Raw genomic sequence first — 57,671 nt, forward strand, 5'->3', positions numbered from 1 at the left:
AGCATATAAAACAACTACTGCACTGTTAGTAAGTTCAGAATACGTAGGCCACGACACTTTATGAACAAGTTCGTCGTAAGTTTCTTTAAAATAAGCTACTATCTTCTTCATTTTAAAAATATTAGCACGGGAGGAGAGGTTCGAACTCCCGACACCCGGTTTTGGAGACCGGTGCTCTACCAACTGAGCTACTCCCGTGTGAACATAATCAGTTCCCGACAGAATACCGGGAACTGATTAAGATATTTGGTTATTAGTCGAGAATTTCAGTAATCTGACCAGAACCTACTGTACGACCACCTTCACGGATAGCGAAACGCAAACCTACGTTCAATGCTACCGGGTAGATCAATTCTACAGTGATTTCTACGTTATCACCAGGCATTACCATTTCAGTTCCTTCCGGAAGAGTGATTTCACCTGTACAGTCCATAGTACGCAGATAGAACTGTACAAAGAACCATACCACGTTTGATTTCGTTCTTGTCGATACCACGGAGCAACAGACCTACGTTGTCACCAGCTTCACCTTGATCCAACAGTTTGCGGAACATTTCAACACCAGTTACAACTGATTTCTTATCTTCACCCAAACCAAGGATTTCTACTTCGTCACCTACGTGGATAACGCCGGCTTCGATACGACCAGTAGCTACAGTACCACGACCAGTAATTGAGAATACATCTTCAACTGGCATCAAGAACGGTTTATCAACATCACGCGGAGGCAATGGAATCCAATTATCGCAGGCATCCATCAATTCCATAACTTTTTCTTCCCACTTTTCAACACCGTTCAATGCACCAAGAGCAGAACCTTGAATGAAAGGAGTGTTGTCGCCATCGAATTCGTAAGCTGAAAGCAGTTCACGCATTTCCATTTCAACGAGCTCCAACATTTCAGCGTCATCTACCATGTCGCACTTGTTCATGAATACAACCAGTCTAGGAACGTTTACCTGACGAGCCAACAAGATGTGTTCGCGAGTCTGAGGCATCGGACCATCAGTTGCAGCAACTACGATGATAGCACCGTCCATCTGAGCAGCACCAGTTACCATGTTCTTAACGTAGTCAGCGTGACCCGGACAGTCTACGTGAGCGTAGTGACGGTTAGCGGTTTCATACTCAACGTGTGAAGTATTGATAGTAATACCTCTTTCCTTTTCTTCAGGAGCGTTGTCGATCTGATCAAATGATTTTACTTCAGAAAAACCTTTTTTGCCCAACACAGTAGTGATAGCAGCAGTCAACGTGGTTTTACCGTGGTCTACGTGACCAATTGTACCAATGTTTACGTGCGGTTTGGTACGTTCGAATTTCTCTTTAGCCATAGCTTTACTTGTTATTTATTTGATTAATAATCAGCTTTTAATAATCAGCTTTTACATCTTTATGAGCTGTTACCGGGACTTGAACCCGGGACCTCTTCCTTACCAAGGAAGTGCTCTACCGCTGAGCTATAACAGCAGGGAAACCGGAGTTGTGGGCAAAGATGGATTCGAACCACCGAAGGCGTAAGCCAGCAGATTTACAGTCTGCCCCATTTGGCCACTCTGGTATTTGCCCAATATATAGAACTCTTTTTTCCTCTACCGGAATCCTCGTATGATATATTTCAATTCTCCGACGACAATCCACTTTCTTTTGAGCCTCTTGTCGGATTCGAACCAACGACCCCGAGATTACAAATCACGTGCTCTGGCCAACTGAGCTAAAGAGGCAGGCTTAAAAAATGCAACCGCAACGTTCTAGTGTGAGCGAAACGGCTGCAAATTTAGACATTTATTTTTTACCCGCAAAATTTTAGCGGAATTTTATTTGCTCCGTTGTTTTTCCTTGTACTTAACCAGCTGTTTTTCCAAAGCCTCCAAACAAAGATCGACTGCTTCTTCAAACGTATCACAAACCTTATTTGCATAAAGTTCGCCATTTGGAACCAACACTTTCACTCCGGCTTCTTTATTTTCGGCCGTTTCCGGTTTAACTACCTTTAATGACACCTCTACTTTCTCTATATCATCGTAATATTTCTCCAATTTGGCAGCTTTCTTTTGAATAAAAGACTGCAACTGCTCTGACGCATCAAAGTGAATCGATTGAATTCTAACTATCATACTTACCTCCTTTTTCTTTAGGCCCGAGGATGAGCCTGATTATACACTTTTTTAAGTTCTTCAAAAGTAGCATGCGTATAAACTTCGGTAGTCGCCAAACTTTCGTGCCCAAGTAACTCTTTTATCGAGCCTAAATCAGCACCGTTATTGAGCATAGCCGTTGCAAAGGTATGCCTCAACACATGGGGACTTCTTTTTTTTACAGTTACTACCTTCGACAGGTTCCGTTTCACAATATATGCTACGATACTACGAGTAATCCGCCCTCCGTTCTTCCGAATAAAAAAAGCATCCGAACGAACCGGAAACGATTTATTTCGCTCATTGACATATTCCTGCATAGACCATCTTAACTCTTCATCAAAAGGTATCAGACGTTGTTTATTCCGTTTTCCCACCACTTTAATCAGGGAAGCCAAGAAATCAACATCTTTATCATCCAACCCTACCAATTCCGAAAGTCGCATGCCGGTCGCATAAAACATTTCGACAATCATACGGTCACGACACCCTTCAAATCCTTCTCCAAAGTCGATATCATCCAACAGCCTATTCACTTCGCTTTCTCTCAGAAAAACCGGAAGCGGCTTCTTTTTCCTCGGCCTCGTTATCTTCTGTAATGGATCCGACTCAACCACCCCTTTCCGCAAAAGGTATTTATAATAAGTACGGATAGAACTCAACTTTCGATTTATCGAATTAAAAGCATAACCTCTATCCATCAAGGAAGCAATCCATTCACGAACAAGTTCCGCATCTACATCCGACGGAGTTAAATCACCCAACAGTTCCTCGCCAAACTTCTGCAGTTCAAGAATATCCGTCCGGTAGAATTCCACGGTATATCTGGAATAATTCCGCTCATACAAAAGATAGTCAAGAAAAGAATCTGTCAACAACATATCGTTACATCTAAATCATGCAACGAATGTATGAAAAAGAATCCAATAATTCAAAGGAAATTACGAATTATTAATCTTCTACTTGTTGAAGTTGCTGAACGTAAACTGCACGTTCTTTCTTAAGTCTTTTAGTCACAGACGGTTTATCAAACTGCTGTCTGCTCCTCAACTCTTTAACGATACCAGTCTTTTCAAATTTTCTTTTAAATTTCTTCAGCGCTTTTTCAATGTTTTCGCCTTCTTTTACAGGTACTACAATCATTTTTTTGTTTTTAAAATTTAATGGTTTATAAAATCTCACGATCAAATTGAGCGGCAAAATTACACATACTTTCTTTATTCACAAAACTTTCGGCAAAAAAAAACGATAATCCCGATATAAAATACCTGCCTTTATTACTGGCAGCTATCAAAATCATCCGTACAAGAAGTTGCACTTGCGGCAGCGACCATAATAAAATAACCGGATCTCGTCCATAATTGAAGTAAAGTGAGTATCTTTGAAAGCACTTACCAATACCTTTATAGTATGAATTCAATAATAAACGAACGCATTACTGCCCTACGGGCACACATCGTCAAAGAAAACATACAAGCATTCATCATTCCAAGTACAGACCCTCACCTCAGTGAGTATGTAGCGCCGCACTGGCAGTCGAGAGAATGGATTTCAGGCTTTACCGGCTCTGCGGGTACGGTAGTTGTCACAGCAAAAGAGGCCGGGTTGTGGACAGACTCCCGCTATTTCCTGCAAGCCGACCGGCAAATAGAAGGAACCGGTATCGCATTATACAAAGAGATGTTACCCGAAACGCCAAGTATTCCCGCATTTTTGAGTTCGCTATTACAGAAGGGCGACACAGTGGGCATAGACGGAAAAATGTTTTCTGCCGACGAAGTGCAACATCTGCAACGGGAACTGAGGCAAAGCGGCATTCATGTAAAAAGCATCGCTGACCCCATGCAACTGTTATGGAGCGACCGACCGGCAATGCCGTTGGCTCCGGCATTTGTTTACGACACGAAGTATGCAGGTAAGAGTTTTACGGAAAAGCTGTCGGCCGTCCGAAAAAAAATGAAAGCGGCGGGTGCAGAGTCTTTATTGCTGTCGGCACTGGACGAGATAGCATGGCTGCTCAACATCCGGGGAAGTGACGTGCATTGTAATCCGGTTGTTGTAAGTTATCTGCTGATTGAGAGATACGAAATACACTATTTCATCCAGCCGCAAAAGGTCACAGCCGAATTGGCTTCATATTTCAAAGCAAACGGTATTTCCATACATGGATACAAAGAAATAGAAGATTACCTTAGCAATACTCATGCGGAAAGCATACTGGTAAATCCAGTAAAAACAAATTATGCCATCTATTCGGCGATTTGTCCCGCATGCCGGATAATCAACGGTACATCTCCCATTGCTTTACTGAAAGCGGTTCGCAATGAGCAAGAAATAATCGGAATCCACGCAGCGATGCAAAGAGACGGAATAGCATTAGTCAGGTTTTTGAAATGGCTGGAAGAGGCCGTTCCTGCAGGCAGAGAAACGGAAATCAGCGTAGACAGAAAGCTGCATGAATTCCGGGCAGCCCAGCCGCTCTACATGGGAGAAAGTTTTGACACGATTGCCGGCTACAAAGAACACGGAGCCATCGTTCATTATGAAGCCACTCCAGAAACGGACGTAGCGCTAAAACCGGAAGGTTTTCTACTGCTGGATTCCGGAGCACAATATCTGGACGGAACAACAGATATAACCCGCACTATCGCGCTCGGTAACCTGACGGAAGAAGAAAAGCTTGACTACACCTTAATATTAAAAGGGCATATCGCATTGGCAATGGCCGTATTTCCCGAAGGCACCCGCGGAGCGCAACTGGATGTGTTGGCACGCATGCCGATATGGCAGCAGCACATGAACTACCTGCATGGAACCGGACATGGAGTAGGACATTTCCTCAATGTACACGAAGGACCGCAAAGCATACGGATGAACGAGAATCCCATCCCTTTACAACCGGGTATGATTACTTCCAACGAACCGGGTGTGTACAAAGCCGGGAGTCATGGTATCCGTACCGAAAACCTTGTATTGACCGTTCCTGCGGGCAAAGGCATGTTCGACAATTACCTGAAATTTGAAACAATCACCCTATGTCCCATCTGCCGGAAAGGTATTATCAAAGAGCTGCTGACAGCAGAAGAAATCAAGTGGCTGAACAAGTACCACCAAACTGTATATGAAAAATTGGCGCCGGACTTGAACAATGATGAAAGGGAATGGTTGAAAGAAGCATGTAAAGCAATAATCACTAAATAAAATGGCACTAATAAAATCAGTAAGAGGCTTTACTCCGGAAATCGGAGAGAACTGTTTTTTAGCAGATAACACTGCTATCATCGGAAATGTAAAAATGGGACGTGATTGCAGTATCTGGTTCAGTACCGTACTGCGTGGCGACGTCAACTCCATTCGTATCGGCAACGGTGTAAACATCCAAGACGGAAGCGTACTGCACACCCTGTATGAGAAATCTACAATTGAGATAGGAGACCATGTTTCTGTGGGACACAATGTCACCATTCACGGAGCCACAATCAAGGATTACGCACTCGTAGGCATGGGTTCCACTATCTTAGACAATGCCGTAGTAGGCGAAGGTGCTATTGTAGCCGCCGGTTCGTTAGTACTTAGCAATACCGTAATAGAGCCGGGAAGCATCTGGGGAGGCGTACCTGCCAAATTCATCAAAAAGGTAGACCCTGAACAGGCTAAAGAATTAAATCAAAAGATTGCGCACAACTACCTGATGTATTCCGATTGGTATAAATAAGGCTACCTGTCATTCAGAGCGAAGCGAAAAAGCTGCTCCTTCTACATATAGAGGAGAGTAGCTTTTTCGCTTCGCTCTGAATGACAGGTAGTATAGGTTGTTCTATTGATAACAATCAATCTGCTAAAAGTTTATCATACCCAGAACCTTATCCGTAGTCCCGGCATTATCGGTTACGTAAGCTCCGGCATTTTTACCGGCTTCACGAAGGAAATCTTCATCTCCCAGCATACGGTCAAGCAATATTTTCAACTCCTCATAGCTCTTGATAGAGAACCCGCCCTTCGCTTCCAACAGATGGATGGCTTCTTGGAACTTCTGATACTTCGGGCCGAAGATTACCGGAATACCGTACACAGCAGCTTCCAGCGTATTATGAATGCCCACTCCGAAACCACCGCCGATATAGGCAATCTCCCCATAACGGTAGATGGAAGAGAGCAACCCGAAACAGTCTATTATCAGACAATCCGCCTTACGGACATTCTTCTCATCCGCACGGGTATAACGTACATACGGACGTTTCAGTTTGCGGATTATCTCCACCAAATGGTTTTCATCAATTACGTGCGGAGCAATAATCAGCTTCACTTCCGGATGCCGGTTAAAATATTCGATGAACAAATCCTCATCGGGTTGCCAGGAGCTTCCGGCAACAAAAGTCATTGTATTATTTTTAAACAGCTCAACCAGTGGCAAATCCTTGGCTTCATCCCGAATTTGAAGTACACGGTCGAAACGGGTATCACCCACTACAGTCACCTTATTGATGCCGATTTTCGACAGATAACGCTTGGAACGTTCATTCTGCACAAATATATGGTCGAAGTTACGCAGCACGTTTCTGTACGTTCCGCCGTACCATTTAAAGAAAATCTGCCCGCGACGGAAGATGGAAGACACGCTATAAACAGGTGTGCGACGCTTGTGCAACTCATCCAGATAGTTTTTCCAAAACTCATACTTGATGAAGAATGCCATGCAGGGATTCACCAAATCGAGGAACTTCTTCACATTGCGTGGCTTGTCGAAAGGCAGGTAACAAACAATATCCGCCCCCCGGTAATTCTTACGCACTTCGTAACCCGACGGCGAAAAGAATGTCAGCAAAATACGATAATCGGGATATTTGGCACGTATCTTCTCTATCAACGGACGCCCCTGCTCAAACTCGCCCAAAGAAGCCGCGTGGAACCAGATATAGCGCGCATCCTTCTCCAACTGTTGCCGAAGAAGCTCATACACCACCCAATGTCCCTTCATCATCTTCCGTGGTTTACGGCTGAAAGGAGCAGCCAGATGTACCACAATATCATAGATTATTATTGCCAAATTATAAAGCATACTATCTCAGTTAAGAATGAATAATGAAGAATGCAAACGGTATGACAAGAAATCCCTCATTCCTGATTATTTATTTCAATGTTTCGATAGCACGCTGAATACGGGAAAGCGTTTCTTCCTTGCCCAGCAACGCGGTAATATCAAACATATGCGGTCCCTTGCACTCGCCCACCACTGCCAGACGGAAAGCATTCATCACATTACCCATGTGATATTCCTTTTCCGTAATCCAACCGATTACAATATCTTCTGATGGTTTTGACGAGAAATCCGCAATGCCGCAAAGCACTTCCATAAGCTCCGTCATGATGCGCGGAGTATCTTCCGACCAGCGCTTCTTCACATCCTTCTCGGCGTATTGCCGGGGAGCGACAAAGAAGAAACGGGTTTGATCCCACAACTCTTTTACAAAATTGACGCGTCCCTTTACCAAAGAAACTACCGTAGTAAGGAATGCATCGCTATATGCATCGGGATTTACACCATTATCTTTCAGCACCGGTTTGAAAAGTTCCGCAAGTTCTTCATCCGATTTTTGAAGAATATATTCATGGTTGAACCAGATACCTTTCTTATAGTCGAACTTGGCACCCGATTTGCTGCAATGGCTCAGATTGAACAGTTTCACAAGTTCGTCCATCGACATCAGTTCCTGGTCATTGCCCGGATTCCAGCCCAATAAGGCAAGGAAGTTGATAACGGCCTCAGGCAGATAACCCGATTCGCGATAGCCCGAAGACACCTCACCCGACTTAGGATCGTGCCATTCCAACGGGAACACCGGGAAACCGAGGCGGTCACCGTCACGCTTGCTGAGCTTGCCGTTACCTTCGGGCTTCAGCAACAACGGCAAATGCGCGAAAGCCGGCATCGTATCTTCCCAGCCGAAAGCACGATACAACAGCACGTGTAACGGAGCGGAAGGCAACCATTCCTCACCGCGGATAACGTGAGAGACTTCCATCAAATGGTCGTCCACAATATTCGCCAAGTGGTAGGTAGGCAGTTCGTCTGCCGATTTATAAAGAACTTTATCGTCAAGGATAGACGAGTTTATCACTACTTCGCCACGAATCAAGTCGTTCACATGCACATCTTCATTCGGTTCTATCTTGAAACGTACTACATACTGCTTGCCCTCTGCAATCAGCGTATCCACTTCCTCTTTGGAGAGCGTCAACGAATTGCGCATCTGCATACGCGTAGAAGCATCATACTGGAAATTGGCTATTTCCGCACGCTTGGTATCCAATTCTTCCGGAGTATCAAAAGCGATGTAAGCCTTACCAGCATCCAACAGCACCTGCACGTACTTCTTGTATATTTCACGACGCTCGGACTGACGGTACGGACCATGTTCTCCGCCGAAGCTGACACCTTCATCAAAAGGAATACCCAGCCACTTGAAAGACTCCAATATATATTCTTCCGCTCCCGGTACAAACCGGTTAGAATCAGTATCTTCAATACGGAAAATTAAATCTCCTCCATGCTGACGCGCAAAGAGATAATTATATAACGCAGTACGCACACCGCCGATGTGCAACGCCCCCGTAGGACTTGGGGCAAAACGGACTCTGACCTTTCTTTCTGTCATAATCTATCTTACTTATAAATAAATTAGACGGCAAAATTAAACCTTTTTTTCCATACTATTGTTTTTTTTTTGTACTTTTCGCAAAAATTTCAACCGATATGAGTTATTTCAAAGGCAAAAACAAAGAGTTATCGTTCAGAGATTTGATATACAGGGCACTTATTTTTATAGGCACCGTCGGAATTATCGTGTACTTCCTGCCAAGGGACGGCAAGTTCAATTACCAGTTTGATATTGACAAACCCTGGAAGTACGGACAGCTGATGGCCACTTTCGATTTCCCTATCTACAAAGACGACCAAGTAGTAAAAAGAGAGCAAGACAGCATCCTGGCTTCTTTCCAACCCTATTTTCAGTTGAATAAAAGTACGGAGAAACAGGCGCTCAAAAAATTGAAAGACGATTATCAAATGCACCTGCGCGACGTCCTGCCTTCTGCCGATTACATCCGCCATATAGAAAGGATACTTTCCGAAGTATATCAGGCTGGAATACTTTCTACCGAAGAACTTGACCAATTGCACAAAGACAGTACATCCGCCATCATGGTGATAAACGACAAGCTTGCCAACCAACGGAATATCGATAAACTCTATTCCGTAAAACAGGCATACGCCTATCTCCTTACTGCCGATACCACTCACTATCATCCGAACATACTTCGGCAATGTTCTCTCAACGAGTACTTGTCGCCCAACCTCACTTACGATGCCCAGCGGACGGAAACCGCCAAGAAAGAAATCCTCGACAACTACTCATGGGCAAACGGTATCGTACTGAGCGGACAGAAAATCATCGACCGCGGCGAGATAGTGAACCAAGAAACCTACAACATCCTCGAAAGTCTGCGCAAAGAGTCCATCCAGCGTAGCGAATCCATCGGGCAGAAACGGTTGATGCTGGCAGGACAAGTATTATACGTCAGTATCTTCATGCTTTGTTTCATGCTCTATCTCGACCTTTTCCGTAAGGACTATTATAACCGCAAGGGCAGTCTCTCGCTGCTCTTCGCCCTTATCATGTTTTACTGTGTGATAACGGCCGTTATGGTGGCAAACAACATATTCAATGTATATGTCATTCCTTATGCCATGCTGCCTATCATTATCCGCGTGTTCCTCGACTCCCGGACGGCTTTCCTCACGCAGGTCGTCACGATACTGATATGTTCCATCTGCCTGCGCTATCCGCATGAGTTTATACTGTTGCAGCTTACGGCCGGACTGGTTGCCATTTTCAGTTTGAGAGAGTTATCACAACGCTCACAGCTATTCCGCACCGCCATTCTGGTAATTCTGACCTATGCAGCCGTTTACTTCGCTTTCGAACTGATAACGGAAAACGATTTATCGAAGCTGAACGGCAGCATGTACACTTATTTTGTCATAAACGGCGTGTTGCTGCTCTTTACTTACCCGCTGCTTTTCCTGGTAGAAAAAACTTTTGGCTTTACATCGAACGTTACTTTAGTGGAATTGTCCAATATCAATAACAGCTTACTGCGACGTATGTCGGAAACCGTACCGGGTACATTCCAACATTCCATGCAGGTAGCCAACCTCGCCGCCGAAGCCGCCAACCGTATCGGTGCAAAGAGCCAGCTGGTACGTACAGGCGCTCTATATCATGACATTGGCAAGATGGAGAATCCGGTATTCTTCACCGAGAACCAGTCGGGCGGTGTCAACCCACACAAGAACCTCAGCTACGAACAAAGTGCGCAAGTCGTTATCAGCCACGTAACGGACGGACTGAAACTGGCAGAGAAAAACAACCTGCCTAAAGTCATCAAAGACTTCATCACCACACATCACGGTCGTGGAAAAACAAAATATTTCTACATTTCTTGGAAAAACGAACATCCCGGTGAGGAACCTAACGACGAACTGTTCACTTATCCCGGTCCCAATCCGTTCACCAAGGAGCAGGCTATCCTGATGATGGCCGACTCCGTAGAAGCAGCATCACGCAGTCTGCCCGAATATACGGAAGAAAGCATCAGCAATCTGGTAGACAAAATCATCGATTCTCAGGTAGAGGAAGGTTATTTCAAAGAATGCCCTATCACCTTCAAGGATATAGCGACGGTGAAAGCCGTTTTCAAAGAGAAGTTGAAAACAATCTATCACACCCGTATCAGTTACCCGGAACTTAAAAAGTAAAATCTATGGAAGTAAGCGCCAAAGAACGACAAAGAGCGGAACATCTGTTGCAAAGCCAACGGATTCAGCTGCACCGGATTAAAAGTTTCAGTTTCATGAAACGGTATCATCAGGCATCGCACAAGGATGTCCCGACAGGAAAAGATAAATATGGTCCGGGAATATTCGTTTTTCATCTGAAAGACAAACAGGATAAAGTATTATATCTGCCGCCTTTCAAGCATCCTTCATCCCTCGTCCGTTTTTTGGTATCTCAAGGAATACCTTTTACCAACTACACCCCGCATGAACGAAGTACGGACTTTCTTCCCGCAACAACCTACCAGCGTCCCTCGCTGTATATGTTCTGGTTCTTTATATTATTCCTTATGTTTTTAATATTGGGGTACTACTCCATCAGCGGTGACGTATGGTGGGGATTCATTCCGGCCATACTGTCTTTCGGATTGAGCCTTTTCTTCATCTGTATGCTAATGACCCGTTTTTGCTATTTGTCATTGGACAATGAAGCCCTTACCGTACACAGCGTAGGAAGGACAATCCGCTACCCCTATGCGGAATTGCGGAAAGTAAACTTCGATTTTGCCCGAGAGCAGACATTTACCCATATCATGGAACTGCTTGATAAAGATTACCGTTACCGCCTTTTTTACATCGGCAGGGTTTCAAGAAAGAAACTGAATGAAATAGCCGAACGGTTACAACAAGTCGGAGTGGATGCAACGTGCAGCCTCAACGACAACAAACGCTTTTATCAGGATAGAGACATTGATTGGCTATCGGATGATTAGTGATTGACAACCGGCGATTATCCATTGCTCCCAACCATCTCGAGTAGTCCCGCACAAGCATCTTCCAATACATCGAGCACATATTCAAAACCCTCGGCCCCACCATAATAAGGGTCGGGAACGTGGTCAGCATGAGTAAACTTCGTGCAATATTCCGTCATGCGATGTATCTTTTTCCACGCTTCGACAGAAGGGGCACGGTCTTTCAAATCATCAATATTGCGGTCATCCATTCCGATGATTAAATCGAAATCATAGAAATCATCCGTACATACCGGACGGGAGCGATGCGTTAGGTCGTAACCACGGCGAGCGGCATGAGCACGCATCCTACTATCGGGCAGTTCTCCCTGATGATAGGAAAGAATACCCGCCGAATCGATAATAAACTCATCTTCACGCCCGGCCTGTTCAATCAGTTGTTTCATTACACCTTCCGCCGAAGAAGAACGGCAGATATTACCCAAACACACAAACAATATCTTAGTTTTTCCTTTGGTTTGCAACATATTACATATATCAATCATTACTCCCTACATCGGGTCTACGTCATAATACACTATCAGCGACTTGAAGCGGTCTTCCATAACCATCTCTTTCTGCACCTGTATCAGTAACTCCCGAACATGCGCCATAGGAGCTTTCGTTTCAATCTTCACAACGATTTTACGGATAAACAAGGTTTGCACACGTGCCACAGGCGGTTTGTCCGGTCCCAACACCCGATTGCCGAAAATGGCACGCAACTTACCCGCCATCGTCTGCGCCATTAAGTCAAGCAAAGTCTCATTACGATTCTTCAAATACACATACACAAGACGATAATAAGGGGGATAATGGAACATTTGTCGTTCGGCAAGCTGTCCGTCCACCATACCTTCGTAATCATTGGCTATTACTTGGGGAATGATAAGATGGTCGATGCTTTTGGTTTGCAGCACTACCCTACCCCGTTTGTTCTTCCGTCCTGCACGTCCCGCCACTTGAGCCATAAGCTGGAAAGCACGCTCATAGGCACGAAAATCCGGATAATTCAACATAGTATCGGCATTCAGAATGCCCACTACACTTACATGGTCGAAGTCCAATCCCTTGGAAACCATCTGCGTACCGATAAGAATATCTGTCTTTCCTTGTTCAAAGTCTGCAATAATACGCTCATAAGCAGCACGCGTGCGGGTTGTATCCAAATCCATACGGACAACGGTAGCTTCGGGAAACAGAAGTTTGATGTCACCCTCTATCTTTTCCGTACCAAAACCTCGGTTACGCAAATCCGCACCCTCACAGGCTGGGCAGATGCGAGGCAGTTGATAGGTATATCCACAATAATGACAGGTCAACTGGTTTAGTCCTTTATGATATGTCAGGCTGACATCGCAATTCTTACATTTGGGAACCCAGCCGCACGTATGACATTCTATCATCGGGGCAAACCCTCTGCGATTCTGAAACAGGATAATCTGTTCTTTCTGTTCCAACGCTTCACGGATATATTGCAACAACAAAGGAGAGAACGGGCCGTTCATCCGCTTCTTGCGTTGCAGTTCCTTTATATCCACCGAAATAATCTCCGGCAACTGTATTTCCTTATACCTTTCTTTCAGTTCCACCAATCCATACTTACCGGACATAGCGTTATACCAGGTTTCGATGGACGGGGTTGCCGTACCCAATAAAGTCTTGGCACCATACAGCGCAGCCAGCACAATAGCGGCATTACGCGCATGGTAGCGGGGTGCAGGGTCTTGCTGTTTATAAGTGTTTTCATGCTCCTCGTCCACAATAATCAGACCCAGATTGCGGAAAGGCAAAAATACGGAAGAGCGTACTCCCAGGATAATGTCATACCCGCCGTCCGAGAGTTGCTTCTGCCAAATCTCCACCCGCTCGGCATCAGGAAACTTAGAATGATAGATACCGAGACGGGCTCCGAATACCCGTTGCAGACGTTCGGTAATTTGTGTCGTCAGGGCTATCTCCGGCAACAGATACAACACTTGCTTTCCCTGACGGATAGTTTCTTCTATCAGATGAATATAAATTTCCGTTTTTCCGCTGGATGTAACCCCATGCAGCAGGCAGACATTCTTAGTCTGAAAACTCTCCGCAATATCATCGTGAGCCCGTTGCTGATGCTCGTTCAAAGGATTTAAAGGGAATGTCGCTTTGGTTAAAGTGGTATTCAGTCTGCCAACCTCCTGCTGATAAACCTCAAAAACTCCGCGCTCCACCAATCCGTTGAACACAGCGGGAGTAGCGGAAGCCCGCTGTAAAAGCTCTTTCTTGGTGACTTCTTTCGGTGTTTTGCCCAAACAACCGGAGAGCTCTATATATTTCATCAGCAAATCCAACTGTTTGGGAGCACGGCGCTGCAATTCATCAAAGAAAAAGTGCAGACGTCGTTCGTTGCTTGCCGCTTCAGTCAAGCGCACGCGAGTTTCTGTCTTGGGCTTATAGGTACGCTTCAACTCTTCCTTTACAAAAATAGCTTCCTTGTCCAGCAAGGCCTTTATCACAGACAGGATATTCTTGATACCGCTCTCTTTTTCCAATTTCGTAACGCACTGTTCGGGTTCTGCAGAAAGCAGGTCCAGTATCTTCCGTTCTCTTTCCGGCAACTGCACATCCGATTCAAAATCGGGATTGTACTCCACCATTGTCTCACTCTCTAATTTCAGACCGGATGGAAGAGCCGCTTTATAGACATCACCCTGAGTACAGAGATAATAATCCGACAGCCATTCCCAAAACCTGAATTGTTCGGACAACAGGATAGGATGTGCATCCAGCAGAGCACTCACTTCCTTTACCTCATATTCGGTCGGTGCGGAATAATGTATGTTCCGCACAATGGCCGTATAGTACTTCTTTCGTCCGAAAGGCACTACTACCCGACAGCCAATCTGTACTTCCCCTGCCATATCTTTCGGTAGTAAATACGTAAAACTGCTATGCAGAGGAAGGGGCAATATGACATCTACAAACTTTTCCATTGCAGCGACAAAGATAACGTAAAAAAATGGCGTTGCCAATCAAAATCGACAACGCCATCCAAAGATAGTCTCGTTATATCCTTAGAACAGGTAAGCTGCGGAAATCTGCCAAGTCTTATTCTTTGCACCAATAGCCTTACCTGCATTCTTCCAAGTGAATGAGTCTCCGCAAGGAATCGTATAGTTGAAACCAATCTGCAAATGCTGAATCAGCTTCACACCTGCACCTACATTGATGCCCACTTGGGCCTTTTTACTCTCTATCTTATTTCCCCCCTCAAAGTTCTTATCACCCTTAAAGTTGAAAAAGAAGTCCGGACCGGCAGCAACATAAATGCCCAGCATACTGCCCAAGCCGATAGAATATTTCAGATTGACAGGTATGTCCAAGCCAGCTTGCTTCATATCAATACCTTCCGTTTTATCACCTCTTTGAGAATACAGCAAAGCACCGTCCACACCTAAACCAACAATGGGAATCGTTACTTCCGCCATAGGGCCGAAAAAGAATCCGGTAGAATTATCTTTCATCCCTTCGAGTTTAAGTTTCGACAAGTTCACACCACCTTTGACACCAAACTTAAGCAATTGAGCCTGAGCCGGTATAGCCACTGCCAAACAGCATATAGCTATCATAAAAACACTAAAGATCTTTTTCATAATTCAATATGTTTAAATAATCGGGACAAATATATGTAAATTATCCCTAAAAAGAACAGTTAGCATTCCAAATTGTTCATGCAGAGATGACAATCACAGTATCGGCAAATTATTTAGCAGCACTCATACAAACACCTACCGGCAAAGGGAGAGAGCGGCATTAGTGCTGTGTACCCGCAAAAAATATAAAATTAATAATTATCTTTGCATTCGGAGAATATCTTCTTATTCGGATTCGGCTAACACATTATGATAAAGATTAGAAAAACAGACATCACAGAGCTCAATACCCTCATGGACATCTTCGAGCAGGGAAAACACATCATGCGCAAAGACGGGAACATGAAACAGTGGACCGGCGGCTACCCCACCGAAGAAATTATCAAGAAAGATATCGAAAACGGAAACAGCTATGTATGCCTCGATGAAGAACAGAATATCGTAGGAACTTTCGCCTTTATACAAGGAAACGACCCTACCTATGTGCAAATCTACAACGGTGAATGGATAGACGATATCCGCCCGTATGGCGTTATCCACCGTCTGGCAAGTACGGAAGACAGTAAAGGCATAGCATCCGCCTGCCTGCAATGGTGTTACCGCCAAATACCCAACTTGCGTGCCGATACCCATCGCGATAATCATATCCTGCAATATATCCTCAAGAAACACGGCTTCCAATATTGCGGCATCATCTACTTGCTGAACGGAGACGAACGGCTGGCTTTCCAGAAACTGTAAAGGCAGGATAAGTAAATTCAAATAATCATAATCTCTCAAACATTCCATACAGGACATTTGTAATAATGCCGAACAATTTCCGTCAAGGAAGATAAAACAAAATTCTGTATGAAGAAAGATTATGAAACAATGACAGTCGGCGAGATTGTTGCCGACAATTTCGGTAATGCCGAAGTATTCGATAAGTATGGCATCGACTTTTGCTGCCACGGTTCTATTCTTTTGCCCGAAGCCAGCCAAAAAGCGGGAGCGGATATGGATGAGATTATCAAAGACATTGAGAACCTTGCTCCGATAACTACCGAAAACATCGACTTCAAGAATTGGCCGCTGGACTTACTCGCAGATTACATTTTGAAGATACATCACCGCAACATCCGCAAGAACGGACCGAAGATACAGGAACTGCTCGACAAAGTATGTAAGGTACATGGCGAAAATCATCCTGCACTATACAATGTGCAAGTGTTGCTCCGGCAATCGCTTTCCGATCTCAACCAACACCTCGACAAGGAAGAGCTGGTATTGTTTCCATACATCTACGAAATGGTGAAAGCCAAACTTGACGGTGCCACAATCCCTGAATTTCACTGCGGCAGCATCCAGGATCCCATATCCGTAATGATGTCCGAGCATGATACCGAAGGTGAACGTTTCCGCCACATCGAGAAACTAACAAACGGATATTCTGCTCCGGAAGATGCCTGCAACAGCTACCAATTGGTATTACAACAACTCAAAGCGTTTGAAGCCGCCCTGCATCAGCACATCCATTTGGAAAACAACATCGTTTTCCCGCGTACCATACAACTGGAAACGGAATTACAAGAGCATCCATGACGCAAATCAGAATCAAACGAGTATATGAAGCCCCCGATGCGGCAGACGGTTATCGTGTATTGGTAGACCGCCTGTGGCCTCGCGGTATAAAAAAAGAACATCTGAAAAGTGATGTATGGGAAAAGGACATCACTCCTTCCGCCAAACTGCGTAAATGGTTTCACGAAAATACAACGGAACATTGGGAAGACTTTGCGAATATGTATCGAACGGAATTGGAAGGCTCGGATACCGTACGGCAATTTATGGAAAGAATAAAAACGTATGACACCGTAACCTTATTGTATGCATCAAAAGATCCCATACGCAATCACGCGCGCATCCTTCAGCAGTTTCTTTCGGCTCACATGGCCTAACGAACGATATACTTCTTTTTCAGTTCTTCCACACCGGTTCCGGTAAAATACTCTTCCACGAAGTCCCAACGCTGTTCGTCCGTCAGAGCATCGGTACCGAAGAAAGAGGAAAATAAATCTATCTGCTCCTCAAAAATACGCTCGTTGGCATCCAAAATGAGATTGTGATATTCATTGGAATCCGCCAATTGTTGCAGAAGCTCCGGATTGTCGAACCGGACGTGTACGCAGGGGGTACCACCACCCTCTACACTGAACGAAAGGCAGTCGAGCATGGAAAGGAGATTGAGCAGCATATTCAAATCGGAGAACGGAGTGCAGTAGAACTGTAAACGCGCGCCCTTATTGCCTGTGATACGTTGGGTAAACAGCTTTTGATAACGGGACAAAAGCAGGTCGAAGCCTTTGATTACAGTAAATGAAAGCTCATTCGAGTCTTTCTTCTTGATACTGCTGATATAGCTTACGCTACGTCCCTCTTCGGTGCGGCTTTCCAATAGCGAACCGATGAAACGCTTGGCAGACGGCACATCCATGCCGTGCTCGGCAAATACCGCACGCAGTTCTTCTTCATCGAAACGTCCTTTCGATTTCAGCAAAGCCGTCTTCAGCATCGTCACCAAATTCTTGAACAAAGCGTCCATACGCTGTCGGATAATCGTTGCATCTTCTTTCAGCAGAACTTCGTGCTTACCCACGGAGACGGCACGGGAACCTTCCCACAAGGTACCACTATTCAGTTTCTGTTTGAACTCTCTATATCCCAACTCGGGAAAACACTCTTCCCAAAGAGTATCCAGACGGGCTCGATAGACGTCTTCTTCACCTTCCACTCTTGTAAGATAGCTCTGAAACTCGCGTGCAAAGGTATCACCAGTCTTATCCTGAACGTAACCCTCTGCCAACAGATTTTGCGGACTGACTTCCAACAAATGCGTTCCGTACCGCTGCGACAAATCATCTTCCAACCACAGTAAAGCGGTCTTAATAAGTTGTCCCAGTTCGGCCTCATACTCCAGTTTGTTCTTGGTACGCGGCAACTTCACCACAAACTCAAAGTCGGACAGGGAAACAAGAATTTCCTTTTTCTCTCCTTTCATCCGATATACTTCCATGAGCTTTTTCAGAATCAGCTCCAACTGTTCCTGTGCAATATTACCGGTTTGATGCAGACGTTTCATATAATAAAAGTCACGCTCGTGATAGTCAGTGGCGGCAATGCCTTGAACATCCGCATCACGGGCTGCACGGCCTATTTCCTGAATGTAATCGACAAACGTACCCGAAGGCGCTACGTGGTAGACACGATCAATATCGCTGATGTCCACACCCATGCCGAAAGCTTTTGTGGCGACAATCATCCGCTTCATGCCCTCTTTAAAATCCTGCACAATGGCGGCTTTCTGCTCTTTTTCTTTCTTACCGTAATAGGAAGCTACCCAATGCCAGTCGGCAGAGCGTACCCAAGTCTTTATACGCATATCTATACTACCGGCAAAGGGATAGTAAAGCAGGGTTTTATGCCCGTTGAGGAAGTCTTCCACACGTCCGGATATGACGCGCTGCTTACCTTTATCGTAGGTTTCCCCCTCTTCCAATGTGAGCTGTCGGATATCGAAACCGATATTCTTACGCTTTACCGTACCGACATAAAGCACGCAAGGCTCCATCTGTAGGGAGCGGATCGTCTCGAATACCATATCATTGCCCCCTTTGGGATTCCACACGGCAGTGGCGGTCAAGGCAAACAACGGGAATGTATAACCTAGGTTCTGCTTCAAAGCACTTAAATAGCGCCCCAGAAACCAATAGTCCACACGGAACTCTTTACCCCAGGTGGTTACCGTATGCGCCTCATCGATAACTACCATGCCAATACGGCGATTGCCGACAAAATGTTTGATGTCGTAGGAGAGCAACAACTCTGGCGAAAGATAAAACAGGTCAATTTCTCCCTCACGCACCGCCCGATAAACCTCCATCTTCTGCTCCGGTGAAAGGTCAGAAGATGCATACGCCACACGTTCATAACCCAAGTCTTGCAAACCTTCTACCTGGTCTACTATCAGTGCCTTCAAAGGAGAAACAACAATGGTTAGCAGATTATATTCTTTTCCCAGATAGATAGCCGGGAGTTGGAACAACAGAGATTTACCCGAACCCGTTGGGGCGGTCAGCAGAATATTATCCGGTTGCACTTCTTTCCGCGCCTTTTCCGCCTCACGGATTACATTTTCAATCAGTTGCCCTTGAGAGATGCAGAGTGTTTCCCTGCTTTTAAACAAATCATCGTAAATTTCAAGATTACGAAAGCGGTCGTAACCATAGGTTTCTTTCAAAAGTTCCGTTATACTCTGCCGACAGTCTTCGGGCAAATGGCGTTCTTTTAATTCGGGCAAACGGCATGCCTCTCCTGTTTGTGTCATCATCAATACAATGGGGATTAAAAAGAAAAAAGATAGTATCCCAGCCATAGCAAAGGCCTTCGTACTACCTCTTTCTATAATTTGTCTTATCCGTAAACCGATGGATAAGATTCAATCAAAGCGTATTAATACTCCTCTTCGTTGAAGAAGAAATCTTCTTTGCTGGGATAATCAGGCCAAATATCTTCAATACTTTCATAAATCTCGCCTTCATCTTCCATTTCTTGCAGATTCTCAATAACCTCAAGCGGAGCGCCCGAACGCATGGCATAATCTATCAGTTCGTCCTTAGTTGCCGGCCAAGGGGCATCTTCCAATTTAGATGCTAATTCCAATGTCCAATACATAGTTTCTAAGTATTAAAATTGTGAATATTAATTCCTATCTTTATTTTTCGGCAAAAGTATAACAAAATATTTCACTTGCAACTATTATTCCAAAATATTTCTTCTTTTTCCGCGTCTTGATTCATTTTTCGTGAAAGAACAAACAAATAGTCAGACAAACGGTTGACATAGGCTAATAATTCTGAAGAAATGTCTACCTGCTCCGCCAAAGCAAGAATGCGGCGTTCAGCACGACGGCAAACGGTGCGACAGATATGACAAACGGCAGCCCCACGACAGCCGCCCGGAAGGATAAAAGAGGTCAGCGGAGGAAGCGTATCATCCAAACGGTCTATCTCATATTCCACCGCTTCCACTTGTTCCGGGGTGGTAATACTCACTTCATGGAGTTTGGTCTTTTCACGATCTGTCGCAAGGTAAGAACCTATTGCGAACAATTTATCCTGTACTTGTCGTAAGAACTGTTTGTCACGCTCATCGGAAAGATAGGTAATGAGAAAACCCAAGTTAGAGTTCAGTTCATCTACCGTGCCGTAGGTTTCAAGGCGGATATGAGTTTTGGAAACACGGGTACCACCCACAAGGGAGGTTGTTCCCTTATCTCCGGTTTTTGTATATACAAGGCTCTTTTTCATAATAGTCATTTTTCCTTTGAAACGCCTAAAGGTAATCAAAAGTTGACAATATAGTCCTGTTTTATCTTGGTTTTATCAAAGAATATAATGCCGAGGTCATAAAGGTCGAAAGTAATACCAACCTTTTCGTGTTGACTGATACATTTCCAAACAGCACGCATCCGAGATGTATAACGGATACCTTCGATTACAAAAACGGATGTTTTAGTAGTACGGGAAATACAGATACGGAATACTTCTTCTACAAATTCCGGGCGACGGTAATCGTGCAAGTATAGAAAATCGACAGGAGCGCCACTCTCCAGAAAAAGTTCGGACAACTCGGAAGCGGCTGTATAATCCGCCCCCTCCTTAGCGGCTTTCAGATAAAGAGAAGAGGCTGACTGTCTGCCGGCATCCACAACTGTAGTCGGTTGTGCGTAATTCACTAAACGGAATAGAAGCCGCTTTACTTTTAAGGATTCGTAACTCCACGTACGATCTTTCTGCGGCGCAAGCTTCTTTTGTGCGGTTACCAGCTCCTCATACTTATAATAAGGAGTGGATTCATAGATAACGTGTGTTATCAAATTAAAAGCGAAAGGTGAATGTACCCCGTAACCGCAACGGTGGCGGAAGCGATACAGCCAAATGAAAGGACGTTTCAGCGCAAGTAATATACGGTTCATCATAAATTGATTCTTTATTACGTTGCAAAAATACAGAAAAACCGGAAATGGAAGCTAATCACACACCTTTCCTTTAATAACCATACCCGTACCGGATGAATAATTTTCCTGAACCGTCAGAGCAACATTCTTTCCGTCAAAATGAAAGACGAGGTCAAGAGCTGATACCCAATTGACATAATGCACTTTCAGTTCAAGCGTTTTTGATGCCGGCCAAGCATAACTTCCTGCCACCCGAAAAGGGCCTTCGATACCGCAGAAACGTCCTTTTGGGATAATAGAATAAGGAGGATAAGCCTTTATTACTGCCATTTGCCATTGTTTATAACCGAACAGCAGGTCGTAAGTATTATCATTCATTTCCGTTACTGTCATTACAACTTCTCTTGGTTTGAAATTCAGAGTAAGGGATTGCCAACCGAATTTATTCTGTTCGAGAGTGATACGTTTGCCGTTATATATCTGTGCTTCGGGGGATATTGTCTTACCTTGCACAAAAGGGAGCCGGCAGGATTGTTGTTTCTTTTGCAGCTGTCCATAAGCCTTGCCGACTTTTAAGGGGGTGTCAGTCACTTCAGGCAGCAAACGGTTCCACACCAACCTACGTTGTGCACGACCGTTGGTCCGTGTACATTCCGTTATAACCACTACCATATCCTTATCCGGGATAATCAGGATATATTGCCCGAGTGCTCCATCGGCACGCACAGCTCCGGGATATTCGCAAAGCCACATCTGATAACCGTAATCATCTCCTAAAGTAGACATCTGCTTGGTCATCATCTGCTCTACCCATGATGCAGGGAGTAGCTGCCTGCCTTTCCACATTCCACGGTTTAACAAGAGTTGACCGAACTTGGCCAACGATTCACTTTGGATATAAAGTCCCCAACCACCTGTATTGTAACCTTCGGGACTGATTTCCCACGCCACTTCCATGATATTCATCGGATTGAAAAGTTTCAGTTTCAGATAATCCAGCAGGGTCATCCCCGTTACTTTTTGTACAATGACAGAAAGCAGGTAAGTGGCTATCGAGTCATACTCAAACTGTTTGCCGGGTTCTCTGACTGGTTTTGCAAGAAACGTACGTATCCAGTCCGTACAAATATTACGCATATTCCAGTCCGCAGCAATACCGGAAGTCATGGTCAGCAAGTCGCGCACGGTCATAGCTGCCAAATTGGTCGAAATTGTATCAGGCAATGATTCCGGGAAAAAGGTAGCAACACGGTCTGTCAAGCGCAGACGATTGTCCGCAACAGCCAGTCCTACCGCAGCGCTGACAAAAGTTTTGGAACAGGAATACATCGTATGGCTATACTCAGGCGCAAAGGGAGCCGGATAAATCTCCGCAACCACCTTGCCATAACGCAGTACCATGACACTATGAATTTCGGTTTTTGGAAGTAACATCAAAGAGTCAAATAAGGCAGTAACGGCTTGTGAAGGAATACCCTCCGCCTCAGGCGTGGAGCGTGGCAGTTCATTAACTTGTGCAGAAAGCGTAAAAGAATACAGTAAGCAGAAAAGCGACAAAAAAGAGACGATTTTATTCCTCATGACAATAATCGGTAATTCGTTGAACAAATAATGCAAATGTACAGTATCTACATACGAAAGACAAGTTATCTATGGGATTTAACTTCAATACCACAACGTCCGCATATTTTTCTTTTTAAGACAGAGAACCATTCTAACTGCAAAATGTTCTCTATGGGAATAACCTAAAACTCAACAGATAATGAAAAAATTAATAATGTTTATAGGTATTGCCGTTCTCATAGCAGGCTGTTCGGATGATGACAAGGATAACACTACGGACAATTCGCACCTCATCAGTCCGCGCATGGCAATGAGTATCGACAATATCAACGGACAACAAAGTTCATTTACCGGTATTCTGACAGTTATACCATGTGATGCAAACAGTTCCATCTACTATGGAAACTATGTAAGAGGAAAGCTGTCTCCTTTCTACGGTTACTACCAAGTAAAGGACGGTACTTTCTATGACGGATCCATTAATCGGGAAATCTCATTACCGATAGGTACTTACAACATGATTTATTGGGGAACGCCCAAATATCAGGATCCTGTTTACGCCCATCCCGCCATAAAAGAAGCGGCTCACAGTATAGGACTGGATATGTCAAAACAATCTCTTGGCTTATTTAAAATATCGGCCGACACCATTTACTATCCTGTATTCGACCTGGTATATGCAGCACAAACGATAAAGATTGGAAGTGAAAGCCTCAAAGCCTCTTTAAAGCGAGTGGTAGCCGGACTGAAAGTTGTTTTGAAAGATAAAGACGATACAGTACTGAGTTCCAGTATAGATAGTGTAGCCGTGCGAATTACCAATATTTATAGCGAGCTCAATTATTATACTGGAGAGCCACAAGGGATACCACGTACAATCGCTTTCCCATTGGCTCGCTCAATAGACGGTACTCAAATGAGCAATAGTACGGTTATGTTATTCCCGTCCGCCGGCAAATCTGAATTCCAGTTAACAATCACACTCAAAAACGGTAATGTAAAAAGCTTTAAGCAAACGTTGAGTTCTCCACTCAACGCCAATACCAAGCTGACTCTGACTTTAAGTTTGGGCAATATCTTTTCTGAAGAATCTTCCGGTGACTTTACTGTCGATAACTGGAATGAAAAAAACGAAAATATTGATGTACCGATAATTGAGTGAGAGAGTTTCAGTTATGTTTCAGTAGAAAAACGATAAAGCCTTGTAAACGTCCAATTTACAAGGCTTTCCTTTCTTTCTTTGTACCCAGACCCGGGGTCGAACCGGGATGGAAGTGAATCCACTGGTGTTTGAGACCAGCGCGTCTACCGATTCCGCCATCTGGGCATGCTTGATTTCTCAGATACGGCTTTTTTTGAAACCTGCAATACTTTCTGCAAAAAAAGGCGAAAAAAGTAAGAAAATATCCTGCAAACATTCCTTGTTTATAAAATATGCAGTACTTTAGCAGAAACTTTTAAAACATTTCATATGATAACCAATAAGGATAATTTCTGTGTAATCATGGGTGGTGGAATCGGTAGCCGTTTCTGGCCTTTCAGCCGTAAAACTCTTCCGAAACAATTTCTAGACTTTTTTGGCACAGGGCGTTCATTATTGCAACAGACATTTGATCGATTCAGCAAAGTAATTCCTACAGAGAACATACTGGTTGTAACCAATGACTTATATGCAGACTTAGTAAAAGAACAGCTTCCCGAGTTAAAACCTGAACAGATTTTATTAGAGCCTACTCGTAGAAACACAGCTCCATGCATTGCATGGGCCGCCTATCATATCCGCGCATTGAATCCGAATGCCAATATAGTAGTCGCTCCTTCAGACCATCTCATCCTAAAAGAAAGCGAATTCCTTTCAGCCATAGAAAAAGGTTTGGCATTTGTTGCAAAATCGGACAAACTTCTAACTCTTGGTATCAAGCCCAATCGTCCGGAAACAGGATATGGCTATATACAGATAGCCGAACACATAGACAGCAACTTCTATAAAGTGAAAACCTTTACAGAAAAGCCCGAACTGGAATTAGCCAAGGTTTTCGTAGAAAGCGGAGAGTTTTATTGGAATGCCGGTCTCTTTATGTGGAATGTCAATAGTATCATCAAAGCCGGTGAATCACTTCTGCCTGAATTGGCGACCAAACTGGCAGCCGGAAAGGATGTATACGGAACACCGGAAGAAAAGAAATTCATAGACGAGAACTTCCCTGCATGTCCTAATGTATCCATCGACTTCGGCATTATGGAGAAAGCAGATAATGTATATGTATCATTGGGCGATTTCGGCTGGTCTGATTTAGGAACATGGGGCTCCTTATACGACCTTTCTCAAAAAGATGAATCGGAGAATGTTACTCTGAAATGCCAGTCTCTATTATACAATAGCAAAAATAATATTGTCGTTCTTCCGCAAAACAAACTTGCTGTCATCGACGGATTGGAAGGCTACCTCATCGCTGAATCGGATAATGTACTGCTGATTTGCAAAAAGGATGAAGAACATTCCATACGTAAGTATGTAAACGATGCTCAAATCAAACTGGGAGATGATTATATTTAAACGATTCTCCGATAACAGGAAAGTATAATAAAAAGCGGTAGTTGAATATAACAACTGCCGCTTTCATTTTTATATAGGGGAGGAAATAAAATCTATCAGAGTGCCATGCGAATGGCTTCGGCTACCGCCTTAAATTCTTCATCTGTCAATTTCAGCTTCAGATTGGAGAAAATCATATCCTTTTCGTCCTGCATAGGAATCAGATGGATATGTGCATGAGGGACTTCCAAACCTAAAACAGCTTCACCTACTTTCTTGCAAGGAAAAGCCTTACCGATAGCCAATGCCACTTTCTTTGCAAAGATATGCATTGCAGCCAAATCCTCGTCGCTTAAATCAAAGATATAGTCCACTTCCTGCTTGGGAATGACCAACGTATGACCTTTCACCAACGGATTAATATCAAGAAATGCAAAGAATTTATCATTCTCTGCTACCTTATAGCAAGGTATCTCACCTGCGATAATTCTGCTGAATATTGTTGCCATAACTTTATATATGTATAAAATAAGGCAAGCCCGCATACGGACCTGCCTTTCCTTTAAAACGATATGTTTACTACTTCCAGATTAATCATACCCTGCGGAACTTTAATTTCAGCAACATCACCCACTTTCTTACCAAGCAAACCTTGTGCAATCGGAGTGTTTACAGAAATCTTGCCCTCTTTCAGGTTGGCTTCGCTTTCAGACACAATAGTATAAGTCATCTTCATACCATTTTTCACATTCTTCAGTTCCACCTTATTCAATATCTGTACACTGTCGGTCTTCAACTTGGACTCATCAATAATCTTGGCATCGGCAATCACCTGCTTCAGTTTATTGATTTTCATTTCAAGAAGACCCTGAGCTTCTTTTGCTGCATCATATTCCGCATTTTCCGACAAGTCACCCTTGTCACGCGCTTCAGCGATAGCTGCCACAATTTTCGGGCGTTCTACCGTTTCCAGCTGTTTTAAATCGGCTAACAACTTATTGTAGCCTTCTTCTGACATATAAGCCATACTTTTTCCTCCTTATTATTTATATTGTTTTTTTAATGGTATTATAAACAAAAAAGAATTCCAACATGGTCAGCATGCTGGAACCCTCTTTCCTATTTTCCTTTGCAAAGATAGCCTTTTAAATAATGCGTGTCAAGCAAAAAGTAGTGCTTTGTAACATATTTAAATGAAATCTTCTAATTTATAACACGTTACAACAGAGCCTTCACTGCTGCATCCAAATCTTTAATTGACTCACCACGAGCACTTAATTCACTCTTTTTATTGATAAGGAAGACAGCCGGAAGCGACTGCACATTATAAGCGGCAGCTATGCTGGAATACACCCCATTGGCATCACGCACGCATACCCAAGGCAAGTTATCAGCGGTTGTTTTCCAATAGTGCTCATCCGCATCCAAAGAAACCTGATAAATCTCCAAACCTTGTCCGGCATACTTGTCATACAAATCACGCAGCATATAATTATGTGTAGGGGAAACCGCACTCTGATAGATTGTAAAATCCAAAATGACAGCTTTGCCCTTCAAATCACTCAACTTATGCATATTACCTTTCATATCGCGCAAGTTAATGTCGATGATGCCCGTTTCCGAAACAGCTTCTGTAGGAAGCTCCACTACCTTTTGCTGCGGAGTTCGGGTATTCTTCATTCCCTTTATCACGATATTATAAAGATTCTTTGAACGGTCGGCATGCGGATAGTAGTTATTCAAGCTGGTTGCCACAGCGGCAAAACATTTCACATCATCTTTATTGTTCAACGGGTCGAATATCAGATAATTATTCAGCTTCTGGAACAAAGCAAAATAAGCGGCAGCCGTATTGGGAGCAGCAAAAATATAATTTATCTTCACTTCATCCTTATAGTTCTTCATCAATGTAGCAAGGCTGTCTTCAAACACATCCGCACCCATCTTATGCGCCTGCATGCTCTGAATCAACGCATTCACATTGGTTTGCAACTGCATTTGTTTCATGGTAAGTTCTTTTATCTTCGCACTGTTGGCCGATCCCTCTACGGTATAAGCCGTAGAAAAATCCGTATACGGTGCATTCAATCGAACTGTTTCCGTAGAATCTATGGAAAAGTTGATCACCTTGTCATCCACCCGCAAACGATAAAATTCCGGAGATACCGGGCGCGTCTGCTTGAAAGCAAACGTACCGTTACCTTTCAACTTGACAGAATCCAAAGGAACAATACCTTCCAAAGCCGAAGCTTCCAGATAAAGCGTCTTGCCGTCAGCACCGGATATTTCGCCTTCCACTTTAAATTTCGGTTCGGAATCACATGCGCTCAGGCCCAGAGCAGCCAACGCTACAAAAAGAATCTTTTTCATATTTCGTGTATTTTTCTAAAAAGAACGTGCAAATATACTCCTTTTCACGGTTAGTCAAAGCATTTTCCCGCTTCTTACACTTATAAAAGTGCAAAAAACAGCTAAATACAAACTTTTTATCTCATTCCCACCGCATTACACGAATAAAATATGTATCTTTGCGGGAATTTTGAAAGAAAATAGATATAAAACATTTTTTATGATTAACCCAATTGTTAAGACGATCGAGCTTCCTGATGGCAGAACCATCACGCTCGAAACGGGAAAGCTGGCAAAACACATGCTTCTAGCTACTGTTTGTGCCGCCAAGGACGCAGTTCCCGGAACAGATTTCATGCCGTTACAGGTAGAGTACAAAGAAAAATTCTCCGCATTCGGACGTTTCCCCGGAGGTTTTACAAAACGCGAAGGTCGCGCTTCCGATTATGAAATCCTTACTTGCCGCCTCGTAGACCGTGCTCTCCGCCCTTTATTCCCCGACAATTTTCATGCAGAGGTATATGTAAACATCATCCTCTTCTCAGCAGACGGCGTTGACATGCCGGACGCATTGGCAGGACTTGCAGCTTCTGCCGCCCTCGCAGTTTCAGATATTCCTTTCAACGGACCGATTTCCGAAGTACGTGTAGCGCGTATCAACGGTGAATTCGTTATCAACCCTACTTTCGAGCAACTGGAGAAAGCCGATATGGACCTTATGGTAGGCGCCACTTATGAGAACATCATGATGGTAGAGGGTGAAATGGACGAAGTGTCCGAAAAAGATTTGCTGGAAGCCATGAAAGCCGCTCACGAAGCGATCAAGATACAATGTAAAGCCCAGATGGAGTTGGCAGAAGAGGTCGGTTCTACCGTAAAACGCGAATACTGCCACGAAGTAAACGACGAAGAGCTCCGCAAGGCTGTTCACGACGCTTGCTATGACAAGGCTTATGCAATCGCCGCTTCCGGCAATAAGAACAAGCACGAACGCATGGATGCTTTCGATGCCATCCGCGAAGAATTCAAAGCGCAGTTCAGCGAAGAAGAGCTGGAAGAAAAAGCTCCGCTTATCGACCGTTACTATCACGATGTTGAGAAAGAGGCCATGCGCCGTTCTATTCTGGACGAAGGCAAACGTCTCGACGGACGTAAGACTACCGAAATCCGTCCTATCTGGTGTGAAATCGGTTATCTGCCCGGCCCTCACGGCTCCGCCATCTTCACGCGTGGTGAAACCCAGTCTTTGTCTACCGTTACTTTAGGAACAAAACTGGACGAAAAGATCATCGACGACGTTTTGGAACACGGAAAAGAACGTTTCTTGTTGCACTACAACTTCCCGCCGTTCTCTACGGGTGAAGCTAAAGCACAGCGTGGCGTAGGCCGTCGCGAAATCGGTCACGGTCACCTTGCATGGCGTGCATTGAAAGGACAAATTCCTGCCGACTATCCGTACGTAGTACGTGTTGTATCCGATATTCTCGAATCAAACGGTTCTTCTTCCATGGCTACCGTATGTGCCGGAACATTGGCTCTGATGGATGCCGGTGTAAAAATCAAGAAACCCGTATCCGGTATCGCGATGGGATTGATTAAGAACGCAGGCGAAGAAAAATATGCCGTACTGTCCGACATCCTCGGTGATGAAGACCACCTTGGCGATATGGACTTCAAGGTAACCGGTACAAAAGATGGTATCACTGCTACCCAGATGGATATCAAGGTAGACGGTCTGTCTTATGAAATCCTTGAAAAGGCATTGCTGCAGGCTAAAGAAGGACGCGAATACATTCTGAGCAAAATCACCGAATGTATCGCGGAACCGCATGACGACCTGAAACCGCATGCTCCCCGCATCGAAACCATGACTATTCCTAAAGAATTCATCGGCGCTGTAATCGGCCCGGGCGGAAAGATTATCCAAGGAATGCAGGAAGAGACCGGCGCAACGATCACCATTGAAGAAATAGACAACATCGGTAGAATTGAAATTGCCGGAACCAACAAGAAATCCATTGACGACGCAATGCGTATCATCAAGGGTATCGTAGCCGTACCGGAAGTAGGCGAAGTCTACAAAGGTAAAGTACGTTCCATCATGCCTTACGGTGCATTCGTTGAGTTCTTGCCGGGTAAAGACGGTTTACTCCACATTTCCGAAATTGACTGGAAACGTTTGGAAACGGTAGAAGAAGCCGGAATCAAGGAAGGTGACGAAATCGACGTGAAGTTACTCGACATCGATCCGAAAACCGGTAAATTCAAACTGTCCCGCAAAGTATTGCTTCCAAGACCGGAAAGACAAGAAAGACCGGAAAAGAAAGAAAAATAATCCTTATATAATAAGGATATATAAGCCCGACAGCCTGCTGTCGGGCTTTCTTTTTATCCCCTCACACAACGGAAGTCAAAAAAACAACAAACATTGTTTGCATATTACGAAAAGATTGCGTTGTTTTGTCATACGAAACCTTAAATCGTACGAAAAAACCCCAAACCGAATGTCCGATCTTACCAGATTACATGCAATGGACCTTTTCTCGCGTTTTTTCCAAGAGAACCAAGAAAAGTTCCTGACTTTTGCTTACTCCTATCTCAGAGATAAAGCGGAAGCCGAAGATGTGTTAATGGAATCCATGATTGCTTTATGGGAGAACCGCGACCGCTGGGAAGAAGGCAGTAACCTACACGCCTTGTTACTGACCATTATCAAGAATAAATCCCTCAATCTTTTAGAACACAAACAGATACGGCTGCGGGCGGAAGAAGACATCGACAGCCACAGCCGGCGGGAGTTGGATTTACGTATATCGACCCTGAAAGCCTGCGAACCCGAACAGATATTCAACACCGAAATACAGCACATCGTCCATAAGGCATTAGAGCAGATGCCTCAGCAAAGCCGTACCATTTTCATGCTAAGCCGTTACCAGAATCTCCCCAACAAGCAAATCGCAGAGCAGTTGAACATCTCGCTGAAAACCGTAGAGGCGCATATCACCAAAGCCCTACGCATACTGCGATTAGAGCTGAAAGATTACCTGGCTTCCATACTCCTCTAAACATTAAAATCACTTTTATTCAAAAAAGTCCCATATTTCGATAGGGTTGTCCACATCTCATCGGTTATATATACAGAAGGGCCCTGAAAGCTCTCCTTTTAACCAAGCGACTTTTTATGATGAATCAGGAATTACTATATAAATATTTTAAAGGAACAGCCTCCATTGAAGAGGAAAAGCAGATTCTGGATTGGGTTGAAGCCTCCGAAGAAAACCGGGAGGCCTACCTGAAAGAACGTATGCTGTTCGACGTATCCCTATTCTCCACAAAGCAAGACAGCAAGAAAAAACCGATGCGCCTCATGCCGATGCTCCGCTGGACGGCACGTATCGCGGCAGCTATCGTCATTGCCGTATCCGGTTACTATATGACCACAGATTATATATATAATAAGAATGCACAACCTCAAACCATTACCGTTCCTGCCGGACAACGCGCCCAAATCACGCTTGCCGACGGCACACGCGTATGGTTGAACGCCCAATCAACACTTACCTACGCCTCCAACTTCGGCCGCAAAGAACGCAACGTAGAACTGGACGGCGAAGCCTATTTCGAGGTTACCAAAAACAAGAAATTACCATTCTACGTACATACGGAGATGAATAAGGTAAGAGTAGTCGGCACCTGCTTCAACGTCTGCGCATACAAAGGCAGCAAAGAGTTCGAGACAACACTGGTAGAGGGTATCGTAGATATTTATCCAAGCTGCAATGACCAGGTAATCACCCGCCTGCACAAAGACGAGTTCTTCGCCAACTATGACGGACGCTGCAAGAAAACGATTCTCCCCTCATACGAGTATCTCCGCTGGAAAGAAGGATTGTATTGTTTCGACGACGTCCCGTTCAGCGGCATTTTAGATAAACTCGAGAAATACTACAATGTAAAGATAAGCGTTACCAGCCCCAGACTACTGACCCACGAAGGGCTGACCGGCAAATTCAGGGAGCAGGACGGCATCGAACACATCTTGCGAACCATCTCCAAAGAACATCCGTTCAAGTTCAGCATCAATGAAGCGAAAGACTCGATAATCATATATGAATAAATAAGAACCTTTAAATTTAGTACTAACCCCTTAAAACCAAATAGTATGAAACCATAGCAGAAACAGTCTGAAAATTCACTTCCCCCTTTTTTGATAAAAAAAGATCGGAAAGTACCCCCATACTTTCCGATCCGAAACAGTCAAAAATCGACCTTAATCAATTTATTAACTTAACACAGTGACAAAGATATGAGGGCTTTTTTGTCCAAAAAGTTTCGAAATTAAGCAATTATTGCGTACTATGAAGATCACACTATTCCTTCTCCTGTTTGTAACATTCCAAGCATACTGCGGGAATAGTTACTCTCAGAATGCCAAAGTCAGTATCCCCAATTCCCAACTGAGAGTGGGTCAGGTGCTTTCCAAAATCGAATCTCAAACAGAGTATTTGTTTGTGTATAACAAGAAAAGCGTAGATGTACGCCGCACTGTTAACGTGGAAGCTGAAAACAAATCGGTAGCCGAACTGTTGGACGAAGTTTTTGCCGGAACCAACATCAGATATGTAATGGAAGGCAAGAACATCGTTCTGACCAAGAAAGGCGAAAATATTGAAAGCGTTGCCGGTGTACAACAAGAAAGAGTCACCGTAAAAGGTGTTGTCACCGACTCCAAAGGCGAACCTATTATCGGTGCCAACGTATTGGAGAAGGGAACGACCAACGGCATCATTACCAATCTGGACGGTGAATTCACCCTCAACGCACCTGCCAATGCCACTTTGGTCATTTCCTATATCGGCTATGAGCCTATAAACGTTGCGCTTAACGGCCGTACATCGCTGAAAATCCAAATGAAAGAAGAAGCTCTGGCTCTGGAAACCGTTGTCGTAACAGCCATGGGCATCAAGAAAAAAGAAGCCTCTCTTACCTACTCCACCCAACAGGTAGGCGGCGACGAACTGACGCGCGCCAAAGACCCCAATATGATTAACGCCCTTGCCGGCAAAACAGCAGGCGTATCCATCACCCGCAACTCCTCCGGTTTGGGCGGTTCCGCCAAAGTTTCCATCCGCGGTATCCGTTCCGCCAATGCCGACGGCAACAACCAACCGCTATACGTCATCGACGGCGTACCTATGCTGAACAACGTGGCCGAACAGGCATTCTCCGCCATGGGCGGCAACAACGATGCCGGTAACCGCGACTCCGGCGACGGCATCTCCAACTTGAATCCGGACGACATTGAAAGCATGAGTATTCTGAAAGGCGCTTCCGCAGCAGCTCTCTACGGCTCTCAGGCCGCCAACGGCGTAATCCTGATTACCACCAAGAAAGGGAAAGCCGGTATGCAACGCATCGTATTCAACTCCAACCTGACCGTAGACCATGCCATTTGCCTACCCGAATTCCAAGACAGATACGGCGCAAGCGGCGCCACAAGCTGGGGCACGGTTCCGGAAAATGCAAACTCAAAACCCATAAAGGCTTACGACAACGTTGGCGACTATTTCAGTAACGGAGTTACCGCCACCAACTCGCTGTCTGTCATGACAGGTAAGGAAAAAATGCAGACCTACTTCTCTTACGCCAATACCACCGCAAAAGGTATCGTCGACGTAAACAAACTGCAAAAACATAATATCACGTTCCGGGAAACAGCCTCCTTATTCAACGACCGCCTGACATTGGATGCCAACGTCAACCTGATGACCCAGAAAATCAAGAACCGCCCCACTTCCGGCGGATATTACATGAACCCGTTGGTAGGTCTGTACACTTTCCCGCGCGGCGAAGACCTCGGAGTTTATCGCAACGACAACGGTTTTGAAAAGTACGATGAAAACCGGGCCATGCCTTTGCAAAACTGGTACACAGACATCAGCGGCTTCACCCAGAACCCCTACTGGCTGACAAACAGAGTAACCAGCACCGACAAGCGTTTCCGTACATTGGCTTCTTTAAGCGCCAACCTGAAAATAACCGACTGGTTCAGCGTCCAGGCACGCGGTAACGTAGACTATATCAACGACAATTACGACCAGAAGATGTATGCCGGTACGGCAGCCGACGTAGCGCACCAAAACGGCCGTTACATCAAAATGAACCGTCAGGACTTCATGATTTACGGCGACTTCATGGCTATGTTCAACAAAACATGGAACGATTGGGCATTGAACGCGGCCGTAGGCAGCAGCATCAACACTACCAAGGTCAACTCCTTGAGCCTCGACTCCGGTAAATCGGGATTGTACAAAGCCAATGTCTTTACGGTTCCCAACATGAACCTCAGCGGTGCGGGCACTTCATTCATTGACGAGACCGCCGACCAAAGACGTACCATCCAATCCATATTCGCCACCGCGCAAATCGGCTGGAAAGAAAGCGTTTATCTGGATGTTACCGCACGTAACGACTGGTCTTCCACACTTGCCAACACCAAGAGCGAAAACTCCGGTTTCTTCTATCCCTCGGTAGGTCTTTCATGGATTCTCAACAAGACGCTCGACCTGCCGGAATGGATCAGCTTCGGCAAGGTACGCGCTTCATGGGCGCAGGTAGGTAACGACCTTCCCATCGGCATCACCAGCCCCGCACAGACTATCACGGCAGGTGGCGTAGTGAAACCCATCGACTATTACTTTGCAGAAGACCTGAAACCGGAAATCAGCAATTCCATCGAAGTAGGTACCGAATGGAAGTTCTTCAACAGCCGTCTGGATTTCGACTTCACGTTCTACCGTACCGACACCAAGAACCAGTTGATTCGCGTAAACACTACCGCCGAAAAGCGCCCTTACCGTTGGATTAACGCAGGTAAGATACGTAATACGGGCGTTGAAATCACGTTGGGAGCCACTCCGTTGATGAACGATAATTTCCGTTGGAAAACCCAGTTCAACTTCGCTACCAACAAGAACGAGATTGTTTCCTTGGGCGGCACTCCCAACTTCCAATACGCTTCGGGCAATGTAAGCATGCCTTATAAGATGATGGTTGTAGAAGGCGGTTCGCTGGGCGACATCTACGGCAACGTATTCGTACGCGACGCAAACGGCAAAATCCTGCTGGAACCTGCAACGGACAAAGACGGCAACCCCAACGCAAAAGCCGGCTTGCCCCAGGTAACTACCGACAAAGCCGCCAAAATCGGTAACTTCAATCCCGACTGGACACTGGGCTGGAGCAACACCGTAACCTACAAAGGCTTCTCCCTCTACTTCCTGATTGACGCACGCGTAGGCGGTGACGTTATCTCGCTGACACAAGCCGGACTGGACTATGCAGGTGTAAGCAAAGCTACCGGCGATGCCCGCAACGCAGGTTACTATATGCTCGAAGGACAAAAGATTGACAACGTGCAGAAATTCTATCAAATGGTAGGCGACCGCGGTAACGGTACCACGGAATTCTACCGCTACGACGGAACGAACATTCGTTTGCGCGAAATCTCATTAGGCTATTCCTTCCCGCAACAGATACTCGAAAGGACAGGCTTCATCAAGGGTGTAGACCTCTCACTGGTAGCCCGCAACCTGTTCTTCATCTACAAAGACGCCCCGTTCGATCCGGATGCGACAATGTCGGTAGGCAATGATAACCAAGGCTTGGACACCTTCGGCATGCCTTCAACGAGAAACATTGGATTCAACATTAAATTTACCTTCTAAATACCCGAACAATATGAATAAGATAAAATATACAACCGCACTACTCCTCGGCGGACTCCTGAGTTTTTCATCTTGTACCGATAACTTTGCCGATTTCAACAGCACCGAAGGAGCCTATACAGACGAATTGCAGAAATACGATAACCAGACCAACCTCGTACCTTTCTCCACCATTCAGAAAGGCATCATCTATCAAACGGGTGTGGACGGCACCGACTGGCAATACCAAATCGTACAGAACCTGGTGGCCGATATGTTCTGCGGATATTTCCACGACATGACGGGCTCGTTCAACGCCAACAACTCCACCTACAATCTGAACAACGGCTGGACCAGCGCCATGTGGGTGTATACTTACGGATATGTCATGCCTTCCATCGCCGACGCGGAAGCATTGAATACAGAAAAGGAATGGCCTCTTTACCATGCCATTACCAAGATTCTGAAAGTAGCCACCCTTCATCGCGTAAGCGACTATTATGGCCCCATCCTTTACGACGGGTTCGGAACAGCCGACCAGAAGCCGCAGTCGCAGGAAGAAGTCTACAAACGTTTCTTTGAGGATTTGGGCACAGCCGTGAATATACTGAAAGATTACAAAGGCGGCATATCCTTTGAAAGCGCCGACTTCATGATGCCGGAAGGCAAACGCACTCCCGCGCAATGGCTGAAATTCGCCAACTCCCTCCGCTTACGTCTGGCCATGCGCGTGTCTAACGCAGCTCCCGAACTGGCCGAGGAACAAGCCAAGGCAGCTTTGGATGCAGCCAACGGCGGCGTACTGGAAACCGCCAACGAAACGGTAGGCGAATACGGCATCCGTAACCCGCTGGGTGGTGTTGCCGGCTGGAGCGAGGTATACATGAACGCAAACCTGGAGTCTTTCTTAAAAGGTTATAACGACCCTCGTCTCAAATCATACTTCAATCCCGCGCAAGACGGCAGAGACAAAGACGGCAACATTATCAAGGAAGTGGCCGGCGTGAAACAGCTCGGCAGCATCGAAGGCGACTATAAAGGTGTCCGCCAGGGAACAGGCGTAGCCGACAACCGCTACTCCACACACTCTCAAACCACCATTACCACCGGCAGTAAAATCATTGTCATGAGTGCGGCCGAAGTATGGTTCCTGCGTGCAGAAGCAGCTTTAAGAGGCTACACTTCCGAGGACGTGGAGAACTGCTACAAGCAGGGTATCACCGTATCCTTCTCGCAATGGGATGCCAACGGCGTAAGCGACTATCTGGAAAGCGAAGAAACTCCGGCGGCTTATGTAGACGCATTCGATAAGAAATTCGATGCGGACGCACCGACAAGCATTACTCCGAAATGGGATGAAAGCGCCACACCGGAACAAAAACTGGAGAGAATCATCACCCAAAAGTGGCTGGCTCTCTATCCGGAAGGTTGCGAAGCATGGGCGGAACAACGCCGTACCGGCTATCCCCAGCTCATCAAGGTCGCAGTGAACAACAGCGGCAACACCATCAGCACCGACGATATGATTCGCCGCGTATTCTTCAACCAAGACTACAAAACGGACAACAAAGCGTTGTATGACGCTTTAGTAGGCAAGCTGGGCGGTGCAGACAATGGCGGCACACGTCTTTGGTGGGATACCGGACGGAATAACTTTTAAATGATACAAAGATATATTTTTTAATCAGTGGTGTTTTCCGTATTAGTTATTACGGGAAAAAGGTTGTAAGGAGCAGAGTCGGGGGGCTTTGCTCCTTCTTTTTATAGGGTAGGCAGAAAGCGGCGGGCAGAAAGCAGGAAGCTTCTTTGCCCAAGTACGGGGGATGACGCGGATAAGCCCGCGGGTTTCGGGATGTACCCACGGTTGGTATCTCTCATACCAACCAATGGTACGACGTGTACCTAAGGTTGGTACGGCAAGTACCACGGCTTGGTACAAGACGTACCAAGAGATGGTACAAACCTGGTACACGTATCTTATTGATTGTAAGCGCTATGAGAGATTACTTATATTCCTGTACCGGAAGCTCTCCCCTCAATGCTCCAAGCGCGTTCAGCGCCAATGCTTCCATTTCATCCTCACCCGGATAGACGTGCACCGGAGCAAGGAACGAGATGCGCTCTTTCAGACGGGAAATGATATAATCGGAATGTGCCATGCCGCCTGTCAGCAGAATGGCATCTATCCGGCCGTACAGCACAACGGAAGCCGCACCGATGCTTTTGGCTATCTGGTAAATCATGGCATCCAGCACCGATTCGGCATGTTTGTCCCCTTCCTCTATCCGGCGGACAATGGCGGGAACATCGGTCGTGCCCAGATGGGCTGTCAGTCCGGCACGGCCGGAGATGCGCTTTTTGAGTTCGTCTTTTGTGTAGCGGCCGGAACAGCAGAGGTCTATCAACTGCCCGGCAGGGAGCGTACCGGCACGTTCCGGCGAGAACGGGCCTTCACCGTCGAGCGCGTTGTTTACGTCGACAGCCTTGCCATGATGATGAACGCCAACGGATATGCCGCCGCCCAAATGGCAGACAATCAGGTCGAGTTCTTCGTAGCGCGTATCATGCTCGGCGGCATAGCGGCGGGCAATGGCACGCTGGTTCAGCGCATGCCAGATGGTGATGCGGGGCATAAGGGGAGAACCTGTGATGCGGGCTATCTCGTCCAGCTCGTCCACAACGCCGGGGTCGGCAATGAAGGCACGGCAGCCGGGGAGTAGCGCGGCAAGCTCGGAAGCTATGAGGCATCCCAAGTTGCAGGCGTGGGTGCGCATGGCATGAAGAATATCGTCCAGCATGGCATCATTCACCTCGTATACGCCGCCCGGTATGGGTTTCAGCAGTCCGCCGCGCCCCACTATGGCGTCAAACTCAAAAGGGATATTATTGGCTTCCAACTCTTTCAGTACCAAATTCTTGCGGAATTCAAACTGGTCGATGATATGGGAGAACGAGGACAATTCGTCTACCGTATGACGGATGTTACGCACCAGGCGGGGCACGTCGTTCTCGTATACGGCAATCTTTGTCGAAGTGGAGCCGGGGTTGATGACGAGTAGATTCATCGATGCGGGTATTATTTACGATTTACTATTTGACAGTCGCGAGGTATCATTTGCCGTTTCCGAGCCGCAACTGGTCAGGCATGCCATGGCGATACTGTAATATTTGGACAAGCCGGAGTCGCTGCGCGAAGGTAACACAACGGGGCAGACGGGGCCTTGAAGCAATCCCGCCATATCGGCATGGGAGAAGAGGGAGACGGCTTTATAAAAGGCATTGCCCGATTCGATGTTCGGGAAAATCAAGACATCGGCCTCACCGTTGATGGGGGATACGATACCTTTGATGTCGCCGCTCGTCTTTTCGCAGGAAGTCTTTACATCCAGCGGGCCGTCGATAATGACATTTCCGAACTCGCCCGCCTCGGCAAGTTCTACGATATTAACGTAATCCAACGAATGGGGAAACTTGGCGCTCACCTTTTCCGTGCAATGGATAAGCGCGATGCGCGGCTGCCCGATACCGAAATGGCGGCAGGTATGGATGGCATACCAAATCATCTCTATGCGCTGTTGCAGGGTAGGCCGGGGGATGACAGCGGCATCCGAGAAGAACAGCAGTTTATCATAGGTGGGAATCTGCATGACGGCCAGATGCGTCAGTATCCTGCCTTTGGGCAGCAGCCCTTTCTCCTTGTCGAGAATGGCACGGAGCAGATTATCCGTATTGATGATACCTTTCATCAGAATATCCGCACCGCCCTCGCGCACGATGCGGACAGCCTCGCGCGCCGCCTCGTCTTTATCTTCGATATGCAGTGTCTGCACGTATTCGGGATATTTCTTCAAAGTAGGGTATTTCTCCAAGATGGCCGAATCGCCAATCATCAGAAACTCCGCAATGCCTTCATCCAAAGCGCGGGCGATAGCATATTCAGTATTGGGGTCATTGGCACAAACTACGGCAATGCGCTTCCTTTTATTTAGGGTTTTCAGATGAGAAGTCAACTGATCAAAGTTCCGAATCGGTTCCATAACGTTAGTTTTTTAGCAAATATCTAAAAAAATGCCGAGAAAATAAACGTTACACCTTATTTTATTTTCTATGTTTTATATCATTTTGACAGATTCACCACAGAGGGCAGCCTGAAAAAGCATGCCATGTTACAAGCCGAAACAGGCCGTGATTTACCGCAACACCCCTAAAGAAATAAAAAAACTCCGTGAAACGCTGTGCCCTCTGTGGTGAATTATGTACTTTTGTCACAAATACAGAGAGATATACAATATGAACAGCCTTATTTTTCCGCCATACGTGCACGAGGGCGACCGGGTGATTATTCTCTCCCCTTCCAGCAAGATTGACAAGTCCTTCCTGAAAGGAGCCAAAAAGCGGCTGAAGTCGTGGGGACTGGACGTGGTCGTCGCCAAACATGCAGGCAGCGCGCACGGCACTTACGCAGGAAGCATACAGCAACGCTTGAAAGACCTGCAAGAAGCCATGGACGACGAGAAAGCCAAAGTTATCCTTTGCAGTCGCGGCGGATACGGCGCTGTGCATCTGGTGGGACAGCTTGACTTTACCAAGTTCCGCCAACATCCCAAATGGCTTATCGGTTTCAGTGATATCACCGCCCTGCACAATGTGCTCCAGCAAAACGGCTTCGCTTCGCTGCACGCTCCCATGGCGCGGCATCTCACCGTGGAGCCGGAAGACGACTTTTGTACCCAGGCCTTGAAAGACATCCTGTTCGGCAATAAACTGCAAGAAGAAACCTCGTTCGGCTATACCTGCCCGGCACATAAGCTCAATCACAAAGGCGAGGGTACGGGCATCCTCCGGGGCGGCAACATATCCGTGTTCTACGGACTGCGCGGCACGCCCTACGATATTCCGGCAGAAGGTACGGTGCTCTTCATTGAGGACATAGGCGAGCGTCCCCATGCGGTGGAACGCATGATGTACAATCTGAAACTGGGCGGCGTACTCGAAAAGCTGTCCGGGCTCGTCATCGGGCAATTCACCGAATACGAGGAGAACATGTCTTTAGGCAAAGACCTGTACGGCGCGTTGGCCGATTTGGTCAAAGAATACGATTACCCCATATGTTTCGGCTTTCCGGTGGGGCACGTCACGATGAACGTACCGATGATTAACGGTGCGCGGGTCACGCTGGAAGTCGGAAAGAAAGAAGTGAAACTAAGTTTTAATACCCACAAAGAATGAAACGGAATTATACAATCATCCCCCTATCCCTACTGCTGCTCATAGCAATGGTAGCGTGCAGCAATAAAAGCAAAGGTACTACGGACAGTGAGGAAAAACAACCCGGGAGTACGGTCAGCGTGCCCCAATTCGATGCGGACAGCGCTTACCGGTATGTCAAGGCGCAAGTGGACTTCGGGCCTCGCGTACCCAATACCGCGGCGCATAAAGCCTGCGGGGAGTATCTCGCAAAGAAGCTGGAACAGTTCGGCGCCACGGTATACAACCAGCAAGCGGATTTAATCGCCTACGACGGCACTCTGCTGAAAGCACGCAATATCATCGGCAGCTACAAGCCCGAAACAAAGAAACGCATCGTGCTTCTCTCTCATTGGGACAGCCGTCCCTGGGCGGATGCCGACCCTGATGAAACGAAACGGCATACACCCATTCTCGGCGCCAACGACGGGGCAAGCGGTGTAGGCGTACTGCTCGAAATTGCCCGCCAACTCCATAAGCAACTGCCGGAACTGGGTATTGACATCGTATTGGTGGACGCCGAAGACTACGGGCCTCACCAATCCTATACGGGTAATCATAAAGAGGAATACTGGGGGCTCGGCTCGCAATACTGGGCGCAGAACCCTCACGTGCAGGGATACAACGCACGTTTCGGCATTCTTCTGGACATGGTGGGCGCCAAAGACGCCACTTTCTTCTACGAAAGATATTCCGAGGAATTTGCCAAAGACATCAACCGGAAAGTATGGAACGCCGCCAACAACTTAGGCTACGGCCGTTATTTCGTAAAAGAAAAAGGGAGTACCGTAACGGACGACCACCTTTTTGTATACCGGAATGCACGGATTCCTACCATCGACATCATTCAATACAGCGAGGAAACCGGATTCTACGAGAACTGGCATACCCTGAAGGATGATATGGACGGCATCGACCGCAACACCCTGAAGGCAGTAGGCCAAACGGTGATGGAAGTTATCTACAAAGAGAAATAAATACTAAAGATAAATTATTATGAGTATCAACGAAGTACAAGATGAAGTAATCGCCGAATTCAACGATTTCGACGATTGGATGGATCGCTACCAACTCCTCATCGACTTAGGAAACGAACAGGAACCGCTGGACGACAAATATAAGACGGAACAAAATCTGATTGAAGGTTGCCAAAGCCGTGTGTGGCTGCAAGCGGACGAGGAAAACGGTAAAATCGTTTTCCAGGCGGAAAGCGACGCTTTAATCGTGAAAGGGATTATTTCACTGCTCATCAAAGTGCTCTCCGGACATACACCGGACGAGATTCTGAATGCCGACCTTTACTTTATAGATAAGATAGGATTGAAGGAGCACCTTTCTCCTACACGCAGCAACGGATTGCTCTCCATGGTGAAGCAGATGCGGATGTATGCGTTGGCATTCAAGGCAAAAGGAACGAATGCCTGAGTAGCGTGTAGTTCCGGACGGAAGAACAAAAGAACGTTTACTGTTTGTTTTTCAGGGAAGGATTACACGGATTTCACAGATTTACTTTATCCTTTTTCCGTGAAATCCGTGTAATCCTTCCCTGAAAGAAATCATCAAGTGCATTTTGACACAACCTCTATATAAATACCGCTTTACTTTTCTTCTCCCTCCACATATTCCAGTATATCTCCCGGCTGGCAATCCAGTACCTTACAGATAGCTTCTAACGTAGAAAAGCGAATAGCCTTCGCCTTACCAGTTTTCAGAATAGAAAGATTTGCCGGCGTAATATCAATCTTCTCCGCCAACTCCCCCAAAGATATTTTCCTTCGGGCCATCATTATGTCAAGGTTTACTATAATCATTATCTTTTTCTCAATATTCCGTTAAATCGTCAAGTCCTGTTCCTCTTTCATCTTCAACCCGATAGCGAATACCTCGGCTACAATCAGAGTGGAAATTCCCAATACCAGGGTAGTGGTATTCACCATATCCGAAAGGTCCAGTTCATAACCGCGGACGGAGAATACCTTTTCTACGCTTCTGAAAGTAAGATACGCCGGAAGAAGCGCCGTACAAAAACTGATAATCAGTGTCGTCCCCAACAGACGCAGACGGCGGACGTTCTTCCAGTTGAAGATATCGGACTTATTGATGGAAATCACCAAACGGACAAAAAGGACGATGGCCCATATACATATAGCCATGTGAAGCAGATTCAGTAAAGAAAAGGCCGCCTGCTCCATAGTCGCGGACTTCGTATCGACGCTGACCATCATCGAATTGAAAGACACCGGCACATACTCGCCGCTCTTCTCATTATAAACGGAATCCTGGAAAAGGCCGTTATTACCTACTTTGGAAAGGTGCTCCGGCAGCAGACTGATATACTTCATATTTATCAGTTCTTTCTTGTTTTCGGCAGAAACAGCGTTTTCGGTGCCGGCTTCTACCCCGGCTTTTACTCCCACAATGAAATAGTAACCGGTTTCAAGAACCGAATAACCCAGTACGAGCACTACAATTATACAAAGAATGTTCAGTCTTCTTTTCATACTTTAAGCGTATTAGAATCCGGAGAACGATAAGCATTCATCACTTTATAAGAAACGGCAAGTAACGCCACCGCTACCGCCAGACATATCCAATACGTCGGTTCTCCCAACAAATCGGACGTATACTCCACATCCGGATAATGCAAACTGAGGAATACCGACAGGCTGTTGTTCAGGATATGTATCAGAATTCCGGGAACGAGGCTGCCCGTTTTATAATAAAGCCAGGCAAACAAGACACCCGACAATACAGCGCCCACCACCTGTGCCGGATTAATATGGAAAATTCCGAAAATAAGGGCGGAAAGGATAATAGCCTTCACCGGACTGTACTTTTGCAACAACACTTTGGTAATCGCCCCGCGAAACAGCATCTCCTCTAAAACAGGCCCTAACACCGAGATACAGATAATACCCAGCCAGCCCGATTGCAGCACATCGAATGTAGCTCCCATCCAATCAGGCAGGAAAGACAGTTTGGACATCACAAAGTCTATCAGGAAAATAGTGGCAAGACCTATAACGACGCTCCATCCCAGATAAGCGACCGACACCGGAGACCATATCCTTTTATCTCCCTTCAGATACCCCTTTCTCCACAGATAAGCTCCCATACCTACAAATCCCAGCAACATGCTTGGAGCCAAAGCCGCGGTACTCGTATCATCTATCGTACCGTTGACCGCGTAAGAATAAAGCATTGTGAAAGGCATCACCAACAATGCGGCCAGAATCTGCATCACAAAATAAATCAAAACCAGTTTTATCGCTGTTTTCATCGTTCTCTTCTTTTTTAAAAGCGTGTAAAGATACACATTTTCCCGTGAACTCGTCAAGCAGTGGTAACAACTCCCATTAATAACATCATCACCATAGACAGTGACAGTACCAGCAACGTAATACTCATAAAGGCTCTTTTCATAACCATGGACTTTTTATAATCAGTACTTATTCTTACCTCAAATTCTGTTTTTCAATAATAATTTATCGTTTTTCGATATGCAAATAAAGGAGCTTTTTCTGAAAAGACAAAAAGAAACAGTATCTTTTTATCGAAAAACGATAAAAAAGATATGTTTTTCAATAAATATGCAAGAAAATGCCCAATAACGGCAACGCAGAAAGCGGTGTTATGAAAGGATGGCGGTGATTTCCGCCTCGTCTTTATGGAGTTGCGCTATCAATTCGTCTATGGAATCGAACTTCAGCTCCGGGCGGGTACGGCGGACGAAAGACAGCCGCATAGGTTGATCGTAAATATCAGCGTCAAAATTGAAGATATGCACCTCGATGCTACGGTCTATGCCATTATTCAACGTCGGGCGGTAACCGATACTCAACATTCCCGTATGCTTCTTCTCACCGAGAAAGACATAAACGGCGTATACTCCGTCAGCCGGAACCAGTTTTTCAGAATCGTTGACACATAGATTGGCGGTCGGAAAGCCTATCTTGCGTCCGACGTGATAACCGTTCACAACCGTACCGTTCAAAAAGAAATGATACCCCAGGCAGTTTGCCGCTTCCGAAACGTTTCCTTCCAGCAAAAGACGGCGGACAGCCGAGGAACTGACCGTCATCGCGTCAGTTGAATAGGCCTGCGCCAATATCACTTCCATTCCCAGTTCCCGCCCGTAACGTACATAATCATCAAATCCCTCACTGCGATTATGCCCGAAACGGTGGTCATAACCGATTACCAAAGCCTGTACCTGATAGTCTTGCTTCAAGGCAGCCATAAATTGCTTGGCCGAAAGACGAGCCAAGTCAAGCGTAAAATCAAGCATGACGCAGTAATCCACGCCTGTACCGGCAAGCAGGGCAACTTTCTCATCGCAAGTAGTGAGCAGCTCGGGATGAAAACCGGGTTGCATGACCTTGCGGGGATGTACGGGAAAGGTAATGACCGACGAAGCGAGTCCACGTGCAGCCGCAGCCTTGCACACCTGTTCTATCAGAAACCGATGTCCCCGATGCACTCCGTCAAAAAAGCCGATGGTGGCTACACTGGGCAGGAGTTCTTTGCCGGATATTCTGGAACATAGCTGCATACTCACCTTATACGATTGGTTTATTTAAATAAATGCCCCCAGTCCTCACCGGCTTTCGGGGTGTAGGTGGAAATTCCCAATGACCGGGCAGTCAGACAATTGGCTTCCGAATCATCGATAAAGAAAGTTTCTTTCGGGTCTAAGCCCGCATCATCCAGCACTTTCCGGAAGATTTCCTCGTCGGGCTTTGCCATCTTCATCTCATAAGACAGGAAAATATGCTCGAAATAATCTTCTACGCGGAATGCCTTATAGGGAAAGGCGTGCTCACAAGACCACTCCCAATGGATTTCATTGGTATTGCTCAACAGGTATACCACATAATCCTTACGCAAGGCCAGTAACAAGTCCAGTTTATAGGTCGGTATGCTCACCAGAAAACTATTCCATGCGGCATCAATACGGGCATCGGCAACGTCTCTTCCTATCTTTTCCCGTATCACATTCCGAAAATCGGCACTGGAGATAAGGCCTTTCTCATATTGCTGGAAGAAATCCTGTTGATGATATATGTCGAGGGTATGCTCTACATCCTGCAATCCCAACTCTCTGAAGTTTTCCAAACAGCGTTGGCGGTCTAAATCAATCAGTACGCCGCCAAAGTCCACTATAAGGTTTTTAATTCCTTTTCTTTTCATCCTCTCATTTTTGCATTAGACGTCGGACAAGACGAATCCCTTCGCCCACCCATAATACCAAAGAAGTAGAAGCAATGATTATCACCCATGTCGTGAAATCAAGCGGCTCCGTACGGAATACCGCCCCGCCGAACTGTACGATGACAAACTGACCGCCCAAAATGGCAAGTACCACCAACTCCATACCGTAAGATTTGGACATTCCCTTAAAAGCGGAGTCCGATGTACCGAATACTCTCGCATTGAACAGGTTCCAGAATTGCAGCATGACGAAGAAAGTGAAAAAGACAGTCAAGCGCTGTACAGTCATACCTCCCTCTTCGTTATTAAACCAGAACAACATGCCCATAAGCAATACAAGGAAAGTAGTGCCCATACCGAGAATGTAATTTCTCATGGACCCGGTTATAATGAAATCGGTACTTTTGCGGGGTTTCTCTTTCATCACGCTTTCACTGGGCGGAATAGACGCCAAAGCCAAAGCGGCAAAGGTATCCATAATCAGGTTCACCCACAACATCTGCGTTACGGTCAACGGCAATTCGGTACCCACCAACGAGCCAAGCAATACGATGAACAATGCCACGAAGTTAATCGTCAGTTGGAATACGATGAAACGCTGTATATTCTTATATAATGAACGTCCCCACATTACGGCCGTACCGATACTGTTGAAAGAGTCGTCCAACAATGTGATATCGCTTGCTTCTTTGGCGACAGACGTTCCCGTTCCCATAGACAATCCCACCTGCGCATGGTTCAAGGCCGGAGCGTCATTGGTTCCGTCACCCGTCACGGCTACCACCGCACCTTTCTGTTGCAATAGCTGAACGAGACGTTGCTTATCGGTAGGACGGGCGCGCGACATAATCTTCAAATCCAACACCCGGTCGAGCGCTTCCTCGTCCGTCAGGTCTGCAAAGGCAGCACCCGTAATACGGTTGCGCTCCGTATCTTCCGGTTGCCATAAACCGATTTGCCGTGCGATTTCGGTTGCCGTACCCGGCGTATCTCCCGTTACTATCTTGACTCCGATACCTGCCGACTGGCACTTTGCGACCGCCGCAGGCACATCCGGGCGTATAGGGTCGCTGATAGCTACAACGCCGAGGAAAGACAAATCATTCTCTGCAACCAATGCCACACAGTCGGCCGGTTCCGTGTCGTCTACTATCTTATAGGCAAAACCGAGCGTACGCATCGCCATGTTCTGGTAGTTCAGCAACTGAGCCTCTACCGTAGAACGATATTCTACCGCATCCACCCGCTTACCGTCCAAAAGAACGTCCTTACATTTTCCCAATACGATTTCGGGAGCGCCCTTTACATAAAGTACTTTCTTCCCAATCAGAGGAGAGTGTACCAGTGTTGCCATAAACTTCCGTTCGGTAGAGAAAGTCAACTGGTCAAGTACCTTGACAGCCTCTCTCAACTCCAGATAATTACGTTTTTGGCTGTCGAGCCACAGAAGTAAAGCCACCTCGGTAGGATTCCCTACCCCCTTGGGCTTCTCACCCGGAGTTATCTCTTCCAGAAAAGCAGTGGAATTGGCGCTGATACCCTCTATTACCAGTTTGCTTAAATCATCTTCTCCTATTTCCCGCCCGTTCTTCAATCCGTAGAAATTCGGCTCGTACACCTGCATCAGGTTTTGTGTCAGCGTCCCCGTCTTGTCCGTACAGATAACGGTTATCGCCCCCATCGTTTCGCAAGCGTGCATCTTCCGCACCAGGTTATTGGTGGAAAGCATACGGCGCATATTCAGTGCCAGACTGAGCGTCACACTCATGGGCAGACCTTCGGGAACGGCAACAACAATCAACGTTACCGCCATCATAAAGTACTGCAAAGTAGCCTTCAGTGCGGGCAGCCATTGCTCAAAGGTATGGAATGAGGCAAAATCATACACCAGAACCACATCCTTTATAAAGAAGATGGCGAATGCAAGACCGGCTACCGAGAAACCGATTTTTCCTATGAGGTTGGCAAGTTTTGTAAGTTGGATATTCAACGGGGTAGGCTCGGTACTTTGTTCCGTACTCTGGCGAGCCACTTTTCCAATCTCCGTAGCATCGCCTACGGACTCCACGCGCATAACTCCATGCCCGTCGACTACCGTTGTACCGCGCAGCACACGATTGGAAGCATAAGTGGCTTCTTCATCGAAATCGGCTTCCACGGTAGTTTTGGTTATCACAGGCTCACCTGTAAGATTGGATTCGTTTACTTGCAGGGAAATGGCTTCCAGCAATTCACCGTCAGCAGGGATTTCCTCGCCGGTTTCCAGAATAATAACATCGCCGACCACCACATCCTTACGGGGAATTTCCTGTACGCGCCCGTTACGGATAACCTTTACCAGTGTTTCCTCGTTCACCGCATTCAGCAAATCGAACTTTTTATTGGCATCGTATTCAAAAAAGAAACCGATACCCGTAGCCAGCAAGATAGCAGCTATAATACCGATTGTTTCGGCATACTCGTTCTCTACTACGGAGATAATCAAAGAGAAGAAAGCGGCCACCAACAGTACTCTTACTACCGGGTCTTCAAACTTTTCTAGATAGAGTTTCCACAAAGACGGACGCTTCGGGGGTGTCAACAGGTTTACACCATGCTCGGTACGGCTCTTCCGTACTTCATCGTCGGTAAGTCCGACGTGATAAAAATCATCCTTTGTTGCAGTCATGCAAATCGTTAGGTTTAAATTGAATTGCAAAAATACAACAATAATTTGTATAGAGAATGTTATTAAATCTTTTTATAGGTTTTACAAATCCGGTGCTCCTTTTTTAATTATTCCGGCTTCCGCTCCCACCGGTCATCTCCATAAAGATGCGTTTTGGAGGTTGGGATAACAAATGCACTTTTTTTTACCTGAACGGTAAACAAAAAGGAGACTTCAATTGTTATTAAAGAAGAATTTTAAATAAAAGAAAGTTATGGAAAAGTACATCTGCACTATTTGCGAATACGTTTATGACCCGGAACTGGGAGATCCTGAAAACGGAATAGAACCGGGAACATCCTTTGAAGACCTTCCCGATGATTGGGTTTGCCCCTTGTGTGGAGTAGGCAAAGATGAATTTGAGAAAGCGTCCTAAGACGCTTTCTTTTCTTTTATATCACTGCTGGCTTCCACCACGTTGACAACGTAATCGCCCAGCTTTTCACATTCCGCAATGATATCCATATAATAGACACCCATCTGATAATCATATTCCTTGTTGTTGACGTCAAGGATATTCTGATTCTTCAACTGGTTGCGGTAATTGTTGATTTCATTTTCAAGGTTAAACGACTTGTTCACATCGATACCCTGATGTTCCGTACGTTCTACCACCACAATCATTTGTCCGAGAGCATCATCGGTCAGCTTCATCATAAAATGGATATGCTCGTATTGCTTCTCCGTAAATTCCAGATTCGCCTGACGCTTGCGATTGATAGTACGCGCCAAGTTGTAGCAACTGTCACCGATACTCTCTATCTCCGTCACCTCGCGCAGCATAGCCCGGATTTGCAACTTACTCTCAGAACTTAAACGGCCTTCCGACACCTGGTTCAGATAGTTGGCAATCTCCAGTTCCATACTGTCGCTGATATTCTCGTACTTCTCTATCCGGCTGAACAGTTTATTGAAATCATCATCTTTATCGGTATGCAGCAAGTCGCGCACCATGCCGAACATACGATGCGTACGTTCCGCAAACAGATGAATCTCCTTGCTCGCCTGCAAAATGGAAAGCTCGGCCGTAGAAAGCATACCACCCGTGATAAAGCGCAGGCGATATTCCTCGTCCTGCTCCTTCTGCGGGATAATGGCACAAACCGTACGCTCTATAAACTTCACGAACCATATCAATATCAACACATTGCAGATATTAAAACAAGTATGGAAAGCCGACAGCTTGAATGAAACGGCAACGGCGGGATCGTTAGTACCCATTACATTTTCCACAAACCAAGATACTCCTTGCGTAAAAGGCACAAACAAGCACAATACCCATATAACACCGAAGACATTGAACGCCAGATGCGCCAACGCAGCCCTCCTTGCCTGCGTATTGGCGGTAAGCGCCGCAAGATTGGCCGTTATGGTCGTACCGATATTCTCACCGAGCACAAGCGCCGCTCCCAATTCAAAACTAATCCAGCCATTGGCACACATAATAAGAGTTATCGCCATTGTCGCCGCGGAAGCCTGCACAATCATGGTCAATACCGTTCCTATCAAGACAAATAACAGAATGGACAGATATCCCATGTCCGTATAGTCCTGCACAAAAGCCAGCATATCCGGGTTATGGCTCAAGTCGGGGGCATTGGATTGCAGCAAAGAAAGCCCCATGAAAAGGAAAGAGAAGCCAAAGATAAACTCACCTATGGACTTGCGGGCGCTTTTTTGAGAAAACATAAGAGGAATGCCAAAGGCTAAAAGAGGAAGGGCAAAAGCAGCGATGTCGACCTTAAATCCCAATGCGGAGATAATCCAGGCCGTAACGGTAGTACCGATATTGGCACCCATGATAACACCGATAGATTGTGACAAGGTCAGCAGCCCGGCATTGACAAAACTCACTACCATGACGGTAGTTGCCGAGGAAGACTGGATGAGCGCCGTGATAAGCACACCTGTCAGAACGCCGGTCACCCGGTTGGTCGTCATAGCGGTTAAAATCTTCCGCAAGCGGTCGCCGGCGAATTTTTGAAGTCCCTCACTCATAATTTTCATCCCGTAGAGGAACAATGCCAATGAGCCAAGCAGCTTTAAAAAATCATAAAAAGAATATTCCATCTTTAATTAGTTAAAGTGTTTCGTTGTGCCATTTGTTATTATGTCTTATATTTAACGTATTAATCACCCCAAAAAAAGACATCATGAAACACATGTTACAAATTTGTTGCAAAAATAATAATATTTCTAAAGAATTCCCTATAGGAAGCTCACTTTTGGATATTTATTACGGTTTTAATCTTAATTTTCCTTATCCGGTAGTCAGCGCCAAAGTAAATAACCGTTCCGAAGGACTGAATTTCCGGGTATATAATAATAAAGACGTGGAATTTCTGGATGTACGGGATTCTTCCGGCATGCGTACGTATGTCCGCTCACTCTGCTTTATCCTATATAAGGCTGTCAGTGAATTATTTCCGGAAGGAAAGCTGTTTGTGGAACATCCCGTATCCAAAGGCTATTTCTGCAATCTCCGCATCGGACGGCCTATCGAGCTGGAAGACGTGTCGGCCATAAAGAAACGGATGCAGGAAATCATAGCCGAAGACATCCCTTTCCGCCGTACCGAATGCCATACCACCGAAGCCGTGCGGGTATTCAGCGAACGGGGAATGAACGACAAAGTAAAGCTGCTGGAAACATCCGGTTCCCTATATACCTATTATTATACGCTGGGAGATACGGTGGATTACTATTACGGTAACCTGTTACCCGGCACAGGCTTTATCAAACTGTTCGACATCGTAAAATATTACGACGGCCTCCTGCTGCGCATCCCGAACAAGGAAAACCCGACCGTATTGGAAGAAGTGGTAAAACAGGAAAAGATGCTCGATGTATTCAAAGAACACCTGCGTTGGAACTATATCATGGGATTAAGCAACGTAGGCGACTTCAACCTTGCCTGCGAAGAAGGGCATGCCACCGATTTGATTAATGTGGCCGAAGCCCTGCAAGAAAAGAAGATAGCCCAGATTGCCGATGAAATCTACCACCGGGGAGAAAACGGCAACCGCGTAAAGCTCGTACTGATCTCCGGTCCTTCCTCGTCCGGGAAAACGACCTTTAGCAAACGGCTCTCGGTACAGTTGATGACCAACGGCCTGCGCCCCTATCCCATCTCATTGGATAATTACTTCGTAGACCGCGAAGACACCCCACGCGATGAAAACGGCGATTACGATTACGAATCCCTTTACGCCCTCGACCTCGAGCTGTTCAACAACCAGTTGCAAGCCTTACTGAGGGGAGAAGAGGTGGAGCTTCCCCGATTCAACTTTACGCTGGGCAAAAAAGAATATAAAGGAGACAAACTGCGTATCGACGAGCATACCATTCTTATATTGGAAGGAATTCATGCCCTGAATCCGGAACTTACCCCGCAAATTCCCGCTGAAAGTAAATACAAGATTTACGTATCCGCACTGACAACCATCTCGCTGGACGACCACAACTGGATTCCCACAACGGACAACCGCTTGTTGCGCCGCATCATCCGCGACTTCAACTATCGGGGATATTCGGCTCAGGAAACCATCTCACGCTGGCCCAGCGTGCGTGCAGGCGAAGACAAATGGATATTCCCTTATCAAGAGAATGCCGATGTCATGTTCAACTCCGCCTTGTTATTCGAGTTTGCCGTACTGCGTTGCCATGCAGAGCCCATACTTACCGGCGTGCCGCGCAATTGTCCCGAATACGCCGAAGCCTACCGGCTCATGAAGTTCATCAAGTACTTCACACCGGTACAGGACAAGGAAATTCCACCGACATCCCTGCTCAGGGAGTTCTTGGGCGGCAGCAGTTTCAAGTACTAAGCCGGCTGCGAAAACAACCTTTTTAAATTTCCGCATACAATATAGCAAAGAAAGTTCTAACTTTGTATGCAAATAAAACAAACTCACCTATAATGAAAAGAATCATTACAATACTTTTGGCGGCATTTTTCTGCCTGTGTACCCAAACCTATGCGCAAAGCCGCGCCGATGAACTGATGAAACAAGCGCAAGAAAGCCTTGCCAAAAAAGAATATATCAAAGCCCGCTATCTCTTTCTTCAAGCCTACAATTCCTTTGCCTCGCAGGAAGAATATACGCAAGCGGTAGAATGCGGTGTCAATGCCAGCGCCCTCTATCATCGGGAAAACTATTATAAAGAAGCGTTCGAGCTTCTGCGCGGCGCCGAGCAGTTGGTGGGAACCGGTGAACAAAAGCTTAAAAAGAAGCTCCCCGACCTGCGTTTCCGTATCAACAAAGAACGGTTACAGATGTACATCAACACTAAAAACCCCGCCCGCGCCAAAGAACAGTTGAACAAGCTGGAAGAGACCGCCAAAGCAGCCGGGAATGATTCTTTAAGCAATGATTTCCTGTACACCCAAGCCGATTATTACTATACTTTCGGCATGAACTCACAGGGAGATACGGCCTTCAAGAAGCTGATAGAGCAATACAAGCGGCAAAAGAATTACGCCAAAGTAGACGAATGTTACAAGACCCTCATAAGCATTGCCCGCAAAGCGAACAATGCGGGGCTGGTAGCGCGTACCTACGACAAATATATCATCTGGACAGATTCCGTTAAGGCGCTTACCGCACAAGACGAGCTGAATATAGTGAAAAAGAAATATGATGAAAGTCTGGCCACCATTCAGGAGAAAGACGATTCCCTTTCCGTCAAGCAATATATCATCATCGGCCTCTGCATCCTGGCAGCCATTTTAGCTGCGGCATTAGCGATAGGAGCCGTCATATTATTACGCTTCATCATGCTGACACGCAAACAAAAGAAAGCCATCAGCATCGCCAACGAGCACAATGAGCTAAAGACCGAATTCATTCAGAATATCTCCTCCCAAATGGAGCCTACTTTGGATACCCTCGACCCGAAGCTGCCCGGTGTACAAGCGTTGCGTGCTTTCTCCGGTCACATTCAAGAGCTGTCCGAACTGGAGAACAGCCTGTCGGAGCCTTACGAAGTACAGGAGAAAAATATCTCGACTTTCTGCGAAAGCGTCATGGACAAAGTAAGGGGCAAGGTACAAGAAGACGTCACCCTCACCGTCAACGCTCCCAAACTGAATGTGAAAATTAACCCGGAACACTTGGAACGCATTTTGCTACATTTATTGGAGAACGCCGCCGAATATACTCCCGCAGGCGGAAAAATATGGTTGGATTTCAAGAAACGCGGCGCCCATACGCATCAGTTCATTATCAGCGATACGGGTTGCGGCATCCCCGAAGAACAACGGGAAGACATATTCAAACCCTTTACCGAAGTAAAAGACCTGACAAAGGGCGATGGCTTGGGATTGCCCATCTGTTCATTGATTGCCGCCAAAATGAATGGCAGCCTGACACTGGACGGCAGCTACACAAAAGGGGCACGGTTTGTATTGGAACTACACGCTTAGGCAGTTGAAAGTTGGGAGTTGAAAGTTGGCTGCGCTATTATGCTGCATGGCAACTCTCAACTCCCAACTTTCAATTATCTCAACGCTTCCACCTCTTCCGGTGTCAACGGAATCTTTTTGCCTAAGCGACGTGCACCGGTTTCCGTTATCAGATAATCTTCTTCATTGCGGATGCCGCCGAAGTTGCGGTATTCTTCCACTTTATCATAGTTAATGAAGTCCTTAAACTTCTTCTCACCTTTCCACAGGTCTATCAGTTCAGGAATAAAGTAAATGCCCGGTTCAACGGTATGTACAAAGCCCGGTTCCAGAGGAATGGCAAGACGCTGGCTCTTACGGCCGAACTGCGTACTCTTGGGCTGACCGTTGTAACCCACCCAAATCTCTCCGAGGTTTTCCATATCATGCACATCCAGCCCCATCATATGTCCCAATCCATGAGGATAGAACAAGGCATGCGCGCCTTCGCGCACGGCATCTTCGGCATTACCTTTCATCAGGCCGAGGCTTTTCATGCCCTCTACCATAACACGGGCGGAAAGGTCATAAACATCCATATAAGGAATACCCGGACGAAGCGCCTTGACAGACTCCAGATGCATCGCATTCTGAATCTCGTAAACGGCTCGCTGGCGAGAGGTAAATGTTTTATCGGCAGGAATCGTGGAAGACATATCACCCGCATAGCCCGACTCAACTTCCGCACCGGCATCAATCAGGAATAAATCTCCCGGCTTCACTCTATTGCCATGGTAATGATTGTGCAAAGTCTGCCCGTTGACCGTAGCAATCGTCGCAAAAGAAAGCTCGCAATTATTGGACTCGGCCACCCGGTTCATCTCCGCTACGACTTCGTATTCGTACATGCCCGGACGGAGTACTTTCATTGCCGTAATATGCATATCGGCCGTCACATTACACGCCTTTTCTATTTCTTCTATTTCTTCAGCGGACTTATAGCTGCGCTGCGCCACAATCGCGCGGATAAAAGGGACAGAACCTTCCTGACGTGCAGGCGGAATGCCCAGCCAGTCCATCAGTTTCAACTTATGTTCCGCCCGGTAAGGGGGGAGATAATGCACGGTCTGTCCTTTGCGCACCGCTTTGTGAAGATAGTCCGCGATGTCGGAAGAAGGCATCACATCCGTTATGCCCACACGCTCACTTTTCTCTTTCAGGGTAGGCTGGGTGCCCATCCAGACGATATGGTCAATCGTGAGCTCATCTCCAAATATAATCTCCTTGTCCCCGTCAAGGTCGATAATCGCCGACAAACCGGCAAACGACAAGCCGAAATAATATAAAAATGTAGAATCCTGGCGATAACGGAAGGTATTATCTTCATAATGCAGTCCCTGCTCGTCATTACCTAAGAACAGCAACACTCCTGAGCCTATGTTTTTCTTCAGCAGGGCCCGACGCTGTATATACGTTTCTTTAGCAAACATGATATTCCGTAATTTTAATAGTTATACCACAAAGATAAGAAGAAAATTTGAAAGGATAAGATAAAACCCGAACATGTATGAAGAAGAACCATTCAGTAGCCGAACCCGTGTCCAATGCCCTACCCCTGTCTTCCCTATGGTAAGATAGTATTAAAAGGCTTATAATATAGTATTGAAAGGCTTTTAATATCATATTATAAGCCTTTTAATACTATCTCACCCGTGAAGCGACCTCTACTCATACAGTGCAAAACACAACCAAGCTGCGTCTTTCTTGTTAAATATAATAAGAGAAGATTTCTCGTTCCCGAACTATTCACTATTTTTGCAAAAAGTGCGAAGATAAAACTTATCTTTGCAGCGAGTAAATAAAGTAAAGTATGGCACAAGGTTCCCGACAGATACAGACCCAAGCGCAACAGCAGATACAGACGCTATCACCACAACAGATTCTGGTGGTAAAGCTGTTGGAGCTTCCGGCAATAGAGCTGGAAGACCGTGTACGTGCCGAACTTCTGGAAAACCCTGCACTGGAAGAGGGAAAGGATGATGCCGCCAGTGATGAATATTCCGATACTTCCGACGCAGACTCCAACGCAGAAGACGGCGGAGACACCGATTATGATTCTTTAAGCGACTATCTCAACGAAGACGACATACCCGACTATAAATTGCAGGAAAACAACCGAAGCAAAGGAGAGCAAGCCGAAGAGATTCCTTTCTCCGACGCTACTTCTTTCTATGAAACCCTGAAAGAGCAGCTGGGTGAACGCAACCTCACCGAGCACCAGCGTGAATTGGCCGAATATCTTATCGGCTCATTGGACGACGACGGCCTGTTGCGCAAGTCTTTGGAAAGTATCAGCGACGAGCTTGCCATTTATGCAGGCATCGAAGCTACCACCGAAGAACTGGAAGAAGTATTAAAAATCATTCAGGACTTCGACCCCGCCGGATTGGGAGCCCGCGATTTGCAGGAGTGTCTCCTCATCCAGATACGGCGCAAGATAGAGCAGCAACATTTCACACCCAATCCGCTGCTTTATATCGAAGAAGCCATTATCGCCGAATGTTACGAAGAGTTCACCCGCAAGCACTGGGACAAAATACAGCAGAAACTCGGATTGGAAGAAGAAGCCTTTCAGCAAGCCATCAAAGAAATCTGCAAACTGAACCCACGTCCGGGCGCATCATTAGGTGAAGCCATCGGCAAAAACCTGCAACAAATCGTGCCGGACTTTATTGTGGATACCTATGACGACGGCACAATCAACCTGTCGCTCAACAACCGGAATGTTCCCGAACTGCGTATGAGCCGCGATTTCACCGAAATGGTAGAGGAACATACCAAAAACAAGGCGAACCAGTCTAAAGAATCCAAAGAAGCCATGATGTTTCTGAAACAGAAAATGGATGCGGCACAGGGGTTTATCGATGCCGTCAAACAACGTCAGAACACCTTGATGACTACCATGCAGGCCATCATCGACCTGCAACGTCCTTTCTTTTTGGACGGTGACGAGTCACTGCTTCGCCCCATGATACTGAAAGATGTGGCCGAACGTACGGGACTCGATATTTCAACAATCTCCCGCGTCAGCAACAGTAAATATGTACAGACCAACTACGGCATCTATCCGCTGAAGTTCTTCTTCAACGACGGATATGTTACGGAAGACGGCGAAGAGATGTCCGTACGGGAAATACGGAAAATCCTTAAGGAATGCATTGACAACGAGAATAAGAAGAAGCCTTATACCGATGACGAACTGACCGAAATCCTGAAAGAAAAAGGATACCCGATTGCCCGCCGTACCGTAGCCAAATACCGCCAGCAATTGAATATTCCGGTAGCAAGGCTGAGAAAGTAGAAACAAAAGATGATAAAGTGACGGAGTGATAATGCAAAAATAAAGAAATGGCCGTAGAACAACATATTATAACTGACAAGACCCTTATCAGGACAGCCAAGGTAATTTCGGTGATGTTCACACCGTTTTCCATACCTTTCATGGCGTTCCTGATTCTATTCGTATTCTCGTACCTGCGAATCATGCCCCTGCAATACAAACTGATTGTAC

At 46.0% G+C, this 57,671-nt stretch carries 50 protein-coding genes, 5 tRNA genes and 1 pseudogene (1 of these 56 running past the window's edge); 22 read left to right on the forward strand and 34 right to left on the reverse strand.

Annotated features, from left to right (window positions below):
- From secE to rpsU, 9 genes and pseudogenes are all read right to left on the reverse strand, one after another.
- Window positions 1-111: preprotein translocase subunit SecE (secE, locus tag BHV73_RS14695; protein ID WP_353681445.1), on the reverse strand; the 111-nt coding region annotated here is incomplete at its 3' end.
- 14 nt (window positions 112-125) lie between these two features.
- Window positions 126-198 (reverse strand) — tRNA-Trp (locus BHV73_RS05030).
- A gap of 55 nt (window positions 199-253) precedes the next feature.
- A pseudogene (tuf, locus tag BHV73_RS05035) lies at window positions 254-1,334 on the reverse strand (elongation factor Tu).
- 64 nt (window positions 1,335-1,398) lie between these two features.
- Window positions 1,399-1,470, reverse strand: a tRNA-Thr gene (locus tag BHV73_RS05040).
- Window positions 1,471-1,486: 16 nt separating this feature from the next.
- Window positions 1,487-1,569 (reverse strand) — tRNA-Tyr (locus BHV73_RS05045).
- Window positions 1,570-1,650: 81 nt separating this feature from the next.
- A tRNA-Thr gene (locus BHV73_RS05050) sits at window positions 1,651-1,724 on the reverse strand.
- A gap of 93 nt (window positions 1,725-1,817) precedes the next feature.
- Window positions 1,818-2,117, reverse strand: coding sequence for a ribosome hibernation-promoting factor, HPF/YfiA family (hpf, locus tag BHV73_RS05055; protein WP_087412071.1), 300 nt, complete (start codon window positions 2,115-2,117; stop codon window positions 1,818-1,820).
- 17 nt (window positions 2,118-2,134) lie between these two features.
- Window positions 2,135-3,019: a site-specific tyrosine recombinase/integron integrase gene (xerA, locus tag BHV73_RS05060; RefSeq protein WP_087412072.1), complete on the reverse strand. Its 885-nt coding sequence runs from the start codon at window positions 3,017-3,019 to the stop codon at window positions 2,135-2,137.
- A 70-nt stretch (window positions 3,020-3,089) separates the two neighbouring features.
- A complete protein-coding gene (gene rpsU / locus BHV73_RS05065) occupies window positions 3,090-3,281 on the reverse strand; it encodes a 30S ribosomal protein S21 (protein ID WP_002558090.1) in 192 nt (63 codons plus the stop codon).
- Between the two features lie 267 nt (window positions 3,282-3,548).
- Here rpsU and BHV73_RS05070 point away from each other — a divergent pair, with 267 nt between their 5' ends.
- Together BHV73_RS05070 and BHV73_RS05075 are read left to right on the forward strand one after the other, a co-directional pair.
- Window positions 3,549-5,339, forward strand: coding sequence for an aminopeptidase P family protein (locus tag BHV73_RS05070; protein WP_087412073.1), 1,791 nt, complete (start codon window positions 3,549-3,551; stop codon window positions 5,337-5,339).
- Window position 5,340: 1 nt separating this feature from the next.
- A complete protein-coding gene (locus BHV73_RS05075; protein WP_087412074.1) occupies window positions 5,341-5,853 on the forward strand; it encodes a gamma carbonic anhydrase family protein in 513 nt (170 codons plus the stop codon).
- A gap of 123 nt (window positions 5,854-5,976) precedes the next feature.
- On the opposite strand, the gene BHV73_RS05080 is transcribed toward BHV73_RS05075, so the two are convergent.
- Window positions 5,977-7,197 (reverse strand): 3-deoxy-D-manno-octulosonic acid transferase, encoded by a 1,221-nt coding sequence (locus BHV73_RS05080; protein WP_087412075.1) that lies wholly within the window; start codon window positions 7,195-7,197, stop codon window positions 5,977-5,979.
- A gap of 70 nt (window positions 7,198-7,267) precedes the next feature.
- A complete protein-coding gene (gene gltX, locus BHV73_RS05085; RefSeq protein ID WP_087412076.1) occupies window positions 7,268-8,794 on the reverse strand; it encodes a glutamate--tRNA ligase in 1,527 nt (508 codons plus the stop codon).
- 98 nt (window positions 8,795-8,892) lie between these two features.
- Here gltX and BHV73_RS05090 point away from each other — a divergent pair, with 98 nt between their 5' ends.
- Together BHV73_RS05090 and BHV73_RS05095 are read left to right on the forward strand one after the other, a co-directional pair.
- Entirely contained in the window at window positions 8,893-10,956 is a 2,064-nt protein-coding gene (locus BHV73_RS05090; protein ID WP_022217665.1) for an HD family phosphohydrolase, read from the forward strand.
- Between the two features lie 5 nt (window positions 10,957-10,961).
- Window positions 10,962-11,747 carry a hypothetical protein gene (locus BHV73_RS05095; protein WP_022217664.1) on the forward strand — a complete coding sequence of 262 codons (786 nt, stop codon included), beginning with the start codon at window positions 10,962-10,964 and terminating at the stop codon, window positions 11,745-11,747.
- 17 nt (window positions 11,748-11,764) lie between these two features.
- Here the strand turns inward: BHV73_RS05095 and BHV73_RS05100 are convergent, their stop codons facing one another.
- The 3 genes from BHV73_RS05100 to BHV73_RS05110 all read right to left on the reverse strand — a co-directional run bounded on the left by BHV73_RS05100 (window position 11,765) and on the right by BHV73_RS05110 (window position 15,403).
- Window positions 11,765-12,274, reverse strand: coding sequence for a low molecular weight protein-tyrosine-phosphatase (locus tag BHV73_RS05100; protein ID WP_009122232.1), 510 nt, complete (start codon window positions 12,272-12,274; stop codon window positions 11,765-11,767).
- 6 nt (window positions 12,275-12,280) lie between these two features.
- On the reverse strand, window positions 12,281-14,743 hold the full coding sequence (priA, locus tag BHV73_RS05105) for a replication restart helicase PriA (RefSeq protein WP_087412077.1): 2,463 nt from the start codon (window positions 14,741-14,743) through the stop codon (window positions 12,281-12,283).
- 81 nt (window positions 14,744-14,824) lie between these two features.
- Window positions 14,825-15,403 (reverse strand): porin family protein, encoded by a 579-nt coding sequence (locus tag BHV73_RS05110; protein WP_022217662.1) that lies wholly within the window; start codon window positions 15,401-15,403, stop codon window positions 14,825-14,827.
- 249 nt (window positions 15,404-15,652) lie between these two features.
- Between BHV73_RS05110 and BHV73_RS05115 the strand changes: the two genes are divergently transcribed.
- From BHV73_RS05115 to BHV73_RS05125, 3 genes are all read left to right on the forward strand, one after another.
- Complete coding sequence (locus BHV73_RS05115) at window positions 15,653-16,144, forward strand: N-acetyltransferase (RefSeq protein ID WP_087412078.1); 492 nt, start codon at window positions 15,653-15,655, stop codon at window positions 16,142-16,144.
- Between the two features lie 108 nt (window positions 16,145-16,252).
- Window positions 16,253-16,984 carry an iron-sulfur cluster repair di-iron protein gene (ric, locus tag BHV73_RS05120; protein WP_022217660.1) on the forward strand — a complete coding sequence of 244 codons (732 nt, stop codon included), beginning with the start codon at window positions 16,253-16,255 and terminating at the stop codon, window positions 16,982-16,984.
- Window positions 16,981-17,340: a DUF488 domain-containing protein gene (locus tag BHV73_RS05125; RefSeq protein WP_087412079.1), complete on the forward strand. Its 360-nt coding sequence runs from the start codon at window positions 16,981-16,983 to the stop codon at window positions 17,338-17,340. Before ric ends, BHV73_RS05125 begins: the two co-directional genes overlap by 4 nt.
- Here the strand turns inward: BHV73_RS05125 and BHV73_RS05130 are convergent.
- The 5 genes from BHV73_RS05130 to bas-suc all read right to left on the reverse strand — a co-directional run bounded on the left by BHV73_RS05130 (window position 17,337) and on the right by bas-suc (window position 22,979).
- Window positions 17,337-19,769 carry a DEAD/DEAH box helicase gene (locus BHV73_RS05130; RefSeq protein WP_087412080.1) on the reverse strand — a complete coding sequence of 811 codons (2,433 nt, stop codon included), beginning with the start codon at window positions 19,767-19,769 and terminating at the stop codon, window positions 17,337-17,339. The genes BHV73_RS05125 and BHV73_RS05130 overlap by 4 nt on opposite strands.
- A gap of 122 nt (window positions 19,770-19,891) precedes the next feature.
- Entirely contained in the window at window positions 19,892-20,113 is a 222-nt protein-coding gene (locus BHV73_RS05135) for a DUF2795 domain-containing protein (RefSeq protein ID WP_002558131.1), read from the reverse strand.
- Window positions 20,114-20,184: 71 nt separating this feature from the next.
- Entirely contained in the window at window positions 20,185-20,748 is a 564-nt protein-coding gene (locus tag BHV73_RS05140) for a cob(I)yrinic acid a,c-diamide adenosyltransferase (RefSeq protein ID WP_022217657.1), read from the reverse strand.
- Between the two features lie 35 nt (window positions 20,749-20,783).
- The gene (locus BHV73_RS05145) at window positions 20,784-21,416 is read right to left on the reverse strand and encodes a hypothetical protein (protein ID WP_087412246.1); all 633 of its coding nucleotides are present in this window, start codon (window positions 21,414-21,416) and stop codon (window positions 20,784-20,786) included.
- Window positions 21,417-21,470: 54 nt separating this feature from the next.
- The gene (gene bas-suc, locus BHV73_RS05150; protein WP_118466972.1) at window positions 21,471-22,979 is read right to left on the reverse strand and encodes a 3-succinylated cholic acid synthase; all 1,509 of its coding nucleotides are present in this window, start codon (window positions 22,977-22,979) and stop codon (window positions 21,471-21,473) included.
- A 181-nt stretch (window positions 22,980-23,160) separates the two neighbouring features.
- Between bas-suc and BHV73_RS05155 the strand changes: the two genes are divergently transcribed.
- A complete protein-coding gene (locus tag BHV73_RS05155) occupies window positions 23,161-24,123 on the forward strand; it encodes a FimB/Mfa2 family fimbrial subunit (protein ID WP_009122221.1) in 963 nt (320 codons plus the stop codon).
- A gap of 81 nt (window positions 24,124-24,204) precedes the next feature.
- On the opposite strand, the gene BHV73_RS05160 is transcribed toward BHV73_RS05155, so the two are convergent.
- Window positions 24,205-24,288 (reverse strand) — tRNA-Leu (locus BHV73_RS05160).
- A 144-nt stretch (window positions 24,289-24,432) separates the two neighbouring features.
- On the opposite strand from BHV73_RS05160, the gene BHV73_RS05165 reads away from it, so the two are divergent.
- Window positions 24,433-25,518, forward strand: coding sequence for a mannose-1-phosphate guanylyltransferase (locus BHV73_RS05165; RefSeq protein ID WP_009122220.1), 1,086 nt, complete (start codon window positions 24,433-24,435; stop codon window positions 25,516-25,518).
- Between the two features lie 95 nt (window positions 25,519-25,613).
- On the opposite strand, the gene BHV73_RS05170 is transcribed toward BHV73_RS05165, so the two are convergent.
- The 3 genes from BHV73_RS05170 to BHV73_RS05180 all read right to left on the reverse strand — a co-directional run bounded on the left by BHV73_RS05170 (window position 25,614) and on the right by BHV73_RS05180 (window position 27,867).
- The gene (locus BHV73_RS05170; RefSeq protein ID WP_087412249.1) at window positions 25,614-26,006 is read right to left on the reverse strand and encodes an HIT family protein; all 393 of its coding nucleotides are present in this window, start codon (window positions 26,004-26,006) and stop codon (window positions 25,614-25,616) included.
- Between the two features lie 53 nt (window positions 26,007-26,059).
- Complete coding sequence (gene greA, locus BHV73_RS05175; RefSeq protein ID WP_009122218.1) at window positions 26,060-26,524, reverse strand: transcription elongation factor GreA; 465 nt, start codon at window positions 26,522-26,524, stop codon at window positions 26,060-26,062.
- A gap of 191 nt (window positions 26,525-26,715) precedes the next feature.
- A complete protein-coding gene (locus BHV73_RS05180) occupies window positions 26,716-27,867 on the reverse strand; it encodes a TlpA disulfide reductase family protein (protein ID WP_009122217.1) in 1,152 nt (383 codons plus the stop codon).
- 199 nt (window positions 27,868-28,066) lie between these two features.
- Between BHV73_RS05180 and pnp the strand changes: the two genes are divergently transcribed.
- The 5 genes from pnp (at window position 28,067) to BHV73_RS05205 (ending at window position 37,212) form a co-directional block, all read left to right on the forward strand.
- Complete coding sequence (gene pnp / locus BHV73_RS05185; protein ID WP_286737316.1) at window positions 28,067-30,181, forward strand: polyribonucleotide nucleotidyltransferase; 2,115 nt, start codon at window positions 28,067-28,069, stop codon at window positions 30,179-30,181.
- Between the two features lie 169 nt (window positions 30,182-30,350).
- Window positions 30,351-30,911, forward strand: coding sequence for an RNA polymerase sigma-70 factor (locus BHV73_RS05190; protein ID WP_009122215.1), 561 nt, complete (start codon window positions 30,351-30,353; stop codon window positions 30,909-30,911).
- 119 nt (window positions 30,912-31,030) lie between these two features.
- Window positions 31,031-31,963, forward strand: a complete 933-nt coding sequence (locus BHV73_RS05195; protein ID WP_039950795.1) for a FecR family protein — start codon at window positions 31,031-31,033, stop codon at window positions 31,961-31,963.
- A 241-nt stretch (window positions 31,964-32,204) separates the two neighbouring features.
- Entirely contained in the window at window positions 32,205-35,573 is a 3,369-nt protein-coding gene (locus BHV73_RS05200) for a TonB-dependent receptor (RefSeq protein WP_286737317.1), read from the forward strand.
- Window positions 35,574-35,586: 13 nt separating this feature from the next.
- A complete protein-coding gene (locus BHV73_RS05205; protein WP_009122212.1) occupies window positions 35,587-37,212 on the forward strand; it encodes a SusD/RagB family nutrient-binding outer membrane lipoprotein in 1,626 nt (541 codons plus the stop codon).
- A 42-nt stretch (window positions 37,213-37,254) separates the two neighbouring features.
- Here BHV73_RS05205 and BHV73_RS05210 read toward each other — a convergent pair whose 3' ends face one another.
- Genes BHV73_RS05210 through BHV73_RS05220 form a run of 3 tightly spaced genes read right to left on the reverse strand, consistent with a single transcriptional unit; the run spans window position 37,255 to window position 39,589 of the window.
- On the reverse strand, window positions 37,255-37,524 hold the full coding sequence (locus BHV73_RS05210; RefSeq protein ID WP_139259709.1) for a hypothetical protein: 270 nt from the start codon (window positions 37,522-37,524) through the stop codon (window positions 37,255-37,257).
- A 31-nt stretch (window positions 37,525-37,555) separates the two neighbouring features.
- Window positions 37,556-38,617 carry a butyrate kinase gene (gene buk, locus BHV73_RS05215; protein WP_009122210.1) on the reverse strand — a complete coding sequence of 354 codons (1,062 nt, stop codon included), beginning with the start codon at window positions 38,615-38,617 and terminating at the stop codon, window positions 37,556-37,558.
- Between the two features lie 15 nt (window positions 38,618-38,632).
- Window positions 38,633-39,589 carry a phosphate acyltransferase gene (locus BHV73_RS05220; RefSeq protein WP_009122209.1) on the reverse strand — a complete coding sequence of 319 codons (957 nt, stop codon included), beginning with the start codon at window positions 39,587-39,589 and terminating at the stop codon, window positions 38,633-38,635.
- 253 nt (window positions 39,590-39,842) lie between these two features.
- On the opposite strand from BHV73_RS05220, the gene BHV73_RS05225 reads away from it, so the two are divergent.
- From BHV73_RS05225 to BHV73_RS05235, 3 genes are read left to right on the forward strand one after another with little or no spacing between them, the layout of a single operon-like run.
- Complete coding sequence (locus BHV73_RS05225) at window positions 39,843-40,781, forward strand: S66 peptidase family protein (RefSeq protein ID WP_009122207.1); 939 nt, start codon at window positions 39,843-39,845, stop codon at window positions 40,779-40,781.
- Window positions 40,778-41,776, forward strand: coding sequence for a M20 family metallopeptidase (locus tag BHV73_RS05230; protein WP_009122206.1), 999 nt, complete (start codon window positions 40,778-40,780; stop codon window positions 41,774-41,776). Before BHV73_RS05225 ends, BHV73_RS05230 begins: the two co-directional genes overlap by 4 nt.
- 19 nt (window positions 41,777-41,795) lie before the next feature.
- Entirely contained in the window at window positions 41,796-42,224 is a 429-nt protein-coding gene (locus BHV73_RS05235; protein WP_009122205.1) for a SufE family protein, read from the forward strand.
- A 173-nt stretch (window positions 42,225-42,397) separates the two neighbouring features.
- Here BHV73_RS05235 and BHV73_RS05240 read toward each other — a convergent pair whose 3' ends face one another.
- The 6 genes from BHV73_RS05240 to BHV73_RS05265 all read right to left on the reverse strand — a co-directional run bounded on the left by BHV73_RS05240 (window position 42,398) and on the right by BHV73_RS05265 (window position 48,678).
- Entirely contained in the window at window positions 42,398-42,610 is a 213-nt protein-coding gene (locus BHV73_RS05240) for a helix-turn-helix domain-containing protein (protein WP_009122204.1), read from the reverse strand.
- 21 nt (window positions 42,611-42,631) lie between these two features.
- Window positions 42,632-43,300: a DUF2975 domain-containing protein gene (locus BHV73_RS05245; RefSeq protein WP_087412084.1), complete on the reverse strand. Its 669-nt coding sequence runs from the start codon at window positions 43,298-43,300 to the stop codon at window positions 42,632-42,634.
- On the reverse strand, window positions 43,297-44,079 hold the full coding sequence (locus tag BHV73_RS05250; protein WP_286737318.1) for a CPBP family intramembrane glutamic endopeptidase: 783 nt from the start codon (window positions 44,077-44,079) through the stop codon (window positions 43,297-43,299). Before BHV73_RS05250 ends, BHV73_RS05245 begins: the two co-directional genes overlap by 4 nt.
- A 351-nt stretch (window positions 44,080-44,430) precedes the next feature.
- Window positions 44,431-45,351 (reverse strand): bifunctional riboflavin kinase/FAD synthetase, encoded by a 921-nt coding sequence (locus BHV73_RS05255; protein ID WP_286737327.1) that lies wholly within the window; start codon window positions 45,349-45,351, stop codon window positions 44,431-44,433.
- Window positions 45,352-45,371: 20 nt separating this feature from the next.
- Window positions 45,372-45,989, reverse strand: coding sequence for an HAD family hydrolase (locus BHV73_RS05260; RefSeq protein ID WP_009122200.1), 618 nt, complete (start codon window positions 45,987-45,989; stop codon window positions 45,372-45,374).
- 4 nt (window positions 45,990-45,993) lie between these two features.
- Window positions 45,994-48,678: a calcium-translocating P-type ATPase, PMCA-type gene (locus BHV73_RS05265; protein ID WP_281696208.1), complete on the reverse strand. Its 2,685-nt coding sequence runs from the start codon at window positions 48,676-48,678 to the stop codon at window positions 45,994-45,996.
- Between the two features lie 253 nt (window positions 48,679-48,931).
- Between BHV73_RS05265 and rd the strand changes: the two genes are divergently transcribed.
- Window positions 48,932-49,093, forward strand: a complete 162-nt coding sequence (gene rd / locus BHV73_RS05270; RefSeq protein ID WP_009122198.1) for a rubredoxin — start codon at window positions 48,932-48,934, stop codon at window positions 49,091-49,093.
- Here rd and BHV73_RS05275 read toward each other — a convergent pair.
- Window positions 49,090-50,787 (reverse strand): Na/Pi cotransporter family protein, encoded by a 1,698-nt coding sequence (locus BHV73_RS05275; RefSeq protein ID WP_009122197.1) that lies wholly within the window; start codon window positions 50,785-50,787, stop codon window positions 49,090-49,092. The two genes, rd and BHV73_RS05275, sit on opposite strands and share 4 nt — an antisense overlap.
- An 83-nt stretch (window positions 50,788-50,870) precedes the next feature.
- On the opposite strand from BHV73_RS05275, the gene BHV73_RS05280 reads away from it, so the two are divergent.
- Together BHV73_RS05280 and BHV73_RS05285 are read left to right on the forward strand one after the other, a co-directional pair.
- Window positions 50,871-52,544, forward strand: coding sequence for a nucleoside kinase (locus BHV73_RS05280; RefSeq protein WP_009122196.1), 1,674 nt, complete (start codon window positions 50,871-50,873; stop codon window positions 52,542-52,544).
- A gap of 92 nt (window positions 52,545-52,636) precedes the next feature.
- Window positions 52,637-54,142, forward strand: a complete 1,506-nt coding sequence (locus tag BHV73_RS05285; protein ID WP_286737319.1) for a sensor histidine kinase — start codon at window positions 52,637-52,639, stop codon at window positions 54,140-54,142.
- 74 nt (window positions 54,143-54,216) lie between these two features.
- Here BHV73_RS05285 and BHV73_RS05290 read toward each other — a convergent pair whose 3' ends face one another.
- The gene (locus BHV73_RS05290) at window positions 54,217-55,590 is read right to left on the reverse strand and encodes an aminopeptidase P family protein (RefSeq protein WP_286737320.1); all 1,374 of its coding nucleotides are present in this window, start codon (window positions 55,588-55,590) and stop codon (window positions 54,217-54,219) included.
- 380 nt (window positions 55,591-55,970) lie between these two features.
- Here BHV73_RS05290 and rpoN point away from each other — a divergent pair, with 380 nt between their 5' ends.
- Both rpoN and BHV73_RS05300 read left to right on the forward strand, forming a co-directional pair.
- Entirely contained in the window at window positions 55,971-57,461 is a 1,491-nt protein-coding gene (rpoN, locus tag BHV73_RS05295; protein ID WP_009122193.1) for an RNA polymerase factor sigma-54, read from the forward strand.
- A gap of 47 nt (window positions 57,462-57,508) precedes the next feature.
- On the forward strand, window positions 57,509-57,671 hold the 5' portion of the coding sequence (locus BHV73_RS05300) for a membrane protein (protein ID WP_009122192.1). 515 nt of this gene lie beyond the right edge of the window; 163 of the gene's 678 nt are visible here — the first part of the coding sequence; it begins with the start codon at window positions 57,509-57,511; its stop codon lies off the right edge, out of view.

The organism is Bacteroides sp. 44_46 (assembly GCF_001915465.1).
Lineage (GTDB): Bacteria > Bacteroidota > Bacteroidia > Bacteroidales > Bacteroidaceae > Bacteroides > Bacteroides clarus.

Coding starts and splice junctions, on each gene's coding strand:
- BHV73_RS05240 (WP_009122204.1), bottom strand. CDS start 42,610: ATGATTATAGTAAACCTTGACATAATGATGGCCCGAAGGAAAATATCT.
- BHV73_RS05280 (WP_009122196.1), top strand. CDS start 50,871: ATGAAACACATGTTACAAATTTGTTGCAAAAATAATAATATTTCTAAA.
- BHV73_RS05245 (WP_087412084.1), bottom strand. CDS start 43,300: ATGAAAAGAAGACTGAACATTCTTTGTATAATTGTAGTGCTCGTACTG.
- BHV73_RS05165 (WP_009122220.1), top strand. CDS start 24,433: ATGATAACCAATAAGGATAATTTCTGTGTAATCATGGGTGGTGGAATC.
- BHV73_RS05075 (WP_087412074.1), top strand. CDS start 5,341: ATGGCACTAATAAAATCAGTAAGAGGCTTTACTCCGGAAATCGGAGAG.
- BHV73_RS05265 (WP_281696208.1), bottom strand. CDS start 48,678: ATGACTGCAACAAAGGATGATTTTTATCACGTCGGACTTACCGACGAT.
- priA (WP_087412077.1), bottom strand. CDS start 14,743: ATGGAAAAGTTTGTAGATGTCATATTGCCCCTTCCTCTGCATAGCAGT.
- BHV73_RS05200 (WP_286737317.1), top strand. CDS start 32,205: ATGAAGATCACACTATTCCTTCTCCTGTTTGTAACATTCCAAGCATAC.
- greA (WP_009122218.1), bottom strand. CDS start 26,524: ATGGCTTATATGTCAGAAGAAGGCTACAATAAGTTGTTAGCCGATTTA.
- BHV73_RS05155 (WP_009122221.1), top strand. CDS start 23,161: ATGAAAAAATTAATAATGTTTATAGGTATTGCCGTTCTCATAGCAGGC.
- BHV73_RS05140 (WP_022217657.1), bottom strand. CDS start 20,748: ATGAAAAAGAGCCTTGTATATACAAAAACCGGAGATAAGGGAACAACC.
- pnp (WP_286737316.1), top strand. CDS start 28,067: ATGATTAACCCAATTGTTAAGACGATCGAGCTTCCTGATGGCAGAACC.
- BHV73_RS05170 (WP_087412249.1), bottom strand. CDS start 26,006: ATGGCAACAATATTCAGCAGAATTATCGCAGGTGAGATACCTTGCTAT.
- xerA (WP_087412072.1), bottom strand. CDS start 3,019: ATGTTGTTGACAGATTCTTTTCTTGACTATCTTTTGTATGAGCGGAAT.
- BHV73_RS05095 (WP_022217664.1), top strand. CDS start 10,962: ATGGAAGTAAGCGCCAAAGAACGACAAAGAGCGGAACATCTGTTGCAA.
- BHV73_RS05220 (WP_009122209.1), bottom strand. CDS start 39,589: ATGGAACCGATTCGGAACTTTGATCAGTTGACTTCTCATCTGAAAACC.
- BHV73_RS05080 (WP_087412075.1), bottom strand. CDS start 7,197: ATGCTTTATAATTTGGCAATAATAATCTATGATATTGTGGTACATCTG.
- BHV73_RS05275 (WP_009122197.1), bottom strand. CDS start 50,787: ATGGAATATTCTTTTTATGATTTTTTAAAGCTGCTTGGCTCATTGGCA.
- BHV73_RS05290 (WP_286737320.1), bottom strand. CDS start 55,590: ATGTTTGCTAAAGAAACGTATATACAGCGTCGGGCCCTGCTGAAGAAA.
- BHV73_RS05255 (WP_286737327.1), bottom strand. CDS start 45,351: ATGCAGCTATGTTCCAGAATATCCGGCAAAGAACTCCTGCCCAGTGTA.
- rpoN (WP_009122193.1), top strand. CDS start 55,971: ATGGCACAAGGTTCCCGACAGATACAGACCCAAGCGCAACAGCAGATA.
- BHV73_RS05125 (WP_087412079.1), top strand. CDS start 16,981: ATGACGCAAATCAGAATCAAACGAGTATATGAAGCCCCCGATGCGGCA.
- BHV73_RS05190 (WP_009122215.1), top strand. CDS start 30,351: ATGTCCGATCTTACCAGATTACATGCAATGGACCTTTTCTCGCGTTTT.
- buk (WP_009122210.1), bottom strand. CDS start 38,617: ATGAATCTACTCGTCATCAACCCCGGCTCCACTTCGACAAAGATTGCC.
- BHV73_RS05110 (WP_022217662.1), bottom strand. CDS start 15,403: ATGAAAAAGATCTTTAGTGTTTTTATGATAGCTATATGCTGTTTGGCA.
- hpf (WP_087412071.1), bottom strand. CDS start 2,117: ATGATAGTTAGAATTCAATCGATTCACTTTGATGCGTCAGAGCAGTTG.
- BHV73_RS05260 (WP_009122200.1), bottom strand. CDS start 45,989: ATGAAAAGAAAAGGAATTAAAAACCTTATAGTGGACTTTGGCGGCGTA.
- BHV73_RS05230 (WP_009122206.1), top strand. CDS start 40,778: ATGAAACGGAATTATACAATCATCCCCCTATCCCTACTGCTGCTCATA.
- BHV73_RS05090 (WP_022217665.1), top strand. CDS start 8,893: ATGAGTTATTTCAAAGGCAAAAACAAAGAGTTATCGTTCAGAGATTTG.
- ric (WP_022217660.1), top strand. CDS start 16,253: ATGAAGAAAGATTATGAAACAATGACAGTCGGCGAGATTGTTGCCGAC.
- BHV73_RS05070 (WP_087412073.1), top strand. CDS start 3,549: ATGAATTCAATAATAAACGAACGCATTACTGCCCTACGGGCACACATC.
- bas-suc (WP_118466972.1), bottom strand. CDS start 22,979: ATGAGGAATAAAATCGTCTCTTTTTTGTCGCTTTTCTGCTTACTGTAT.
- gltX (WP_087412076.1), bottom strand. CDS start 8,794: ATGACAGAAAGAAAGGTCAGAGTCCGTTTTGCCCCAAGTCCTACGGGG.
- BHV73_RS05180 (WP_009122217.1), bottom strand. CDS start 27,867: ATGAAAAAGATTCTTTTTGTAGCGTTGGCTGCTCTGGGCCTGAGCGCA.
- BHV73_RS05145 (WP_087412246.1), bottom strand. CDS start 21,416: ATGAACCGTATATTACTTGCGCTGAAACGTCCTTTCATTTGGCTGTAT.
- BHV73_RS05130 (WP_087412080.1), bottom strand. CDS start 19,769: ATGATGACACAAACAGGAGAGGCATGCCGTTTGCCCGAATTAAAAGAA.
- BHV73_RS05235 (WP_009122205.1), top strand. CDS start 41,796: ATGAGTATCAACGAAGTACAAGATGAAGTAATCGCCGAATTCAACGAT.
- BHV73_RS05225 (WP_009122207.1), top strand. CDS start 39,843: ATGAACAGCCTTATTTTTCCGCCATACGTGCACGAGGGCGACCGGGTG.
- BHV73_RS05250 (WP_286737318.1), bottom strand. CDS start 44,079: ATGAAAACAGCGATAAAACTGGTTTTGATTTATTTTGTGATGCAGATT.
- rpsU (WP_002558090.1), bottom strand. CDS start 3,281: ATGATTGTAGTACCTGTAAAAGAAGGCGAAAACATTGAAAAAGCGCTG.
- BHV73_RS05135 (WP_002558131.1), bottom strand. CDS start 20,113: ATGTATTGGACATTGGAATTAGCATCTAAATTGGAAGATGCCCCTTGG.
- rd (WP_009122198.1), top strand. CDS start 48,932: ATGGAAAAGTACATCTGCACTATTTGCGAATACGTTTATGACCCGGAA.
- BHV73_RS05100 (WP_009122232.1), bottom strand. CDS start 12,274: ATGATTGATATATGTAATATGTTGCAAACCAAAGGAAAAACTAAGATA.
- BHV73_RS05195 (WP_039950795.1), top strand. CDS start 31,031: ATGAATCAGGAATTACTATATAAATATTTTAAAGGAACAGCCTCCATT.
- BHV73_RS05115 (WP_087412078.1), top strand. CDS start 15,653: ATGATAAAGATTAGAAAAACAGACATCACAGAGCTCAATACCCTCATG.
- BHV73_RS05285 (WP_286737319.1), top strand. CDS start 52,637: ATGAAAAGAATCATTACAATACTTTTGGCGGCATTTTTCTGCCTGTGT.
- BHV73_RS05205 (WP_009122212.1), top strand. CDS start 35,587: ATGAATAAGATAAAATATACAACCGCACTACTCCTCGGCGGACTCCTG.